The 53405-nt window shown below is 65.4% G+C and carries 65 protein-coding genes and 2 pseudogenes (2 of these 67 cut by a window edge); 10 read left to right on the top strand and 57 right to left on the bottom strand.

From position 1 onward, the window contains the following. The 4 genes from JNC80_RS13515 to JNC80_RS13500 form a co-directional block, all read right to left on the bottom strand. On the bottom strand, positions 1–319 hold the start of the coding sequence (locus JNC80_RS13515; protein ID WP_003500192.1) for a multicopper oxidase family protein. 1133 nt of this gene lie to the left of the window's left edge; 319 of the gene's 1452 nt are visible here — the first part of the coding sequence; its start codon is at positions 317–319; its stop codon lies beyond the left edge, outside the window. 52 nt (positions 320–371) lie between these two features. Then, positions 372–746, bottom strand: coding sequence for a hypothetical protein (locus JNC80_RS13510; RefSeq protein ID WP_024899655.1), 375 nt, complete (start codon positions 744–746; stop codon positions 372–374). A gap of 143 nt (positions 747–889) precedes the next feature. Continuing rightward, positions 890–1285 (bottom strand): CopM family metallochaperone, encoded by a 396-nt coding sequence (gene copM / locus JNC80_RS13505; RefSeq protein WP_003500191.1) that lies wholly within the window; start codon positions 1283–1285, stop codon positions 890–892. 14 nt (positions 1286–1299) lie between these two features. Then, the gene (locus tag JNC80_RS13500; protein WP_003500190.1) at positions 1300–1494 is read right to left on the bottom strand and encodes a heavy-metal-associated domain-containing protein; all 195 of its coding nucleotides are present in this window, start codon (positions 1492–1494) and stop codon (positions 1300–1302) included. Between the two features lie 161 nt (positions 1495–1655). Here JNC80_RS13500 and JNC80_RS13495 point away from each other — a divergent pair, with 161 nt between their 5' ends. Both JNC80_RS13495 and cueR read left to right on the top strand, forming a co-directional pair. Next, positions 1656–4163, top strand: coding sequence for a heavy metal translocating P-type ATPase (locus tag JNC80_RS13495; protein ID WP_024899654.1), 2508 nt, complete (start codon positions 1656–1658; stop codon positions 4161–4163). Positions 4164–4224: 61 nt separating this feature from the next. Further along, positions 4225–4674 (top strand): Cu(I)-responsive transcriptional regulator, encoded by a 450-nt coding sequence (gene cueR, locus JNC80_RS13490; protein WP_003500188.1) that lies wholly within the window; start codon positions 4225–4227, stop codon positions 4672–4674. Between the two features lie 78 nt (positions 4675–4752). On the opposite strand, the gene JNC80_RS13485 is transcribed toward cueR, so the two are convergent. Continuing rightward, on the bottom strand, positions 4753–5937 hold the full coding sequence (locus JNC80_RS13485) for an MFS transporter (RefSeq protein WP_024899653.1): 1185 nt from the start codon (positions 5935–5937) through the stop codon (positions 4753–4755). 116 nt (positions 5938–6053) lie between these two features. Here JNC80_RS13485 and JNC80_RS13480 point away from each other — a divergent pair, with 116 nt between their 5' ends. The 3 genes from JNC80_RS13480 to JNC80_RS13470 are packed head-to-tail and all read left to right on the top strand — an operon-like array spanning position 6054 to position 7618. Next, on the top strand, positions 6054–6329 hold the full coding sequence (locus JNC80_RS13480; protein WP_003500186.1) for a metal-sensitive transcriptional regulator: 276 nt from the start codon (positions 6054–6056) through the stop codon (positions 6327–6329). Positions 6330–6346: 17 nt separating this feature from the next. Next, positions 6347–7108, top strand: a complete 762-nt coding sequence (locus tag JNC80_RS13475; protein WP_003500183.1) for a glutaredoxin family protein — start codon at positions 6347–6349, stop codon at positions 7106–7108. Positions 7109–7129: 21 nt separating this feature from the next. Next, the gene (locus JNC80_RS13470; protein WP_024899651.1) at positions 7130–7618 is read left to right on the top strand and encodes a DUF305 domain-containing protein; all 489 of its coding nucleotides are present in this window, start codon (positions 7130–7132) and stop codon (positions 7616–7618) included. A gap of 22 nt (positions 7619–7640) precedes the next feature. Here the strand turns inward: JNC80_RS13470 and JNC80_RS13465 are convergent. The 6 genes and pseudogenes from JNC80_RS13465 to JNC80_RS13440 all read right to left on the bottom strand — a co-directional run bounded on the left by JNC80_RS13465 (position 7641) and on the right by JNC80_RS13440 (position 10866). Next, a pseudogene (locus tag JNC80_RS13465) lies at positions 7641–8077 on the bottom strand (YqaA family protein). 257 nt (positions 8078–8334) lie between these two features. Continuing rightward, positions 8335–8550: pseudogene (locus tag JNC80_RS13460) on the bottom strand (MFS transporter); the annotation flags it as partial. 7 nt (positions 8551–8557) lie between these two features. After that, the gene (locus JNC80_RS13455; protein WP_024899650.1) at positions 8558–8839 is read right to left on the bottom strand and encodes a metal-sensing transcriptional repressor; all 282 of its coding nucleotides are present in this window, start codon (positions 8837–8839) and stop codon (positions 8558–8560) included. A 57-nt stretch (positions 8840–8896) separates the two neighbouring features. Then, positions 8897–9025 carry a helix-turn-helix domain-containing protein gene (locus JNC80_RS13450; RefSeq protein ID WP_003500177.1) on the bottom strand — a complete coding sequence of 43 codons (129 nt, stop codon included), beginning with the start codon at positions 9023–9025 and terminating at the stop codon, positions 8897–8899. Positions 9026–9056: 31 nt separating this feature from the next. Next, complete coding sequence (locus tag JNC80_RS13445) at positions 9057–10478, bottom strand: MFS transporter (RefSeq protein ID WP_003500174.1); 1422 nt, start codon at positions 10476–10478, stop codon at positions 9057–9059. Positions 10479–10503: 25 nt separating this feature from the next. After that, entirely contained in the window at positions 10504–10866 is a 363-nt protein-coding gene (locus JNC80_RS13440; protein ID WP_003500172.1) for a DoxX family protein, read from the bottom strand. Between the two features lie 150 nt (positions 10867–11016). Between JNC80_RS13440 and JNC80_RS13435 the strand changes: the two genes are divergently transcribed. From JNC80_RS13435 to JNC80_RS13425, 3 genes are all read left to right on the top strand, one after another. Next, complete coding sequence (locus tag JNC80_RS13435) at positions 11017–11616, top strand: TetR/AcrR family transcriptional regulator (RefSeq protein ID WP_003500170.1); 600 nt, start codon at positions 11017–11019, stop codon at positions 11614–11616. Positions 11617–11710: 94 nt separating this feature from the next. After that, the gene (locus JNC80_RS13430; protein ID WP_024899649.1) at positions 11711–12346 is read left to right on the top strand and encodes a LysE family translocator; all 636 of its coding nucleotides are present in this window, start codon (positions 11711–11713) and stop codon (positions 12344–12346) included. A 122-nt stretch (positions 12347–12468) separates the two neighbouring features. Then, a complete protein-coding gene (locus tag JNC80_RS13425) occupies positions 12469–13017 on the top strand; it encodes an AAA family ATPase (protein ID WP_280113797.1) in 549 nt (182 codons plus the stop codon). A 35-nt stretch (positions 13018–13052) separates the two neighbouring features. Here the strand turns inward: JNC80_RS13425 and JNC80_RS13420 are convergent, their stop codons facing one another. The 6 genes from JNC80_RS13420 to JNC80_RS13395 form a co-directional block, all read right to left on the bottom strand. Beyond that, positions 13053–13676, bottom strand: coding sequence for an ATP-dependent Clp protease proteolytic subunit (locus JNC80_RS13420; protein ID WP_024899647.1), 624 nt, complete (start codon positions 13674–13676; stop codon positions 13053–13055). A gap of 44 nt (positions 13677–13720) precedes the next feature. Then, on the bottom strand, positions 13721–14080 hold the full coding sequence (locus tag JNC80_RS13415) for an SRPBCC family protein (protein ID WP_024899646.1): 360 nt from the start codon (positions 14078–14080) through the stop codon (positions 13721–13723). Then, the gene (locus JNC80_RS13410; RefSeq protein ID WP_003500156.1) at positions 14077–14391 is read right to left on the bottom strand and encodes an ArsR/SmtB family transcription factor; all 315 of its coding nucleotides are present in this window, start codon (positions 14389–14391) and stop codon (positions 14077–14079) included. Before JNC80_RS13410 ends, JNC80_RS13415 begins: the two co-directional genes overlap by 4 nt. A gap of 48 nt (positions 14392–14439) precedes the next feature. Continuing rightward, the gene (locus JNC80_RS13405; protein ID WP_035243487.1) at positions 14440–15141 is read right to left on the bottom strand and encodes a DUF3363 domain-containing protein; all 702 of its coding nucleotides are present in this window, start codon (positions 15139–15141) and stop codon (positions 14440–14442) included. A gap of 601 nt (positions 15142–15742) precedes the next feature. After that, on the bottom strand, positions 15743–16087 hold the full coding sequence (locus tag JNC80_RS13400) for an ArsR/SmtB family transcription factor (RefSeq protein WP_035243485.1): 345 nt from the start codon (positions 16085–16087) through the stop codon (positions 15743–15745). A 47-nt stretch (positions 16088–16134) separates the two neighbouring features. Then, complete coding sequence (locus JNC80_RS13395; protein WP_024899644.1) at positions 16135–17112, bottom strand: cation diffusion facilitator family transporter; 978 nt, start codon at positions 17110–17112, stop codon at positions 16135–16137. Positions 17113–17318: 206 nt separating this feature from the next. Between JNC80_RS13395 and JNC80_RS13390 the strand changes: the two genes are divergently transcribed. Next, positions 17319–18263: a LysR family transcriptional regulator gene (locus tag JNC80_RS13390; protein WP_003500137.1), complete on the top strand. Its 945-nt coding sequence runs from the start codon at positions 17319–17321 to the stop codon at positions 18261–18263. Here JNC80_RS13390 and JNC80_RS13385 read toward each other — a convergent pair. From JNC80_RS13385 to JNC80_RS13215, 35 genes are all read right to left on the bottom strand, one after another. Next, entirely contained in the window at positions 18244–18477 is a 234-nt protein-coding gene (locus tag JNC80_RS13385) for a DUF2274 domain-containing protein (RefSeq protein WP_003500135.1), read from the bottom strand. The genes JNC80_RS13390 and JNC80_RS13385 overlap by 20 nt on opposite strands. Positions 18478–18480: 3 nt before the next feature. Next, positions 18481–19629, bottom strand: coding sequence for a TraB/TrbI/VirB10 family type IV secretion system protein (locus JNC80_RS13380; RefSeq protein WP_024899643.1), 1149 nt, complete (start codon positions 19627–19629; stop codon positions 18481–18483). Further along, the gene (gene trbG / locus JNC80_RS13375; RefSeq protein ID WP_003500131.1) at positions 19626–20645 is read right to left on the bottom strand and encodes a P-type conjugative transfer protein TrbG; all 1020 of its coding nucleotides are present in this window, start codon (positions 20643–20645) and stop codon (positions 19626–19628) included. The genes JNC80_RS13380 and trbG overlap by 4 nt, the downstream gene beginning before the upstream one ends. Next, the gene (gene trbF / locus JNC80_RS13370) at positions 20642–21331 is read right to left on the bottom strand and encodes a conjugal transfer protein TrbF (protein ID WP_003500130.1); all 690 of its coding nucleotides are present in this window, start codon (positions 21329–21331) and stop codon (positions 20642–20644) included. The genes trbG and trbF overlap by 4 nt, the downstream gene beginning before the upstream one ends. Then, a complete protein-coding gene (trbL, locus tag JNC80_RS13365; protein WP_003500129.1) occupies positions 21328–22704 on the bottom strand; it encodes a P-type conjugative transfer protein TrbL in 1377 nt (458 codons plus the stop codon). Before trbL ends, trbF begins: the two co-directional genes overlap by 4 nt. A gap of 6 nt (positions 22705–22710) precedes the next feature. Next, positions 22711–22998, bottom strand: coding sequence for a putative entry exclusion protein TrbK-alt (trbK-alt, locus tag JNC80_RS13360; RefSeq protein WP_003500127.1), 288 nt, complete (start codon positions 22996–22998; stop codon positions 22711–22713). Between the two features lie 21 nt (positions 22999–23019). Beyond that, entirely contained in the window at positions 23020–23784 is a 765-nt protein-coding gene (gene trbJ, locus JNC80_RS13355; protein WP_003500125.1) for a P-type conjugative transfer protein TrbJ, read from the bottom strand. Between the two features lie 3 nt (positions 23785–23787). Further along, positions 23788–26238 carry a conjugal transfer protein TrbE gene (gene trbE / locus JNC80_RS13350; RefSeq protein WP_003500123.1) on the bottom strand — a complete coding sequence of 817 codons (2451 nt, stop codon included), beginning with the start codon at positions 26236–26238 and terminating at the stop codon, positions 23788–23790. Positions 26239–26248: 10 nt separating this feature from the next. Continuing rightward, positions 26249–26530, bottom strand: a complete 282-nt coding sequence (locus JNC80_RS13345; RefSeq protein WP_003500121.1) for a VirB3 family type IV secretion system protein — start codon at positions 26528–26530, stop codon at positions 26249–26251. After that, complete coding sequence (locus tag JNC80_RS13340; RefSeq protein WP_234825348.1) at positions 26530–26802, bottom strand: TrbC/VirB2 family type IV secretion system protein; 273 nt, start codon at positions 26800–26802, stop codon at positions 26530–26532. The genes JNC80_RS13345 and JNC80_RS13340 overlap by 1 nt, the downstream gene beginning before the upstream one ends. Positions 26803–26924: 122 nt before the next feature. Next, positions 26925–27857 carry a P-type conjugative transfer ATPase TrbB gene (trbB, locus tag JNC80_RS13335; protein ID WP_003500105.1) on the bottom strand — a complete coding sequence of 311 codons (933 nt, stop codon included), beginning with the start codon at positions 27855–27857 and terminating at the stop codon, positions 26925–26927. Between the two features lie 299 nt (positions 27858–28156). Continuing rightward, on the bottom strand, positions 28157–28603 hold the full coding sequence (locus tag JNC80_RS13330) for a hypothetical protein (protein ID WP_003500104.1): 447 nt from the start codon (positions 28601–28603) through the stop codon (positions 28157–28159). A gap of 8 nt (positions 28604–28611) precedes the next feature. Then, positions 28612–30597, bottom strand: coding sequence for a conjugal transfer protein TraG (locus JNC80_RS13325; protein ID WP_003500103.1), 1986 nt, complete (start codon positions 30595–30597; stop codon positions 28612–28614). A 31-nt stretch (positions 30598–30628) separates the two neighbouring features. Further along, entirely contained in the window at positions 30629–32368 is a 1740-nt protein-coding gene (locus JNC80_RS13320; protein ID WP_024899641.1) for a relaxase/mobilization nuclease domain-containing protein, read from the bottom strand. A 244-nt stretch (positions 32369–32612) separates the two neighbouring features. Next, positions 32613–33338 carry a lytic transglycosylase domain-containing protein gene (locus tag JNC80_RS13315; protein WP_003500099.1) on the bottom strand — a complete coding sequence of 242 codons (726 nt, stop codon included), beginning with the start codon at positions 33336–33338 and terminating at the stop codon, positions 32613–32615. Continuing rightward, positions 33339–33674, bottom strand: coding sequence for a DUF736 domain-containing protein (locus JNC80_RS13310; RefSeq protein ID WP_024899640.1), 336 nt, complete (start codon positions 33672–33674; stop codon positions 33339–33341). A 47-nt stretch (positions 33675–33721) separates the two neighbouring features. Continuing rightward, a complete protein-coding gene (locus tag JNC80_RS13305; RefSeq protein ID WP_003500095.1) occupies positions 33722–34264 on the bottom strand; it encodes a S26 family signal peptidase in 543 nt (180 codons plus the stop codon). Then, positions 34261–34779, bottom strand: coding sequence for a DUF2840 domain-containing protein (locus JNC80_RS13300; protein WP_003500094.1), 519 nt, complete (start codon positions 34777–34779; stop codon positions 34261–34263). The genes JNC80_RS13305 and JNC80_RS13300 overlap by 4 nt, the downstream gene beginning before the upstream one ends. Further along, entirely contained in the window at positions 34776–35030 is a 255-nt protein-coding gene (locus JNC80_RS13295) for a ribbon-helix-helix protein (RefSeq protein WP_003500093.1), read from the bottom strand. The genes JNC80_RS13300 and JNC80_RS13295 overlap by 4 nt, the downstream gene beginning before the upstream one ends. Continuing rightward, complete coding sequence (locus JNC80_RS13290; protein ID WP_003500092.1) at positions 35027–35785, bottom strand: DNA-methyltransferase; 759 nt, start codon at positions 35783–35785, stop codon at positions 35027–35029. The genes JNC80_RS13295 and JNC80_RS13290 overlap by 4 nt, the downstream gene beginning before the upstream one ends. Continuing rightward, positions 35782–36435 (bottom strand): ParA family partition ATPase, encoded by a 654-nt coding sequence (gene parA / locus JNC80_RS13285; RefSeq protein WP_003500091.1) that lies wholly within the window; start codon positions 36433–36435, stop codon positions 35782–35784. Before parA ends, JNC80_RS13290 begins: the two co-directional genes overlap by 4 nt. Then, the gene (locus tag JNC80_RS13280; protein WP_003500090.1) at positions 36432–37628 is read right to left on the bottom strand and encodes a replication initiator protein A; all 1197 of its coding nucleotides are present in this window, start codon (positions 37626–37628) and stop codon (positions 36432–36434) included. Before JNC80_RS13280 ends, parA begins: the two co-directional genes overlap by 4 nt. A gap of 12 nt (positions 37629–37640) precedes the next feature. Continuing rightward, positions 37641–37928 carry a helix-turn-helix transcriptional regulator gene (locus JNC80_RS13275; RefSeq protein ID WP_003500089.1) on the bottom strand — a complete coding sequence of 96 codons (288 nt, stop codon included), beginning with the start codon at positions 37926–37928 and terminating at the stop codon, positions 37641–37643. Positions 37929–38062: 134 nt separating this feature from the next. After that, complete coding sequence (locus tag JNC80_RS13270; protein ID WP_255411965.1) at positions 38063–38383, bottom strand: DUF2285 domain-containing protein; 321 nt, start codon at positions 38381–38383, stop codon at positions 38063–38065. Positions 38384–38528: 145 nt separating this feature from the next. After that, positions 38529–38837 carry a transcriptional regulator domain-containing protein gene (locus JNC80_RS13265; RefSeq protein WP_174005926.1) on the bottom strand — a complete coding sequence of 103 codons (309 nt, stop codon included), beginning with the start codon at positions 38835–38837 and terminating at the stop codon, positions 38529–38531. A 122-nt stretch (positions 38838–38959) separates the two neighbouring features. Further along, entirely contained in the window at positions 38960–39226 is a 267-nt protein-coding gene (locus JNC80_RS13260) for a DNA -binding domain-containing protein (protein WP_003500087.1), read from the bottom strand. 115 nt (positions 39227–39341) lie between these two features. Beyond that, on the bottom strand, positions 39342–39596 hold the full coding sequence (locus JNC80_RS13255; protein ID WP_003500086.1) for a helix-turn-helix domain-containing protein: 255 nt from the start codon (positions 39594–39596) through the stop codon (positions 39342–39344). Positions 39597–39808: 212 nt separating this feature from the next. Then, positions 39809–39973: a hypothetical protein gene (locus tag JNC80_RS13250; RefSeq protein ID WP_167666299.1), complete on the bottom strand. Its 165-nt coding sequence runs from the start codon at positions 39971–39973 to the stop codon at positions 39809–39811. A 622-nt stretch (positions 39974–40595) separates the two neighbouring features. Beyond that, positions 40596–41105, bottom strand: a complete 510-nt coding sequence (locus JNC80_RS13245; RefSeq protein ID WP_003500079.1) for a hypothetical protein — start codon at positions 41103–41105, stop codon at positions 40596–40598. Positions 41106–41553: 448 nt separating this feature from the next. After that, complete coding sequence (locus tag JNC80_RS13240; protein ID WP_035242850.1) at positions 41554–42102, bottom strand: hypothetical protein; 549 nt, start codon at positions 42100–42102, stop codon at positions 41554–41556. A 543-nt stretch (positions 42103–42645) separates the two neighbouring features. Further along, entirely contained in the window at positions 42646–43050 is a 405-nt protein-coding gene (locus JNC80_RS13235; RefSeq protein ID WP_003497247.1) for a single-stranded DNA-binding protein, read from the bottom strand. Positions 43051–43772: 722 nt separating this feature from the next. After that, the gene (locus JNC80_RS13230) at positions 43773–44189 is read right to left on the bottom strand and encodes a hypothetical protein (RefSeq protein ID WP_003497248.1); all 417 of its coding nucleotides are present in this window, start codon (positions 44187–44189) and stop codon (positions 43773–43775) included. Between the two features lie 165 nt (positions 44190–44354). Next, positions 44355–45293, bottom strand: a complete 939-nt coding sequence (locus JNC80_RS13225; protein WP_024897978.1) for a DUF2493 domain-containing protein — start codon at positions 45291–45293, stop codon at positions 44355–44357. Between the two features lie 328 nt (positions 45294–45621). Continuing rightward, positions 45622–46668 carry a DUF7146 domain-containing protein gene (locus JNC80_RS13220; RefSeq protein WP_003497251.1) on the bottom strand — a complete coding sequence of 349 codons (1047 nt, stop codon included), beginning with the start codon at positions 46666–46668 and terminating at the stop codon, positions 45622–45624. Beyond that, a complete protein-coding gene (locus JNC80_RS13215; RefSeq protein WP_003497253.1) occupies positions 46668–51026 on the bottom strand; it encodes a strawberry notch family protein in 4359 nt (1452 codons plus the stop codon). Before JNC80_RS13215 ends, JNC80_RS13220 begins: the two co-directional genes overlap by 1 nt. Before the next feature lie 259 nt (positions 51027–51285). Here JNC80_RS13215 and JNC80_RS13210 point away from each other — a divergent pair, with 259 nt between their 5' ends. Continuing rightward, a complete protein-coding gene (locus tag JNC80_RS13210; protein ID WP_003497254.1) occupies positions 51286–51684 on the top strand; it encodes a hypothetical protein in 399 nt (132 codons plus the stop codon). A gap of 81 nt (positions 51685–51765) precedes the next feature. On the opposite strand, the gene JNC80_RS13205 is transcribed toward JNC80_RS13210, so the two are convergent. The 5 genes from JNC80_RS13205 to JNC80_RS13185 all read right to left on the bottom strand — a co-directional run. Continuing rightward, complete coding sequence (locus tag JNC80_RS13205) at positions 51766–52188, bottom strand: antirestriction protein (protein ID WP_003497256.1); 423 nt, start codon at positions 52186–52188, stop codon at positions 51766–51768. Positions 52189–52285: 97 nt separating this feature from the next. Then, complete coding sequence (locus JNC80_RS13200) at positions 52286–52585, bottom strand: hypothetical protein (protein ID WP_003497258.1); 300 nt, start codon at positions 52583–52585, stop codon at positions 52286–52288. Next, positions 52582–52851, bottom strand: a complete 270-nt coding sequence (locus JNC80_RS13195) for a DUF6117 family protein (RefSeq protein WP_003497260.1) — start codon at positions 52849–52851, stop codon at positions 52582–52584. Before JNC80_RS13195 ends, JNC80_RS13200 begins: the two co-directional genes overlap by 4 nt. A 77-nt stretch (positions 52852–52928) precedes the next feature. Then, entirely contained in the window at positions 52929–53123 is a 195-nt protein-coding gene (locus tag JNC80_RS13190) for a hypothetical protein (RefSeq protein WP_024897976.1), read from the bottom strand. A 9-nt stretch (positions 53124–53132) separates the two neighbouring features. Then, positions 53133–53405, bottom strand: partial view of a hypothetical protein gene (locus JNC80_RS13185; protein WP_024897975.1) — the 3' portion only. Its footprint extends 129 nt past the window's final position; 273 of the gene's 402 nt are visible here — the last part of the coding sequence; the start codon falls outside the window, past its right edge — the gene reads right to left on this strand; it ends in the stop codon at positions 53133–53135.

The following is a 53405-nucleotide window of genomic DNA, read 5'->3' as shown; positions in this document are numbered from 1 at the left end:
GTTGCAGCATCGGGCGCGGCACGTCCGGAACGCCGTCCTGCTCGTTGGGCGGGATCTGGCCGTGCCAATGGATCAGGGTCGGCACATCGAGACGATTGGCCAGGTCGACGCGAAAGCGTTGTCCGGGGTCGAGAACCAATCCTTGCCCGCTCGACCCTTCAAGGCCGAAGACTGTGGCGGCGCGCCCGTCGACGTCCAGCACGCGCGTTGCAGCGCTGAGGGCCATCGCGCTTTGGGCGTTGGCGAAGCGCGGTAGAGCTGCTGCGGATAGCGTGGCAGCGCCTGCGGCGAGAAAGCTGCGGCGTGAGATAAGCTTCATTTTCGGTCTCCTGGGAGGACTATGCTCCCTCTGAATTCAGATCGGCGTGCGACTAGGCAGGCCACTTGCGTTCAGCAAGACCGTCGTTGGGAGGGCGTTCGTTGCGTGCGGGGCCGATGCCGGCGAGGTCCGGCATCTCGGTAATGCTCCAGATCGCTGCGGTAGGAGCGGTGGCATTTGTCGGCGCCTTAGGCGCAAGCCAGTGCGTCATGCCTGAGCATAGGGCATAACAGAAGGCATTGTTTCCGTTGCAGATTCGATGTTCCTGGCACGGCACGGCAGCGGTATCCGCGGCCGGATGCTGCGATCCGTGTTCCGAAATCATTACGTGGGAGTTACTGGCCATGCGAGCACCGAGCGCCGGAACGGTCAACGCCACGCTGGCGAAGGAAAGGAGCATGAGCAGAGCGATGAACAGCCGTTGCATCGCCGTCAAAACGCCGTGCAAGACAACATCATCCGCACCCTCGGCTTGCGTTCATCCAGGGTGGTCCGCTCCCACCCGCTCGCCGCGTCCGCCGCCGAGCGTCTTTTTTGGTGACACACCACGGCGGTTCCAGGCGACACTGGTTACTTGCCTCGGTCGGCGAGCCACTTCTTCATCATGGCGATCTCGCCCTCCTGGGCCTTGACCACCTCTTCGGCGAGTTTGCGGACCTCGGGGTCCTTGCCGTACTGGAGCACGACCTTCGCCATGTCGATCGCGCCCTGATGGTGCGGGATCATACCGCGCATAAAGTCCACGTCGGCGTCGCCGGTATAGGGCACCATCATGTCCTTCATCATGGCATCCATGGCGGTCTCGTATGCCTTCGTCGACGGCGTGTCCGATCCTGGCGTCTGCATGCCTGACATGTCGTGACCTTGCATCGTGTTGTTGTCCGTTTTCATTTGGGTTTGAGCGAATGCCAGGCCGCCGGCGATAGCGATGGCCCCTGCGATGAAGATCGGAGTGAGCTTGTTCATGGTCTCGCTCCCGTTCAGTTTGAGGTCGCCGGATAGCCGGCTTCTTCCAGAACCTGCAAGATCGCGGACGGCGTGGCGGTCGTCTCGACCTTGACGGCGCGCGCGGCGGGATTCGTCTCGATCTTGGCTGCGGAGTCCACCGACTGGATCGCCTTGGTGACGGACTTGGCGCAACCGCCGCAGGTCATGTTTTCAATTTTGAGGTCCATGAGACTTCTCCTTGTTTTGATCTCATGTCGCCCAAGGTGGTGCTTCCAACCGTGGTAAGGTCAAGGGTCAAAAAAAAGAAAATGCGCTATTGACCTTCCCATGGTTGGAAGCCTCATTTTCCGTCCGAACGTGAATTTCGGAACGAGAAAAGGAGGCGGCTATGAATGCCCCCGTTCGAGCTGCGGACACCAGGAACGCGGCAATTTCCCTGTCAATAGAAGGCATGACCTGCGCCTCCTGCGTCGGTCGTGTCGAACGAGCCCTCAAGGCCGTCCCCGGCGTTGCCGATGCGGTCGTCAACCTGGCGACCGAAAAGGCAAGCATCACGACGAATGCTCCCGTCGATCGCGCTACGCTCGTCAAGGCCATCGAGGATGTCGGCTATGAGGTTTCGGAGAGCCCTGCCGCACAAGCGGCCGCCTCGCTTGAAGTCGCGATCGAGGGCATGACCTGCGCCTCCTGCGTGGGTCGTGTCGAGAAGGCCCTGAAGGCCGTGCCGGGCGTCACCAGCGCCGTCGTCAACCTCGCGACCGAGAAGGCCACGATCCAGGGAACCGCAGACACGGCAGCCGTGATTGCGGCCATCGAGAATGCGGGCTACGACGCCAAGGTCATCTCGGCGGCAACCGGATCGAGCCAGGCCGAGACGAATGACCGCGCAGAGAAGAAGGAAGCCGAACGCCGCGAGCTGACCCGCGACTTCACCATCGCGGCGGTGCTGACCGCTCCGGTCTTCCTTTTGGAAATGGGCTCGCACCTCATTCCGGGCGTGCATGGCGTGATCGAATCCACCATCGGCATGACGAACAGTTGGTATCTCCAGTTCGTGCTGACGACGCTGGTGCTGTTCGTGCCGGGCATCCGCTTCTATGACAAGGGGCTTCCCGCCCTCTGGCGTCTGGCGCCGGACATGAACTCGCTGGTGGCAGTCGGCTCGCTCGCGGCTTACGGCTATTCGCTGGTCGCGACCTTCGCGCCGGGCTTCCTGCCCGCAGGGACGATCAACGTCTATTATGAAGCCGCCGCGGTCATCGTCACGCTGATCCTGCTCGGCCGGCTGCTCGAAGCCCGCGCCAAGGGGCGTACCTCGGAAGCGATCAAGCGTCTGGTCGGCCTTCAGGCCAAGACGGCGCGCGTCCGCCGTGACGGCAAGACGGTCGATCTTCCGATCGACTCCGTGCTGTCGGGTGACATCGTGGAGGTCCGTCCCGGCGACCGTATCCCGGTCGATGGCGAGGTCATCGAGGGCGAAAGCTATGTCGATGAATCCATGATCACCGGCGAACCGATCCCGGTTTCCAAGACGAATCGTAGCGAGGTCGTCGCCGGCACCGTGAACCAGAAGGGCGCCTTCGCGATCCGCGCCACGGCGGTCGGCGGCAACACCGTGCTGTCGCAGATCATCCGCATGGTTGAGGAAGCACAAGGCTCGAAGCTGCCGATCCAAGCGCTGGTCGACAAGGTGACGATGTATTTCGTGCCGGCTGTCTTCGCCGTCGCGGCTCTGACCTTCGCGGCATGGCTCTATTTCGGGCCGTCGCCGGCGCTCACCTTCGCGCTGGTCAATGCGGTCGCCGTGCTGATCATCGCCTGCCCCTGCGCCATGGGTCTGGCTACGCCGACCTCGATCATGGTCGGCACCGGCCGGGGCGCGGAGCTGGGCGTACTCTTCCGCAAGGGTGAAGCGCTGCAACTGCTGAAGGACGCCAGGGTCGTGGCCGTCGACAAGACCGGCACGCTGACCGAGGGCAAGCCCGCCCTGACCGACCTCGAACTGGCCGCCGGCTTTGACCGTGCGACCGTGCTGGGTCTAATCGCGGCCGTCGAAGCCAAGTCAGAACACCCGATCGCCCGCGCCATCGTGGAAGCGGCCGAGGCGGAAGGCATCGCGCTTCCCGCCGTGTCTGGTTTCGAATCGGTAACCGGCTTCGGCGTGAAGGCCGTGGTCGACGGCAAGCGTATCGAGATCGGCGCGGACCGCTACATGGTCGAGCTTGGCCATGACGTGGCGGGCTTCGCCGTCGTGGCCGAACGGCTCGGCAACGAGGGCAAGTCGCCGCTCTATGCCGCGATCGAGGGCAGGCTCGCGACGATCATTGCCGTGGCCGACCCGATCAAGGCGACGACGCCGGCCGCGATCAAGGCGCTGCACGATCTCGGGCTGAAAGTCGCGATGATCACCGGCGACAACCGGCGGACGGCCAAGGCCATCGCCGCGCGTCTCGGCATCGACGAGGTGGTGGCGGAAGTGCTGCCGGACGGCAAGGTCGAGGCGATCCGTCGCCTCAAGGCCGAGCACGGTAAGGTCGCCTTCGTCGGCGACGGCATCAACGACGCTCCGGCGCTCGCCGAGGCGGATGTGGGCCTCGCCATCGGCACCGGCACGGATATCGCCATCGAGGCGGCGGACGTGGTGCTGATGTCGGGCAGCCTGACCGGGGTGCCGAACGCCATCGCACTGTCGAAGGCGACGATCGGAAACATCCGGCAGAACCTGTTCTGGGCCTTCGCCTACAACACGGCCCTGATCCCGGTCGCCGCCGGCGCGCTCTATCCGGCCTACGGCATCCTGCTGTCGCCGGTCTTCGCCGCCGGCGCCATGGCCCTGTCGAGCGTCTTCGTGCTCGGCAATGCGTTGCGGCTCAAGACCTTCAAGGTCCCAACCTAATGAACCGAAGCAGCCGACCCTATATTCGGGGTCGGCTGTCGTACCTTACGGGAGAAAACGCATGAATATCGGACAAGCTTCGAAAGCGTCCGGCGTCTCGGCCAAGATGATCCGCTACTACGAACATACCGGCCTCATTCCGGCCGCCGATCGGACGTCTTCCGGCTATCGCGACTATTCGGACACGGACGTTCACATGCTGCGCTTCATCCGGCGCGCGCGTGATCTCGGCTTCTCGGTGGCCGAGATCGGCGATCTCCTCGGCCTCTGGCGCGACGAGTCGCGGCAGAGCGCGGAGGTCAAGCGTCTGGCGCAGGGCCACATCGACGCGCTGGAGAAGAAGATCGCGGACTTGCAGGACATGGCGCACACGCTCACGATGCTGGTGAAAGCCTGCACGGGCGACCATCGCCCGCATTGCCCGATCCTCCAGCGTCTGGAAACCGATCAGGACGATGAGGACCTCACGGTCCAGCCGCGCAGCGGTGCGATTACTCGTTCCGTGCAGTAGAGTAACACTCGGCCCGTTCGCCTAACCGAAGCGGCCTGATGTTTTCGTCCCTGCCAGATATGGCGGGGACTTGTCGTTTCAGGCTTGGGGTTTGCGCGCCGCCTGCCAGAGCAGCGGCACGAGGATCAAGGCGACCGGCGGAAACAACAGCCAGTTGATCGCCGCCCAGCCCGAGTTGTGCAGGACGCTGCCAGCCAGAAACGATACGGCGGCGGTCGTGCCGAAGACCATGAAGTCGTTCGCGCCCTGCGCCTTGGCGCGCTCGCCCGGCGTATGGCAGTCCGTGACCATAGCCGTCGCGCCGATGAAGCTGAAATTCCAGCCGAGCCCCATGATGGCGAGAGATCCCCAGAAATTGATCAGCTCAAGCCCGGCCAGTGCGACCACGGCCGAGACGGCGATGAGCAGCATCCCCGCAGCGGTGACCCGCTCCTTGCCGAAGCGTGTCATGAGACGGCCGGTGACGAAACTTGGCGCGAACATCGCCAGTAGATGCCACTGGATTCCGAGTGCTGCACTGTTGACCGAATGGCCGGTGTTGACCATCGCGATCGGAGCCGCCGTCATGACGAAAGCCATGAGGCCGTAGGAGACGACGCCGGCTGCGACGGCGAGCATGTAGCGGGGCATCATCAGGATCTGAATCAGGGAACGGCCGGAGCTTTCGGACTCGGATTGCGAACCAGATTGCGGCGCGCGTAGCATCAACAGAATCGGGATGGACAACAGCGGAAGCGCCGCCTGGCTGAGAAAGCTGCCGACATAGGGCGTGCCGGGGAAGGAATCGCGTGTCCAGATGACGAGCTGGGGACCGATGACAGCCGCGATCAGTCCGCCGACCATCACCCAGGAGATTGCGCGTGCCTTCAACGCGCCTTCGGCAGCGTCGGCGGCGGCGAAGCGATAGCTTTGAACGTAGGAGCCGTAGAGACCGGCGGTAAAGCAGCCAACGCAGAACAGCAGAAACGATGCCACAAAGATACCAAGTGCTGCGATGAGACCCGCCGCGAGGCCGAAGAAGGCGCCGAACAAGTAACCGCTCCGGCGTCCCCAAGCGCGCATGACGAACGCGGCGGGCAGCGTGCCGATCGCCAGGCCGACGCCGAACAGGCTGACCGGCAGCGTCACCCATGCGGGGTTGTCGGCGAGCTGCTGGCCGACCAGGCCGCCGAGCGACATGACGATTGGCGCGCTCGATCCGCCGAGCGCCTGAGCGGCGGTCAGCACGGTGATGTTGCGCCGGACAGTTGCAGTATCGTCCATGGGAACTCCCACAATTATTTGCTTCGACGTTGACATGCCGGCAAAACTTTTGGGTTTTGCGGGAACGAAACCTTTCCTGAAACGTATATATACCCATACCGGGTAGGGGTAGCTGGATGTGCAATAAAAACTCGAAGCAGATCATTGCGTCACTCAACCGGATCGCCGGCCAGGTTCGCGGCGTCGGTCAGATGGTGGAGGACGAGCGATACTGCATCGACATTCTCAACCAGATCCACGCGGTCAAGGCCGCCCTCTCGAAGGTGGAGAACCAGGTGCTGCGATCGCATGCCGCCTGCTGCGTCGAGGAGGCGATCGCCTCGGGCGATGGCGACCTGCAAAGAGCAAAGTTCAACGAGCTGGTCGAGGTGTTCGCAAAGGCGAAACTATAGATCGAAGGGATCAGACAATGGCGACCCATGCTGCCAAACGCGCCGAACTTCATCGAATGGTGATGGAAAACCATACGTGTCCCTACGGGCTGAAGGCGCTCGATCTCCTCAAGCGCGAAGGCTACGAGGTCGATGATCACCATCTGACGACTCGCGCCGAGACGGATGCTTTCAAAGCAAAGCACAATGTTCAGTCAACGCCACAGACCTTCATAGGCGGCAAGCGGATCGGCGGCTACGATGATCTCGTCCGGTTCTTCGGCGGCAAGGTCAAGGACAAGGACACCGTCACCTACAAGCCGGTGATCGCGCTGTTCGCGATGGCAGCGCTGATGGCATTGGCCGCGAGCTGGGCGGCGTTCGGCAACCTCGCGACGGTCCAGGCGGCCGAATGGTTCATCGCCATCGCGATGTGTCTTCTTGCCCTTCAGAAGCTGAAGGACGTGGAAGGCTTCGCGACCATGTTCCTGAACTACGACCTTCTGGCGCAGCGGTGGGTCCGATATGCCTACATCTATCCCTTCGCGGAGGCGCTCGCCGGCGTCCTGATGATGGCTGGCGCCCTGATGTGGGTGTCGATCCCCGTCGCGCTGTTCATCGGCGGCATCGGCGCGGTCTCAGTGTTCAAGGCGGTCTATATCGACAAGCGCGAGCTGAAATGCGCCTGCGTCGGAGGCGACAGCAACGTGCCGCTCGGCTTCGTGTCGCTCACCGAGAACCTCATGATGATCGGCATGGCGGTCTGGATGATCTTCAAGCCGATGGGCATTGGACACTGACAACCGCGAAAGGACGATCAAATGGCGAGCGACCACACATCTCATGGCGGGCATTCGAGGGGCTCCCATGGCCGTCCCTATCTGATGTTCTGGATCAACATGATCCTCTGCCTCATTGTGATGTATGTCGTGATGTTTTCGATGATCGACGGCTGGGGCGACTTCCGGAATAATCTGAACATGCTTTACATGGCGATAACCATGTGGGCGCCGATGGGCATCTTCATGCTGGCGACAATGCCGGGCATGTTCCCGAACCGGAGCGCGAATATCGCCCTTTACGTCGTCTTCGCGCTGCTGACCGCCGGTTCCTTCTGGGCGACGCGGAGCCAGACCCTGATCGATGATCGCCAGTTCATCGATTCGATGATCCCGCACCATTCCGGCGCGATCCTGATGTGCCGCGAGGCGAAGCTTGCCGACTCGGAACTGAAAACGCTGTGCGACGAAATCATGGCAGCTCAGCGTGAGGAGATCGACAAGATGACGAGCATTCGAAATCGTCTCTAGTGTAGCGGCGGCGATAAAGACTCTACATCACGCACGCCGTCGCCGCCGCCAGAACCAGATATCGCCCGAGCTTGGCGACGCCAACTAGGAGGAGAAAGACGGGTAGCGGCTCCTTCATGATCCCGGCCGCGAGGGTTAGCGGATCGCCGATGACCGGCATCCAGCTTAGCAGCAACGACCATTTCCCATAGCGGCGATACCAACGCCGCGCCCGCTGGAGACCGGCTTCCGACACCGGGAACCAGCGCCGGTTACGGAAACACTCGACGCCGCGCCGATGATCCAGTTGACGACCGAGCCGGCCACGTTGCCAAGGCTCGCTGCGGCGACCAATGCCCAGGCCGCGAAAGAATCGGCCAGCAGCAGCCCGATCAGCGCGGCTTCCGACTGCATCGGCAGCAGGGTGGCAGCAAAGAAGGCGGTGAGGAACAGGCCCAAGCAGGCCGCCAGTGTGCTCAAGCACCGGCCCCGCGATCGCGCGGCGAAGCCGGCCATCTTGTATGATGGCGGTCGATGACGAAGGCATGGCGGTGCCGATATCCGCCATCGGCGGCAGCCGCATCGGACAGATGCGGATGGCTCGCCTCGAGCGTGTCATGCATATGGTCGAGTTCGTCGGGATCGGCCGCGGGCCAGAGGACCGCAGCGGCCGATACGGCGGCGGCGGCCAGCAGCCCCAGCGCAACGAAGGTGATCGGGAGGCCAAACGCGGCGCCCAGGCGCTCCGCGAAGGTCGCTGCGATAGGGGCCACCCCCACATAGGCGACCATCTTGATGGCGAGCGCCGTTCCCAGCACCGCATCCGCATCGGGACCGGCGAGATCATAGGCCAATAGCCCCAGCGCGATCGTGGCAAGCCCTGTTCCGATAAGCGCGATAACCTGTGCCAGGAAGAGGTGGCGATAGGTGCGGTTTCCAAGAACCTGCAACATAGGAACCTCACAAGTACTTGGTTATTTCCTTGAATTCGTCGATCGAACGACGATCGTCCTTAACAAGCGGCCCGACCACGTCGTCGAGACAGTGGTCGAGGTGGTTCTGAATCAGCGTCCGCTTGGCTTGTGCGATGGCCTTTTCGACCGCGTGAAGCTGCTGCGCGATATCGAGGCATGGCCGACCAGCTTCGATCATCTCGACGATCCCGCGCAAATGGCCGTCCGCACGCTTGAGGCGCATTGTGATCGCGGCGTGGGATCTGTGGGCATCGGATTGTTCGCTCATCCAGATATCCTATCCCCCTGGAGAGGATATTGTAACGAGCCTGCCGCCGGCGTCGCCTCAACCCCATGATCGTCGATAAGCCGTCGGCGTCGTCCCGAGCCAGCGCTTGAACATGGCGGTGAGAGAAGCCTGCCTTTCAAATCCCAGCGACGACGCCACCGTGCCGATCTCGTAGCCTTGGACCATCTTTCAGACGCCGCCGTCGCATGGTGGCTGGCTACTTTCTCGTTGCCACGCCAGCGGCGAAGATGCCCAACAGGGTAAGAAGCGCGATGCCGAGCGTAACATAGCGTGCGGAATCCACCGCAGATTCCCCGCCTGCCGCCATCAGCGTGCCAGCGAGTGCGGAAGTGATCGAGAAAGCAATAAGCTGTGTGATGGTGATCGCAGCAGCAGCCTTGCCTCCTTCGGCGGGATCATGTGTGCTGCTCATCGCTGCAACACCGAGCAGCGGCCACGCCAGTCCGATGCCGACGCCGGCAAGCGCGAGGACAGCCGCCCAAATCAGCACCATCCCGATATCGGCACCGAACACTTGTAGAAGTCCATAAGCGATCAGCCCAGCCGTCAACAGCAGTGGGCCGACGCGGATGGCGCGGCGGCGGCCGCTCTCACTCTTGACCGAAACAATGAAGAGCTGGGCGATGACCCATGCCAGCGAAAGAACTGCGCCAAGGAAACCGGCGATCAGCGGCGAAAGGCCCGCCAGTTGCTGACCAAACAGGGGGATGAAGTTCTCCACCATCACGCCCGCGCTCAGGGCAGCGACCGTGAGATAGACCCATTTCAGGGAGTTGCCACGCCGATAGGTGATGTGCGGAAGGATGGTCTCTTTTGCTCGCCGCTCCACGACGACGAAGAGCCAGAGCAGCACGATGCCAATTCCGACCATTGCCAGCGTTGGCCAGCCTATCGGCACGATGGCGCTGAGGCTGATAGCGATGGTCGCAAGCACAAGCGGAATGAGGGAGGCGACGGGAACAGGTGAACGATGCCCCGATCCAGCCATGCGGCCGAACGCGCGTTGAGCGATGATTCCGAACAGCAGCGAAACGACCGCCAGCGCACCGTAGGACCAGCGCCAGAGGCCCAGTTCTGCGAACACGCCGCCAAGCGCCGGCCCGAACAGCGTCCCCAAGCCCCACATGGCCGACACGACGCCGGTTGCCCGCGCCCAATGGCGTTCGGGAAGTGCTGCACGAATTACCGCATAGCCGAGTCCTGCCAGCAAACCGCCGCCAAGTCCTTGCACGACGCGACCGACGATCAGCGGTTCCATCGTTGGGCTGGCGGCATTGGCCGCTGCGCCGAGAGCGAAGACGACGAACGCCGTAACATAGGCAAGCGCCGGCCCCTTCCAGTCGAGAATGCGGCTGACGAACAGCGAGGCTACGATTGCCGAGATAACGAACGCAGTCGTCACCCACGCATAATATTGCTGCCCGCCAATATCCGCGACGATGGAGGGCATCAGTGCGGCGGTGAAATAGAGGTTCATGGCATAGAGCAGCACGCCGCTTGCCATGACCAGAACAATGGCGAGGTGGCGGCCGGACAGAAGATCGGACCATCCGTCCAGATGCGCCGCAGGCGCATTTGCGGGATCGGCCGAACCGGCCGGGGTTGGTGAGCTATTCATCGGGGATTCTCCGAAAGGGGGAAGTTCAGTTGGCTGCGCGCCGGACGGCCAAGGACAGCCCCAACACGACTAGCGAGACGAGCAGGACAATGCTGGGAGCGACCGCATGGCCGTAATCAGCGTTCAGCAGTGTCGTGAGGGAAGCAGCGGCCATCACGAGCGCGCCAAGGCCGGCTCCATAGGGCCGCGAGCCAGCGCGGATCAGCATCAGCCCAGCCGCCAGTTCGAGAATGGCGGTGATGTAGTGGAACCAGTCGGGGTAACCCCAAGCCACATAGGCCGCCGCATTTTCCTCTGAGATGAAGATGTTGCCGTAAGCGCCGAAGAGAAAGAAAGCTGCCAGCAGCCAAGCCAGGCTGGTCGCTATGATCGGAAGGGGTCTGTTCATGTGGCCTCGCATCTTGGAAATCGGACCGGCTGAGGCAGCATAGGACTGGACCAACCAGCCGTTCCGACATAGATTGAATGCTCACTCTAGTTATGATCGACGTGTGGTCAAGCTATATTAGAGCGATCATTCTATGTTTATGGAGGCCCCATGGTCCGCAAGCGCGTTCCCGAGCAGCATGAAGGCAGAAGGCAGGAGATTCTCGCAGCGGCGCATAGGTGCTTCCTGCGCCATGGTCTGCAGGGCGCGTCGATTTCGATGATCTGCAAAGAAGCGGCGATGAGCCCCGGCCACCTCTATCACTACTTCCCCAGCAAGGACGCTATCATTGAGCAGATGGCGGATGATTACCTTGCCAGTCTCCACAGCCATTTCAGCGGCCACCCCGAGGACGAACAGACGGCGACTGTTCTGCTATCGGAATTGTGGAGCATGAAGGGGTGGGACGATCTCGGTCATTGCCGCATTCTGTTCGAGTTGCTGGCAGAAGCGGGGCGTAACGAAAGAATCAGGGCCATCCTCAAACAGAACACTGATGGTGTTCGAACATTGCTGGCAGAAGCGCTGACCGCAGGTCAGGCGCGTGGCGAAGTCGATTCCGGCCTTGACCCTAAGCACACCAGCGCGGTTCTGGTGGCGGTCCTTGATGCCGCGCCGATGCTGCCGTTGATGACAGCGGACCTTGACTTCGAGGAGAGCCGCAAACTGGTCACGACAATGGTTGGCCGATTTCTGAAGCCTCAACAATGAAGCGGATTATGAAAATGGGGGATGGCGGCCGGTCGAAGCATTGGTGCCAGTCGCGCCAAAAACTTCCCTTTGATGTCGCGGATCGCGTCAAGTCATGACAGATGTTTCACAGCTAACCTCGCCCGACTTGTCCGGGTTGCAAGCATTTCTGGCGCTGTGTCTCTATACAGCCGTAACATCGGTCACGCCCGGACCGAACAACATGATGGTGCTGGCATCCGGTGTTAATTTCGGCATTCGGCGGACATTGCCACATATTGCGGGCATCAGCATTGGTTTCGCCGCGATGATCGTCATCATGGGGATGGGCCTTGGAGTGATTTTCGAGGCGTATCCCATGCTCAACACCATCCTGCGATGGGTTGGCGGCGCCTATCTTCTGTATCTGGCATGGAAGATCGCCGGGGCCGCAGCACCGGAGAATGCAGAAAGATCGGCTGCCAGACCCTTGGGCTTCATTGGCGCTGCTGCGTTCCAATGGGTCAACCCCAAGGCATGGGTCATGGCGCTCGGTGCCGTCGCCACCTATCTTCCGGGCTCTCCCTCGTTGTCGTCCGTCGCCGCAGCTGCACTGCTGATGGCAGCGATCAACGCACCCTGCGTCGGCATCTGGGCGGCGTTCGGTGTTGGCCTCCGCCGGCTTCTTACGGAGCCTGCGAAGCTGCGCGCCTTCAATCTCACCATGGCAGCGCTGCTGGTTGTCTCGCTCTATCCAATCTTTGTGACGTAGAGCCAGCTGCTGTTCGCTAAATCGGCATCGAAACACTCCGCAGCGCCAGTCGGAACGGATGACGATCCCGGCTACGCTTCATTCCTCGAATTCAAGATAATCACGTTAAATGCGGATGGAATCTGATGGCAAATACTGAACACATGATCGTCGTAACCGGTGGCCCCGGTTCCGGCAAAAGCAGTCTGATCGATGCCATGGCCCAGCGCGGCTTCCGCACCATGCCCGAGGCCGGCAGGGCGATCATTCGAGACCAGATCAGGATCGGCGGTAAAGCTTTGCCTTGGGCGGATCGCGCACTCTTCGCCGAACTCATGTTGGGCTGGGAACTGCGTTCTTATCAGGAGGCACTTGCAAGTGACGCGCTTGTCTTGATGGACCGTGGTATGCCGGATGTTGTTGGTTATCTCACACTCTGCGGCCTGCCTGTGCCTGCTCATTTCGAGACGGCGGCCAAAACCTACCCTTACAACAAGCGGGTTTTTCTCGCCCCGTATTGGGATGCCATCTTCACGCAAGACACTGAGCGCAAACAGGACAGGCAAGAGGCCGAGGCGACCGGTATGGTCATGGCTGAGACTTATGGCAGGCTTGGCTATCAGATAGTCGAGCTGCCGCTGGTGGGAATCGAGCAGCGGGCCGACTTCGTTGCTGAAAATTTGAGAGCTTAGAGCGAAGTGACAGTCCTCATCCAATTGGCGCTAACTCATCCAGCAACTTCCGAGGCCGCGCCGGTTTCGCGCTCCGTCAAGACGCGATCGATCAAACCCCATTCCAACGCTTCTTCCACCGTCATGAAGCGGTCGCGGTCCATGGCTTGTTCGAACTCTTCATAACTGCGTTTGCAATGCTCCGCGTAGAGCCGGGTCATGCGCTGCTTGGTTTTCAGGATCTCCTCGGCATGGATCAGCATATCCGACGCCTGCCCTTGGAATCCGCCTGATGGTTGGTGAATCAGGATGCTGGCGTTCGGCAATGCCGCGCGTTCGCCGGGTTCGCCGGCCATCAGCAGGAATGACCCCATCGAGCGGGCCGTCCCCATACAAAGAGTATGCACCGGAGCGCGGATGTATCGCATGGTGTCATACATGGCGAGCCCGCTGGTAACGACGCCACCGGGAGAATTGATGTATAGCTGAATTGGCTTCTTGGGATTCTCGGCTTCCAGAAACAGTAGCTGCGCGCAGACGAGCGCGGAAACGGTGTCGTTGACCTCACCGTTCAGGAAAATGATCCTCTCGCGCAGAAGGCGGGAATAGATGTCGAAAGAGCGTTCGCCACGGCTGGATTGCTCGATGACCATAGGGACGAGTTGCATCGCTTCGCGCATAGGCGAACTCCTGTCTTCTAGATTTTGATGTGTTGTTTGAGGTGCTATGCTGCGAGCATAAGCACGGGCCAATTGTTGTTCGCGGCAGGGGGTGTTCGCCGAACGGATCGGGCGTCCACAAGATGATGGATGATCCTCAACCTCGTGCCGCCATAGACATTGGGACCGACTTGGAACGTCACAATGCTTTCGAGGAAAGGCGATTCTTCTTCGCGCATCCGATAGCGGACTTCCTCTCCCGGTTCTGCCGAGATCGGGACAGCATCGGCCAAGTCTTTTTCAGGCAGCCATTTTTCTCGAAGCTCTGGAATACTAATCGCCCGCCAAACCATTTCAGGGGGAGCGTCGATTTCATATTCCACGACGAGATTATCCTTGGGCTTCTTTGCCTCCGTGTCGCTCATTGGTCCATGTCCCTTAGTAAGCTCTTCAAAGCGTCAATTCTCGCAGGCCAATAGGCCCGATACTTCGCCAGCCATTCCGCGATGAGTGCCAGCCCCTCTGGATCGACCTCATAGTTCACAAAGCGGCCCTGACGTTCTTCCCGCACCAGCTTGGCGTTGCGCAGGACAGAGAGATGTTGCGACATCGCCGGCTGACTAATTTCCATACCCTGCCGCAGTGTGACGGCGTTCATGCTGCCGGACGCCAGCTTCTCGAAAATCGCGCGGCGTGTCGGATCGGCCAGAGCTTTGAATATGTCGTTCGGGATCATAACAATAGATAAGCGCACACTTATCTGATTCGCAAGGGCGAACCATCATCACAACATAATCCCTCGTTGCCGCCCTAGCTGCCACGACACCGATCCGCCCTGAACGACGCCCATAACCTCGCGACCGAGCTGTCGGTCTATGACCGGCCGCCATGGGACCAAGGTAAACTCGTGGGACTGCTCGACCACGGCGAACTTGCCGCTCGATAGCTGCACGGTGCCGGTGAATTTGCCGCTGATGTTCTCGCCGTCCGTGGCGGCACGGAAAGGCAGGCCCTTGCTCTCGGCCATCTCCCCGCCAACACGGGCAACCTCGCGCTCGCGCAGGGTGGCGAGAAGGCTGCTCCGGTAGAAGATGCGGCCATTCCGTGCTCGGGTAGCGTCGCCTTGCTCGATATGATGCTCGCGGCGCTGGTCCATGGCCTCGCGCACCTGCTGGCCGAAACCGGCCGGCGCAATATCGGCGGTTTCGCTGTGGATCAATCGCCGGTCCAGCCACGTCGCGCCGTCCGAATGTATCTGCCTTTCCAGATTGATGGGTGACAGGACGCGAACACTGGCCTGCCGGTCTCGGCCGGCATCGTAGTCGGCGGCGCGGCTAACCAGATCATTGGGGATGCGCCATTGGTCGGCGTCGATGCGCTCGACGATCCCGGCGCGGCGCAATGCCTCCAGCCGACGAACATGGGCATCGACATAGCCCTCATAGTCGCCACCGGGAACGCGGCCCTCGAATTTCGCCTGTTCCAGGGTCGATAGATGCCGTCCTCGGCGATGGCGGTGATGGTGCGGTCGGACGGCCGGGCTGTCGCCTCGGCCGGGCCGATCTGGATGACGCCGCGGATACGGGCTTCCGTTGACGACCCTGATGCAAACGCTGGCGGTCGATTCAATTGCCCACCGGAGATGACAGCGTCATTGTTGAGGCAGGCCATCGAATAAGGATTGAGAAAACTATATGGCCAAATGGCCTGCCTGGACGCTTTGAGAGAAAGATCACCATCAGCCCGGTTGAGCTTGGTGACGCACAGTAGCCATCCTGAACATCATACGGACCTCGGCTTCCGGATCGTCTCGAACCCATAGCAATGCGTGAGGGAACGAACGCTGGATGAAACGCCGAGGCGGATGCGACTAACGCTCGTTTAGAGTGCTATAGCGTAAACGTAGTTGTCATCTTCACCCGGTGCAGCGCTCCGCCTTCCTCATCGGCCAGAGTTTCAAGACGGCCACCGAAGAAGTCGATGCAATTTGCGGCCCCTCTCATCGTCGAGAATCCTTCGTTCAGCGCGGCTCCGATGCTTTGTTTGCCGCGTCGCAACTCTGTCATCGTTTTCCGTGCTCACGACGATCAGGAGTGTTGAACGCTGGCGTCGCGTTCGGCGACGCCTTCTCGTTCCTCACGGACATGGGAGAGCATATCGAGCAGGACGTCGCCCACATGCTGATCGGAGATTTCGTAGAACATCTGCTTCGAATGTCGGACCCGCGTTACCAGCCGCGCGCCGCGAAGCAGTCGCAGGTGGTGGCTGACGAGCGACTGCGACAGCTCAAGCGTTTCGGAGATATCGGTGACCGACTTCGGGCCTTCCTCGCAATGGAGGAGAATCCTTAGCCTGCTGGGGTCACCCAGCAGGCGGAATGTTTCGGATAGGAAGTTCAACTCCTGGGTCGAAAGGGGATCTGCCTTGTTCAACGGTTTTCCTTTCCAGCTTTCCGAGTGAACCCATGAAGAGTGGACGGTCAGTGCGAATGCCCTGCGTGGGACACAGCCGCCTTGCTCGGCTCCTCCAGGGTGCAACTGGCCACGCCGTCCCAGTCGATCCCGATCGTCGGGTGCTCGATCTTGAACTGCGTCTTCAGCTCGTGGTCGACTTGCTGCATGACGGTGCGCACATCGACGCCTTCCATCGGCTGCACCTGAAGGGTTGCCAGCACACGGCCGGAAGTCAGCGACCAGACATGGACGTGGTGGACGCTCTGGATGCCGGGAACGGTCTTTCGAAGATGCTCGGAGATCTTCTCCGCGCCGGCGTTGTCGGGCGCACCTTCGAGCAGGATATGCAGCGTGTTCCTGAGCAGGCTCCAGGCGCTGCGCAGGATCAGCAGCGACACGAACACCGACAGGATGGGATCGATCGGGGTCCAGCCAGTGTACCAGATGACGATGGCGGCAATGATCGCGCCGACCGAGCCGAGCAGATCGCCCATGACATGCAGCACGGCGCCCTTGACATTGACGTGATCGGAGTCGCCGCGCGTCAGATACCAGAGGACGAAGAGGTTCACGAGCATGCCGATGATGGCGACGACGAACATCGAACCGGCCATGACCGGCTGCGGCTCTTGGAAGCGCTCGATGGCCTCGTAGACGATCCAGGCGACGATGCCGAACAGGGTAAGGGCGTTGATGAGGCCCGCAATCACCTCGAAGCGGGCATAGCCGAAGGTGCGCTGGCTGTCGGCGACGCGGCGGCCGAGGCGGAAGGCAACGTAGGCGAGACCGAGCGCGATGGCGTCGGTCAGCATATGTCCCGCATCGGCAAGCAGCGCGAGCGAACCGGAGATCACACCGCCGACTGCCTCGACGACCATGAAGATGAAGATGATGAAGAAGGAAATGAGGATCTTGCGCTCGTTTTCCTTCGTTACGGTCGGTACGTGTGAGTGATCATGATCGTGGCCGTGGTGGTCGCTGTGGGAGTGAGAGTGGTCTGCCATAGGTCGGTCCAGTGGTTGCGTTCAGTCTAAACACTTGAATACATGTTTAAGTGTTTATTGTCAACCGGCCCGCGTAAGAAATTTGAAAGCTATTCGAAGGCACCGCAAAATCACGTAAATTTCCCGACAAGTGGGCTTGACCTTGTCACCGTTGGAATCTGCACGATGCCCCCTCGAATGGGTGACGCATGCGGAGGTAGAGGTGATTGCTCAGACGTGACCGCGAGCCTGAAATCCAGATGCGGCAACTCCACTATGTGATTGCAGCGGCCGAGCATGGCAGCTTCCGACAGGCGGCGATAGCGGTCGGCGTTCGAGAATCGGCGGTCAGCCGCCGCATCCGCGATCTGGAGGATCAGGCCGGTGCGGCGCTGTTCATTCGATATCAGCGGGGGGTGGTCATCACCGAGGCGGGACGGAAGTTCCTGACGCACGCTCGGAGGGCGATCGCGGAAATCGATCTGGCCGTGAAGGAAGTGAGAGCTGCGGGCCGCGCCGAAAAGGGCGTGCTACGCATCGGCATATTCTCGTCCCTCGCCTCGGGCTTCATCGCCGATCTGCTGGAGCGATACGCAGGGGAGCATCCCGGTGTTCGCACGAGATTCATCGAAGGCACGCCTGCCGACCACAAGGCCGCTGTCCGGCACCACGAGATCGACATCGCCTTCCTGACGGGCGAGCCGCACGTCGCGGGATGTGAGGTGACGCGGCTGTGGGCCGAGCGCGTGTTCGTCGTCCTGCCGGAAAAGCATGAGCTTGTGGCAAGGGAGGAGATCGAATGGGCCGACCTGCGCGACCGGCATTTCATCGTCAGCGAGGCGGAGCCTGGTCCCGAGATCCACGACTATCTCGTCAAGCATCTCGCCGAGCTGGGCCACCATCCGAGCGTCGAGCAGTGCCCGGTCTATAACCGGGACACGCTGATGCAGTTGGTGGCTCTGGGAAAAGGTATCTCGCTCACCAGCGAGGCCACGACGGGGACCAGATTCCGGGGCGTGGCGTATCGGCTTCTGGTGACGGAAGAACTGCCGTTCTGCGCGGTCTGGTCGCAACGCAACGACAATCCGGCGCTGCGCCGGATGCTGAGCCTCGCCCGCAACCTGTCGGCGAAACGGTTCGGGACTCGCCCGATCAGCGACGATCAGGCGTGACCGAGCGGCGGGCCTTGGCGAACCCGCGGTCGGTGGCGATGAAGCGCTCCAGCATGGGCACGATGAGCTTCATCGGATCGGCGACCGGCTGGCCGGTGTCCCGCCCCAATATCTGCGCGTAGGTGGCAAGGTCATCGGCGAGCGCAGCCGGCAGCTCAAGCGTGACCTTGACCGGCTTGTCGTTGGCGAGCGGACCGAGTTTCAGCTTGGTCATGGATCATCCCCTGTAGGGTTCGAGGACCAGATCGCGGGTCACGATCATCCGGACCGGGAAGCCCGGCCGGATGGTCAGCGTGGGGGCGACCTGCAATTGCCGCTGGATGATCTGCTGGCCCGCCTGATTGATCGTATCCTGCGAGCCGTCGCGGATCGCGCGGATCAGGCGGTCCTCGTCGCTCGTCGCGAGTTCGGCGCCGACGGCAAGCAGGGTGGAGAGCCCGGCCGCCTTGGCGAGATCCCACCAGTGGTAGTCGACACCATCCTCTAGCCCGGCATAGCCTTGGCTGTCCGCGCCGGGCTGGCGCTCCAGCACGATCGAGCGACCATTGGGGAAGATCAGCCGGTTCCAGACCAACAAGACCCTCCTTTGGCCGAACTGCACGCTGTTGTCGTACTGACCGATGATGCGCGTGCCCTGCGGCACGAGGAGAACGCGGCCGGTCGGGCTGTCATAGATGCTTTCCGTGACCTGCGCGGTGATCTGGCCGGGAAGGTCGGAGCGGATGCCGGTGATCAGTGCTGCCGGGATGACCGCGCCCGCCTGAAGCACGAAGGGCGATGCCGGAGCCATGACGCGGTCGGTCGTGGTGGTCCGGCGATCGACGGCGGCGTTGAGGAAGGCGTTCTGCCGGTCCTGCGCGGTATTTCCGCCGAGGCCGAGCCCGGCGAGATTGGGCAGACCTGCGCCGGCGGCCGAATCCGCGCCTGCGGTTGGGTTCGTGCGTGTCTCGGTCTGGAAAAAGACGCGGCTCGTGCGTGCGGCTTCCTCCTCGGCGCGCCGCCGCTGCTCTTCCTGATCCACGGTTGGATCGGGGACGGTGGGCGGAACGACGGGCTTGCCCTCGTTCTGCGCGCTGAGGATCGGCCGGCCGAGATCGCCGGGCAGTGCCGGGCCGAGGACCGGCCCGGTATAGTCGCGTGGAAGGCCGGCGAGCCCATCGGCCGTCGCCCGGTTCTCGGTCGAATAGAGTTCCTCGCCATCCGCGCCGCGATCGCGGGTCTGGAGCGCATAGATCAGCGCGCCGCCGATACCGAGCGAAACGATGAGGCCGGCTCCGGCCAGCGCCTTGCGCGATAGGCGCGTGACGCGCGGGGCTTCGGCGCGAAGGCGCATCGGGGCAGCATTGTTGTTTCCGGTGTCTGTCATGACGACTGCCCTCCCTTGTCCTGGCGGACATTCGTTGCGCGCGAGGAGCCGTCGATGCGTTCGATCCTGACGGTCTGCTGACGCTTGCCCCCGCCAAGCCGCAGCTCGGCCGCGCCGAACAGGCGATCGACGATCAGCACGTTGCGATAGGTGCGCGTATTGGCGATCTGGGCCTCGCCTTCGGGGCCGATCACGAAGATCGGCGGCAATTCGCCCTGGACGATGCCGCGCGGAAACTCGATGTAGACGCGCCGCCCGTCGTCATAGACGGAGACCGGCTTCCACGGCGGATTGTCGCCGGATGCGAAGCCATAGCGATAGTTCCGCGCCGCCACGGCCGGGATAACCGGCGTTGTCGGTATCGCCTGCGCCGAGCCTCCGCGGGCGCGCGGATAGGACCAGGCGACGGACGGCATGTAGGGTTTCTCGCGCGAGCGCAGCTCGATCATGTAGGTGCGCCGGTCGGTGGTGATGACGAGATTGGTCGAGATTTCCGCGCGCGACGGTTTCACCAGCACATGCACGCGCCGCGTCTCGCCGGAGCCGCTCTCGGTGTCGCCGATGATCCAGCGTGCTGTGTCGCCGGCGGCGATCGGGCCTGCGCCGGTCAGGCTTTCACCCGGCTCAAGCGCGATGTTGGTGATCTGTCCGGGCGAGGCATAGATCTGATAGAGGGCGCCGTCGCTCCACGGATAGACCTGGATAGCGTTGTAATAGCCCTCGCGTCGCGGCTCGACGCGGGCGGCGAGATTGGCGTTCTCGACACGGGCGGTCGGCGTACTGGCTCCGCCGCCGCCCCGGCTCACCGTCCAGGCGGGCGGGATGTGGAGCGGCTTTGGCGTGGTGTCCGTCACAGCCGGTACGGCCGGCAGCGGCGGGACGTCGGAATCGTAGGTGATTGCAGGCGGCTTCTTCGCAGAAGCACATCCGCCGAGCACCGCAGTCGATACCAGCAAAGCCGTGATCACGGATTTACGGAAAGCCGGGTTTGCGGCATTGCGGAAGTGCGGCGTCATTGTCCCAACTCCCGCGACCAGTTGATTGCATTGACGTAGATGCCGAGCGGATTGGCCTTGAGCCGTTCGGCGTCGCGGGGCGGCTGGACGACGATGGTGAGAATTGCCGTCCATCGCTCGGTGGTCGAAAGCTGGCCGTTCTCATAGCGCCGCTCTATCCACGCGATCCGGAAGCTCTCCGGCGAGGCGCGGATGACCGAGGAAACCTCGACGGCAACCTGCTGCTTGCCGACCTTGGTGAAGGGGTCGTTGACGCGGGCATAGTCGTTGAGCGCGGCCGCGCCCCGGTCCGTCGTCCATTCATAGGCGCGCAGCCAGTTCTGCCGCACGATGATCGGATCGGCCGGGACGGAGCGGACCTGTTCGATGAAACGGGCGAGATGCCATGCGATCTGCGGATCGGTCGGACGGTAGTCGGCGGTTGCCGCGGCGACGGTCTGGGCCTGTCCCAGCTTGTCGACCTGAACGATCCAGGGAACGACGGTGCCCCGCGCCGACTGGACGACAAGAGCGGCGGCGAAGCCGGCCGACAGCGCCAGGCATCCGAAAGCCATAAAGCGCCAGTTGCGCGCCTGGACGCGGGCGGAGCCGATACGCTCGTCCCATATCTGGGCAGCCTTCTGATAGGGGGTCTCGGGTTGCGGCGTCTTGCCGTAGTGGGTGGCGGGTCGTCGGAAGAGGTTCATGAGCGGTCGCTTTCGGAGAGATTGACGGAAGAGCCGGAGCCGTGGCTGTCGCCGGAGCGGACCGCGTGGGCGGCCGCGGAAACGCCATGGCTCATTGCCTGGCCGCGCTTCATGCGCTGCGCCCAGGCCGGCGGGGTATTCACAGATCCGGCCGCGGCAGCGCCGGCGGAGGCGTCATTGGCGGCCTGCCCGCCACCTCCGACGGTTCCCATGGTCGAAGAGCCGCCCGTCGTTTCGAAAGCGCCCTTGACGCCGCCGGTGTGGCTCGACTTGAGGCTCTCAGCGGCGCGGGCGAGACCGCGACGCAGCGGCGAGGCAGCGCCCGAACCGGCGGCGCGCGCCACGCCGCCGAGACCGGAGGCGATGCCCGACATGCCGGACTGTCCCATCGAGCCGAGCGTATAGGCCGAGGAAGCCGCGCCGGCGGCGGCAGCGCCGCCACGCGCGGCGGCCGCACCTCCAGACAAAGCGAGCGCTCCGCCCTTGGCGGCCAGCACGGCTCCGCCGCCTGCGGCGAGCGCTGCGCCTCCGACCGCCAGCCCTGTGCCTACGGCGGCGCCCGCGCCGAGTTGAGGTCCGCCGGAGACGAGGCCGTTGGCGATGCCGGGGCCGAATATGCCGAGGCCGAGCAGGGAGAGCGCGGCGAGCACGATCGCCATGGCCTGGTCGATGGTCGGCGTCGCGCCGCCGAAGCCGGCGGTGAACTGCGAGAACAACGTCGAGCCGATGCCGATGATGACGGCGAGAACCAGGACCTTGATGCCGGAGGAGATCACGTTGCCGAGCACCCGCTCGGCCATGAACGCGGTCTTTCCGAACAGGCCGAAGGGGATCAGGACGAAGCCGGCCAGTGTCGACAGCTTGAACTCGATCAGCGTGACGAAGAGCTGGATCGCCAGGATGAAGAAGGCGAGGATGACCAGCACCCAGGCGAAGAACATGCAGGCGATCTGGATGAAATTCTCGAAGAAGGCGATCCAGCCCATGAGGTCGGAGATGGAATCGAGCAGCGGCCGTCCGGCGTCGAGTCCGGTTTGCGCCACCTTGCCGGGGCGCAGGAGATCGGCGGTGCTGAAGCTGGTTCCGGAGCCCTTCAGGCCGAGTCCGGCGAAGCTGTCGAAGACGATCTTCGCGAGGCTGTTCCAGTTGGAAATCAGGTAGGCAAAGACCCCGACGAAGAGCGTCTTTTTCACCAGCCGCGCCATGATGTCGTCGTCAGCGCCCCAGCTCCAGAACAGGGCCGCAAGCGTCACGTCGATCACGATGAGGGTTGAAGCTATGAAGGCGACCTCGCCGCCGAGCAGGCCAAAGCCGCTGTCGATGTAGGACGTGAAGACCGAGAGGAAATTGTCGATGACGCTGGTGCTGCCCATCTGCGCTCACCGTGCGTCATTCGCCGCGGGCGCGACCGGCTGCGGCGTGCGGCCGAGAAAGCGATCGCGGGTCTCGGCCCAGACGCGCAGGCATCCGGCATCCTTGCCGGCGGCCTCGCCAAGCTGCTGGCACCGTCGCTGTTCGACGCGAAGCGCATCGATCGAGCGCTCGACGGCCCGCGCCGGCTCCGGGACATTTACCTCGTCCTTGCGGGTCAGCTCGATGGCCGTCGCTGTGATCGCGACAGCCACGAAGACGACGGCGCCCAGCCGGGCCAGCATCTTGCCGTCCATGGTCGTCCCCCTTCCTGCGTCTCAGTTGCCGTTGAACATCTTGGCGTTTCCCGGCTGGTAGCCGGAGCCGGGCGTGAGGAAGCGGCGGCGCTGCTCGCGTCCCTGCTCGGCGGCCGCTGAACGCTCGGCGTCGGTGAGCGCCTGCGCCCGGCCGTTCGCGGCGATCACGGCGGTCAGGTCGGCGAGCTGCTGCGCCTGAAGGGCGAGGAGCTGGTTGCCGGCCTGGGTTGCCTGAAGTGCGCCGGTCGCGCCCTGGCTCTGCCCGACCAGCGCCGACATCTGGGTACGGTTGGTGTCGATGTTGCCGACAACGGTGGCCTGGACGCGCATGGCGTCCTGCAGACCGCCGACGGTGTTCTGCCAGCGGGTCTTCGCGTCCTCGATCAGCTTGGCGTCCGAGGCGGTCAGCGAGGCGTTGCCGTATTGCGTCTTGAACGCCTGATCGATCTGGCCGACGTCGAATGCGATGTTCTGCGCCTGGCTCAGGAGCTGCTGCGTGCGCTGCACGGACTGCTGGAGCTGCTGGAGCGAGGAGAACGGCAGGCTCGCCAGGTTCTTCGCCTGGTTGATGAGCATCTGCGCCTCGTTCTGGAGCGACGTGATCTGGTTGGTGATCTGCTCCAGCGCGCGGGCGGCCTGAAGGACGTTCTGGGCGTAATTGGTCGGATCGTAGACGATCTTCCAGGCGTGTGCCGGGGTGGTCAGGACCGGAGCGACGGCGAGCGGTACGGACAGCACGGTGGCGGCAAGCAGGGCGGCGGAGATGCGAGGCGAGGTGGGCGTCATGTTTCAGTTCTCCTGTTCGGGCTGGGGGTCGAAGTTGACGAGATCGGGGATGAGGTCCGCGGCCCATGCGACGTCGCGCGCCGCGAGCCACGCGGGCAGGAAGCCGTCGCGGCCGTGTTCGGCGACGATCTGGTCGATGAGGGTCTGGTCGGATTTCGAGGAGGCCGCGCAAAGCGCGAGCCCGACTTCCGACAGGCCCAGCTCGAACATCCGGTTGCCGCGCCGCGACTGGCAGTAGTAGTCGCGCTTCGGCGTGGCGCGGGCGATCAGCTCGATCTGGCGGTCGTTGAGGCCGAAGCGCCGATAGATCGCCGTGATCTGGGGCTCGACCGCGCGTTCATTCGGCAGGAGCAACCGGGTCAGGCAGCTTTCGATGATGGCGGGCGCAATGCTGCTGCCATCGATGTCGGACAGCGATTGCGTGGCGAAGATCACGCTGGCGTTCTTCTTGCGCAGCGTCTTCAGCCATTCGCGGAGCTGGCCGGAAAAGCCGTCGTCGTCGAGCGCCAGCCAGCCTTCGTCGATGATCAGGAGCGTCGGCCGGCCGTCGAGCCGGTCGCCGATGCGATGGAAGAGATAAGCCAGCACCGCCGCGGCGGAGCCGGTTCCGACTAGCCCCTCGATCTCGAACGCCTGTACGGACGCCGAGCCGAGATGCTCGCTCTCGGCGTCGAGCAGGCGGCCATATGGACCGCCGACGCAGTAGGGGCGCAGCGCCTGTTTCAGGTCGTTCGACTGGAGCAGCACGGCAAGGCCGGTGATGGTGCGCTCCCCGACCGGCGCGGAGGCGAGCGAGGTCAGCGCGGTCCAGAGGTGCTCCTTGACCTCCGGTGTGATCTGCACGCCCTCGCGCATCAGGATGGCGACGATCCAGTCGGCCGCCCAGGCGCGTTCCGGCACCTCATGGATGCGGGCGAGCGGCTGGAGGGAAACCGAGGTTTCCGAGCCATCGGTCAGGTCGCCGCCGAGATCGTGCCAGTCGCCGCCCATGGCGAGCGCCGAGGCGCGGATGCTGCCCCCGAAATCGAAGGCGAAGACCTGCGAGCGCTTGTAACGACGGAACTGCAAGGCCATGAGCGCGAGCAGCACGGACTTGCCTGCGCCGGTCGGGCCGACGACGAGCGTATGGCCGACATCGCCGACGTGAATTGAAAGCCGGAACGGGGTCGAGCCTTCGGTCCTGCCATACAGCAGCGGGGGCGCGCCGAGATGCTCGTCCCGTTCCGGCCCCGCCCACACGGCGCTGAGCGGCATCATGTGGGCAAGGTTGAGGGTGTTGACCGGCGGCTGCCGGACATTTCCGTAGACGTGGCCGGGCAGGCTGCCGAGCCAGGCATCCACGGCGTTGATGGTCTCGGGCATGCAGGTGAAATCGCGGCCCTGGATCACCTTCTCGACCAGCCGCAGCTTCTCGTCGGCCACGCGGGCGTCGCCGTCCCAGACGGTCACGGTGGCGGTGATGTATGCTTCTCCGGCGAAGTCCTGGCCGAGTTCCTGAAGCGCGAGATCCGCATCCTGCGCCTTGTTCGCGGCGTCGGTGTCGACGAGCACGGATTGCTCGTTGGTCATCACCTCCTTGAGGATCGCGGCGATCGATTTGCGCTTGGCGAACCACTGCCGCCTGATCTTGGTCAGGAGGCGGATGGCATCGGTCTTGTCGAGGAGGATCGCGCGCGTCGACCAGCGATATTCGAAGGCGAGCCGGTTCAGCTCGTCGAGAATGCCGGGCGTCGTCGCGGTCGGAAATCCGACAATGGTGAGGATGCGAAGATGTTGCTCGCCCAGGCGCGGCTCCAGCCCGCCGGTGAGCGGCTGGTCGGCGAGCAGCGCATCGAGGTACATCGGTGCCTCCGGCACGCGGACGCGGTGCCGGTTGGTCGAAATTGTCGAATGCAGGTAGGTGAGCGTCTCGCCGTCATCGAGCCATGCGCATTCCGGCATGAAGCCGTCGAGCAGTGCCAGGATGCGATCGGTGCGGTCGGTGAAGGCGCGCAGCGCCTCATGAGGATCGACGCCGGAGCGCTCCCGGCCTTCATAGAGCCACGCTTCCGTGCGGGCGGCTTCCTCGGCGGGCGGCAGGTAAAGCATGGTGAGGAAATAGCTGGACACGAAATGCGCGCCCTCTTCCTCGAAATCGGCCTTGCGCTCGGAATCGACCAACGATGAGGCGGGATCGGGAAAGCGGCTGTCGGGATAGGTCGCGGCCTCGGACCGCTGCGCCTCGACGAAGATCGCCCAGCCGGAGCCGAGGCGGCGGAAGGCGTTGTTGAGGCGGGCGGCGACGGCGACCAGTTCGGCCGCCACGGCGGAATCCAGATCCGGCCCGCGAAAGCGCGCCGTGCGCTGGAACGAGCCATCCTTGTTGAGGACGACGCCGGCGCCGACGAGCGCGGCCCAGGGCAGGTAATCAGCGAGGCGGGCGGAGGTGCGGCGGTATTCGGCAAGGTTCATCATGGCCGCGCCCTCACACCGACAGGTGGCCGGGGATGCGCAGATGTCGGCGCCCGACCTCCACGAAGAGCGGATCGCGCTTGGCCGCCCAGACGGCGGTGAGATGGCCGATCATCCAGATCGCGAGCCCGACCAGCCAGAGCCGCAGGCCAAGGCCGACGGCGCCGGCGAGCGTCCCGTTCATGATGGCGATCGAGCGCGGCGCGCCGCCGAGCAGGATGTGCTCGGTCAGCGCGCGATGGACGGGAACCGAGAACCCCGGCACGGCGTCGAGCTGTTCGAAGCCGGCCGCCATCAGATGAGCGCCCCGCCGCCGAACGAGAAGAAGGAGAGGAAGAAGGAACTGGCCGCGAACGCGATCGACAGGCCGAAGACGATCTGGATGAGACGGCGGAAGCCGCCGGCCGTATCGCCGAAGGCGAGCGTCAGACCCGTCACGATGATAATGATCACGGCCACGATTTTCGCGACCGGCCCTTCGACGGATTCGAGGATCTTCTGAAGCGGCGCTTCCCACGGCATCGAGGAGCCGGAGGCGTGGGCGGACGGCGCGGCCGACATCATCATGATGGTGACGAGCGCGGTCGAACTGGCGAGCCGGTCGTATGCTCCCCGCAGCACGGAGGACCTGGGCGGCTTGGCCGGAACCGGCGGAACGGTCGTGATCGGGGCGGAAGCGGGCGACTTCATCAAGGTTCTCCTGTGGGGGGCTGAGTTGCGGGAATGACGTGGTAGTCGCCGTCGGCGGTGAGCCCTTCGACGCGGGCGAGCTGGGCGAGACGGCGGCCGGAGCCTCGGCCGGCGAGCACGGCGACGAGATCGATGGTCTCGGCGATCAGGGCGCGCGGGACGGTGACGACGGCTTCCTGAATGAGCTGTTCGAGGCGGCGCAACGCGCCGATCGCCGTGCCGGCATGGATGGTGCCGATGCCGCCGGGATGTCCGGTGCCCCATGCCTTGAGAAGATCGAGGGCCTCGGCGCCGCGCACCTCGCCGATGGGAATGCGGTCAGGGCGCAGGCGCAGCGACGAGCGCACGAGATCGGAGAGGGTGACGACGCCCTCTTTGGTCCGCATGGCGACGAGGTTCGGCGCGGCGCATTGCAGCTCGCGGGTGTCTTCGATGATGACCACGCGATCCGCGCCCTTCGCCACTTCGGCCAGCAAGGCGTTGGTCAGCGTCGTCTTGCCGGTCGACGTGCCGCCGGCGACAAGGATGTTGGCGCGTGACTGGACCGCCATGCGTAGCGTCTGCGCCTGGTCGGCGGACATGATGCCGGAGGCGACGTAATCGGCGAGGGTGAATACCGCGACGGCCGGCTTTCTGATCGCGAAGGCGGGCGCGGAGACCACGGGAGGAAGAAGGCCCTCGAACCGCTCGCCGCTCTCGGGCAGCTCGGCCGAGACGCGCGGCGCTCCGGCATGGACCTCCGCGCCGACATGATGCGCGACGAGCCGCACGATGCGCTCGCCATCGGCCGCCGACAGCCGCTCCCCCGTATCGGCCAGCCCTTCGGAGAGCCGGTCGATCCAGAGCCGCCCATCGGGATTGAGCATTACCTCGACAACCGCGGGGTCCTCCAGAAACCCGGCGATTGCGGGTCCGAGCGCGGTACGGAGCATCCGCGCTCCCCGCGTCGTCGCCTCGGTCTGTTGGAAGGATCGCGCCACGTCGTCCCCGTCCGGTAGCGGGCACGCCCCATGCGCAGCCCTGGATCGGGGATGAGTAAAAGAGCCCGAAGTCGGGCCGATTCAACAAGTATCGGTCGTAGTAGTGCGGTGGCGTGCAAAGACAGGAAAACGGCGGAGTCCGCTCGTGACGGTGATCCCGGTGGGCGCGCGCGAAAACCGAATCAGTTGCTTGGACTTATCTGTTTTCGCGGCGCGGTGGTCAGATTGCGGACTGTATAATTCGCCTCGGCCTACGGCGTGCCGCCCTCGTCCTTGCCCGCCGCGTCCATGTCCTCCGAAACCTCCTGCCGGAGCTTCGGGCCTTTGACGAGCCGCTGGCCGAGGACGGCGACGAAGGCATCGTAGCGTTCGCCGGCCTTCGCCTTCGCGGCCTGCGCGGCAGGCTCGGGCAACGCGGGCGTCGTCGTGAGCCAGAAGCGGACGAAGACGGCCAGCGTCTCGACGGCGATGCCGAGATCGCGCTCCAGGCGCGTCATGCGGCGGTCGAGCTGATCGAGGCGCTTGGCGACGACCGCCTCCCGGCGCTCGGCATCGTCGGGTGACAGGAAGGACGCGATCGCGGCTTCGGCGATCAGCGAGCGCGACTGGTCGCGCCGGGCCGAATAGGCAACGAGCGCCTGCATGACATCGGGATCGAGATAGACGGACAGGCGCTGCTTTTTCGGTGTTCGGATCATCGCGGGCCTCACAGGTCGATGCCGTCATTGGGATCGAGCGAAGCCTGCCGCGCGACCTGCCGCATAAGCCGGTTCATCCGGCTGTTGCGAACGGTATCGTCCTCGCTGTCGTCGCCGGGATCGCCGCCGAACTCGTTGTCGATCGGCTCCTTTTTCTCGACGGTTTTGACGCGGCTGAGTTCAGGCTGGTGCCGCCGCTCGGATTCGGTCGGATCGTCGTCATCCTCGCCAACGCCGGAGACCGGGGTCAGATCGACCTCCGGCCGCTGCGGCAGGGGCAGGCTGCTCCAGTCGTCCGGCTCGACATTCTCGGAGACCAGCGCCGGGGGCGGCAGGACCCTTTCCTGAAAACGCGGGTCCTCGAAGTAGCGGGCCTTCTTCGCCCGGATCGGCGGCGTGCCCGCCACCATGACGATTTCGTCGGCGGGCGGAAGCTGCATGATCTCGCCGGGCGTGAGCAGCGGTCGCGCCGTCTCCGAGCGCGACACCATCAGGTGGCCGAGCCAAGGGCTCAACCTGTGCCCGGCATAATTCTTCATCGCCCGCATCTCGGTCGCCGTGCCGAGCGCGTCGGAGACACGCTTGGCCGTCCGCTCGTCATTCGTGGCGAAGGCGACGCGGACATGGCAGTTGTCGAGGATCGAATTGTTCGGCCCGTAGGCTTTCTCGATCTGGTTCAGCGACTGCGCGATCAGGAAGCTCTTCAGCCCGTATCCCGCCATGAAGGCTAACGCACTCTCAAAAAAATCCAGCCGGCCGAGTGCGGGAAACTCGTCGAGCATGAGGAGCAGACGATGGCGATCGCCCCTCGTCTCCAGCTCCTCGGTGAGCCGGCGGCCGATCTGGTTGAGGATCAACCGGATCAGCGGCTTGGTCCGGTTGATGTCGGAAGGCGGGACCACGAGATAGAGCGTCGTCGGGCGCGCAGCGCCGACGATATCGCCGATCCGCCAGTCGCAGCGGCGCGTCACCTCGGCCACGACCGGATCGCGGTAGAGGCCGAGGAACGACATCGCGGTGGAGAGCACACCCGAGCGTTCGTTATCGGATTTGTTGAGCAGCTCGCGCGCCGCGCTGGCGACGACAGGGTGCGGCCCGGCCTCGCCCAGATGCGCCGTTCGCATCATCGCGTCGAGCGTGGCTTCGATCGTCCGCTTCGGATCGGAGAGAAAGGCGGCGACACCGGCGAGCGTCTTGTCCTTCTCGGCATAGAGGACATGGAGGATCGCGCCGACCAGAAGCGCGTGGCTGGTCTTCTCCCAGTGGTTCCGCTTCTCCAGCGAGCCCTCCGGGTCGACGAGAATGTCGGCGATGTTCTGGACGTCGCGGACCTCCCACTGGCCCTTTCGCACCTCGAGCAGAGGATTGTAGGCCGAGGAGCGCGCATTGGTCGGATCGAACAGGAGGACGCGGCCGTGCCGCGAACGGAAGCCGGCGGTCAGGCTCCAGTTCTCGCCCTTGATGTCGTGGACGACGCAGCTTCCCGGCCAGGTCAGCAGGGTCGGCACGACGAGGCCGACGCCCTTGCCGGATCGGGTCGGGGCGAAACACATGACATGCTCCGGCCCGTCATGGCGCAGATAGGAGCGATCCATCCGGCCGAGCACCACGCCATCCGGGTCGAGAAGACGCGCGGCGGTGATCTCCTCCGGCCGCGCCCATCGCGCCGAGCCGAAGGTTTCGACCTCCTTGTTCTCGCGCGCCCGCCAGACCGACATGCCGATGGCAACGGCGATGGCGATGAAGCCGCCTGATGCCGCGACGAGGCCGCCTTCCATGAAAACGGACGGCGCATAAGCGTCGTAGAAGTACCACCACAGGAAGAAGGACGGCGGATAGTAGACCGGCCATCCGGCGAGTTCGAACCATGGGGTGCCGAGCTGCGCCTGAAACCCGAGCCGCCACGCGGTCCACTGCGTCGCCGTCCATGTCGTCGCGAGGACGATCAGGAAGACGGTGAGGATCTGGCCCCAGAGGATTTTCGTGGCGGACATTGCGGGGTCCTTTCTTGGAAGGGTGTGATGGTCAGAGGCCGAGCCCGCGCTTGCGGCCAAAACTCCAGTCGACGCCGCCGTCCCCGCGCGCGACGCCGGAGACGTGCCTGGCGAGCTGCTTTTCGAGCGAGGGCGACCAGGGCACGAGCTGGAAGCCGAGGCCGTCGTCGATCATGGCGAAGCGGCCAGAGGCGAGCGTGAAACGCTGGCGATAGGTCCCGGCGACGTATTCGCCGCCGGCGGAATGGTTGAACACGCGCCCCGTCTGCGCGGCGATCTGCTCGCCGAGCGCGTCGACCTCGCGCTGTCGCAGGGTACGCAGGAGGTTGCGGTTGAAGATCACGCTGCGGCCGTGCCGCTCGGCAAAGCCCTGCTCGATCAGGCGCTCGGCGCGGCGGTCGAGCGCGTCGCGCACCTCCGCGCCGAAGCCGCCCTCCGAGAGCGACGCCGGCTCGCGGGCAATGTTCTGCCGGTCGAGCCAGGTCGCGCCGGTCGCCGTGACCTGCCGGCCGATGTCGAGGTCGGAGCGGACGGCGAGAGCGACGCGGCGGCGCCCCTGCGCGTCGTCGAACTTGCGCAGCTCGACGATCGATCCCGGCGCGCTGTCGCCGGTCGAGTCGAGATCGGGGAACTTGATGTGATGGGTGCGGCCGTCGACGCCATCGACCACGGCATAGGCTGTGCCCTTCAGCTCGTCATCCAGGCCGCGCTCGACCAGCCGGCCGACGATCGGGTCGTCAAGGCTCTCGGCCGCGAGCACATAGCTCGCCGTGCCACGCTCGATGCCGCGTTCGGCGAGCGCACGGTGCATGCGCTTGATGATGTCGCCGCGCTCTCCGAGTTCGCGCAGCGTCGGCTCGGCCTTGTCCGAGATCGTCCACTGGCCGGGGCCGATCTCTTCGGCGAGGCCGAGGGATTCGAGCTTGCGCAGCCGGCCGACCTTGAGCGGGAGATATTCGTCGGGCTGGCGGTCGGGATGCGGCGCGACGTCGATGACGCCGGTGCGATAGCCGTCGCGCGCGAGCTGCCGGTCGAGATCGGTCCAGCGCTCGGCCTCGACCTGCCGCTCCAGATGGCCGCGGATTTCGAGATCGCTGCGCAGGCCGAGGTCCTGCGTCACGAGATCCTGCGCGCGTGCTCGCATCCCCTCCTTGATGTAGTCGCGGGCGATCACGAGGTCCTGCCCGTCGTCCGTGCGGCCGCGCAGGATGATGTGGACGTGCGGGTTGTCGGTGTTCCAGTGATCGACGCCGACCCAATCGAGCTTCGTGCCGAGGTCCTTTTCCATCTGGCTCATGAGATCGCGGGCGAAGTCCCTCAGATCGGTCATGCGCCCGGCGTCTTCGGGTGAGACGATGAAGCGGAAGTGGTGCCGGTCGTCCTCGCAGCGCTCGGCGAAGTCGCGGGCGTCCACCTCGTCCAGCTCGGCGCCGAACAGGCGGGCCTTCTCGCCGTCGCGGGTCACGCCGTCACGCTGGAGATATTTGAGATGGGCGGCGAGCGGAGCGGCGCGCGCCGAGTGCCGGACCACGCGGGTCTTGATCACCACGTTGCGCGAGCGGCGCGTGAGCACGCGGTTCGCCTGCACGCTGGCGCGCCGGCCGCGCCCGAACTGCGAGCGGTTGCCGGGCGTGATCCGGCCGGAGCGCGAGACGCGCCCGCCGGCCTTCTGCGCGGCAGCGAGCGCCTGAGCGATGAACGGTCTGGCGCGCTCCGCCTTCGAAGAGCGGATGCGGCCAGGGCGGATGCGGAAATCGTCCTCGGCGCTCATCACATGAGCCCCGCACATCGCGGCAAGTCATGGAAAAGACGGCGAAAGCCGGAAAATCGCGAGGTTCGCCAGAACCGCGCACATCGCGCAGACGGCGCGTAACTCCTTGAAAAACCACAACCGGAATCAGGCGCACCTCGCGCCTTTTTATCTCGCCATCGTCCGGTTGTGGTTCTGCGCCTCCCCGGCCACCCCGCCGATCCTCGCCGGTTGCACGCTACGCCGACCGAGACCGCGAACGCCGTCATCTCGGACCTCCAGCGCCCGAACGGGCGATGAAGAGGTCGCCGGACTGCGGCGCGACGGCAGGCTGACGGCGCGCCGGTAGGGAGGCGGCCGCATCGCCGGGCGCGCCGACGAAGAGCGGCGCATCCCGCCATCCGCGGCGCTTGCCGCGCAGCATGGCGGCGGCGCGGAGGTCGGCTTTCACGCCGATTGCCGGCAGGATCGCCGCGACATAGGCGCGGGTTTCGGCGGGCAGCGCACGGCCGGTCGCGAGATGCTGGTCGAGCCGCGCCGGCCCTGCATTGTAGGCCGCCAGCATCGCCGCGACATTGCCGTAGCGGTCGAGCATCTCGCGCAGATAGGCCGTGCCCGCGAGGATGTTGTCGCGCGGCGCGAACGGATCGCGGCCGAGGCCATAGCGACCGCGCAGCTCGGCCCAGGTCGCGGGCATGATCTGCATCAGGCCCATCGCACCGGCCGGGGACACGGCGCGCATGTCGCCGGCGCTTTCGGCGCGCTTTACCGCGACGATCCACGCCTGCGGAATGGCGAAGCGTCGCGACGCCTCGGCAACGTGGGCGGCATGCGGATCGGCGGCCGCGTTGCGCGCCGGCTGCACGGTCTGCGCGTAAGCCGGGAACGCCGAGGGCGCGGCGAAGATCAGGCCGGAAAGAAGAAGGAGGAGTGCTGGGCGTCGGGCGGCGGAAGGTGGTCCGACGCTGGCGGAAGGTTGGACCGGCACCATTCAGTCCTCCGCCCGCTTCTTCTTCGAGGGAGTGACGTGCAGGCCCCAGACCGTCTCGTCGTCGGGGTCGCGGAAGAGATTGGCGCGCAGAATGCCGCCAAAGAGCGGGCTGTAGAGGTCGACGGAGACGAACTCGCCAGCGCGTTCGCCGACATGCGACCAGCCCGCGCCAATGTCGAGACCGTCCTGATCGCCGAGCAGGATGCGGTATTGCGGCGCGTTCTCGGTCTCCAATGGTTCGGCTGGAACGAAAGTGAGCGGCTCGTCGATGCCGAGCGCGTGGAAGCGCCCTTCGAAGCCGGTTTCTGTGCGGGTGAAGTGGCCGAGATGCGCCATGGTTTTCGTCTCCTGTGCGTTGCGGTGAGGATGAAAGGAGCGCGTCGTCACCGCGTCGGCGCGCGCCAGACGAAGCGGCCATCGCCGTCGTCATCGGTGTAGAGAGGCATCGCGCGGCCGATGACCGCCGAGGCGGGAAGCGCGCCGAAGTAGCGGCCATCGAGGCTGTCGCGGACGTCGTTCATGAGGAAGAGTTCGCCGTCGCCGATCACCCGGCAGCCCTGCCAGGCGGGCAGGTCGCGGCCCATACGGTCGCGCTCCAGCGCCTCGCCCATCTCCACCGCGTCGACCGTGATGGTGCGCCCGGTGCGGCAGACCCTTTGCCCCGGCAGGCCGAGCACGCGCTTGAGGAGCGGCACGCCGCGACCGACATAGCCGCGCGCGACCATGAAGCTCGCGAGCGGCTCGGGCGGCAGCACGGCGACCAGATCCGGTACTTCCAGGGCAACGGCGGGCTCGACCGTGTAGAATCCGACTGGCGCGCTGGCGGTCGCGTTCCAGATCAGCCGTGTCGGCGCCGGGACGATCGCCGCCGCGACCGCGCCCGTGGCCGCGAGGCACGTCACGACGGCGTAGCCGAGGCGGGTCATGGCTCCGCCCTCCGGCGCAGGAGAAACGCCTTGTGCCGGGTGACGGTGTAGGCGCGCGGTTCGTGACCCGCGGCGAGCCGGTTGTGGACGTGCCGCCAGTGGTCGGGCGAAACCTCGGCGGGATCGATGCCCTGCGCCTCGATCGCGTCGACGATCTGGAGCACGCGCTCAACCTTCGGCCAGCCGTCGATCTTGAGCAGGATGTCGCCGCCGGGCCGCACGAATGGCAGCGTCTGGAACGGCTCGCCTCGGTCGACGGCGCGCACGATGTCGACGCGCGAGATGATCGTGCCGTGCTCGTTGGCGGCCCAGCGCACGAGGCAGAAGATCGTCTCGGGCGCGAAGCCGACGAGCCTGCGGCGGCGGTCGAGCTTCTGCTCGTAGCTCTCCTGGCCGAACCTGATCCAGCACTCGATCCGCTTCTCGATCCAGGTGAGTTCGACGAGCGTGGTGAAGGGCGCCGGTCCGTTCGGCAGCGGACGGCCGCGCAAGCGGTAGGCCGCATTGCCGGTCATGGCATGTCTCCTTGGCGGTCGGGAAATTCGCGTTCGAGCAGCTCGCGGAGCATGTCGGACGCCGTGACGCCGCGCCGGAAGGCGGCGATCTTGATGCGGCCGCGCAGCTCGGGCGTGATGTCGATGGTGAGGCGCGCGGTGAAGGCGGCGGCATCGCCACTGCGCGCGGGCGGCGTCTCGCCAGCCTTGATCCAGCCTTCGGCGTCGCCGGGCCGGGAGGCGAAGCCGCGCTTTTCCGTGCGGACCGTCATGGCGCGGCTCCCGCGTCGAATGGCAGCACGGAGGCGATGCGCGCGCGGGCACGCTCGGCCATGGCGGCGTCGATCTCGCAGCCGAGATAGCGGCGGCCGGAAAGCCGGCAGGCTTCGCCCGCCGCGCCCGAACCGGCGAACCAGTCGCCGACCAGGCCGCCAGGAGGGCAGCTCGTGCGGATCAGGATTTCGAGAAGCGCGGACGGCTTCTCGGTCGGATGGATGGCGCGGCCATGCGCGTTGCGCACGTAGATGACCGAGCGCATGAGGCGCGGCCCGCCGTCCTGGCTGACATAGTGGCCGGCGTCGATCTGGCCGGTAAGGGGCGGCCGCTTCTTTCGCCGCACCGTGCGCGCCAGCGCGTCCGGCGTCGTCTGGACATCGTTGTAGACGTCGCGCCAAGGCGTCTCGGCGGGATAGAATTGAACGGCCAGCTCATGCACCCGCTTGAAGCGGTCGGCATGGAAGCTGGAGCCGTTCTGCTTCTCCCAGACGATCTCCTGCGCGATGCGAAAGCCTGCATCCGCGAACCGGATCGCCGTGACCATGAAGCTGCGCAGCGAACCGAACACCCACAAAGAGCCGGTCTGCTTGAGGGCGGCCCGCGCGAGCGGAAGCCAGCCTTCGACGCGGCGGTCCCAGGAGAGCGAGGTGTCGCCGTAAGGCGGATCGGCGAGGATCATGTCGAACGGGCCGCGTTCCGGCATGAGGTCGCGGCAATCGCCGGCCAGGAGGGTTTCGGAAAGCACCGTCATGGCGCGGTCCTCCCGACGCCGAGCCGCGCGATCTCGGCCGCCAGCGCCGAGATCTCGCGCGCGGCCAGGCTGTCGGCGGCGATCTCGCAGGCAAGCCGTCCGGTCTGCGCGGCGTCGGCGAAGATGACGCGCTGGCCGATCGTCGTGGCGAGCACCGGCGGATCGTGCTCGGCCAGCGTCTCGGCCGTCTCGCGCGCGATCACCGTGCGGGCGGCGCAGCGGTTGAGGACGAAGCGGGCGACGAGCTGAGGCCGGTAGATGCGCGCCTCCGTCAGGAGCGCCAGCATCTCCGCCGAGGCCCAGCCGTCGAGCGGCGACGGTTGCACCGGCATCAGCACGAGGTCGGCGGCGAGCAGCGCGGAGCGCATGAGTCCGGCGACACGAGGCGGTCCGTCGATGACGATGTGGTCGGCGTCGCGGGCGAGTTCCGGGGCTTCGCGATGCAGCGTGTCGCGGGCGAGGCCGACGACGCCGAAGGCGCGTGGCAGGCCCTCCCGCCCGCGCTGCTGCGACCAGTCGAGCGCGGAGCCCTGCGGGTCGGCGTCGATCAGGGTGACGCGCTGGCCGCGCCGCGCCCATTCGCCGGCGAGATGGAGGGCGAGCGTCGTCTTGCCGACGCCGCCCTTCTGGTTGAGCACGGCGACGATCATGTGTGCCCTCCCGGCTTTCGGGATCGGGGCGGCGTCGGCGCGTTTGAAGTATCGTCGGCCGTAAGGGAGGATTTACGGAAAGACGTAACCGGACTAGCCTGCGGCCCATGTCCGTGTTTCGTCTTCGTGACGCCGGCATCGAGACTTCTGGCGGCGCTGCGGATGAGGTTTTCCACATCGCGCGCGCGCCCAACAATGTTAGATTCTCTATTAGACTCTAAGTTAAGGCCGGGAATCGTGGTTTCGGGCCAGAGACTTAACTGTGGTGCGTGCGTGCGAAGTCCCGATACCGCCTGCGTGCGAAATCCCGATAGTGCTGCGTGCGAAATCCCGATCGCGTCCACAGCCTTGTCCACAGGGGCCGCTGACGGGCTGACCGGTACGATCCTTAGCAGTTCGCGGCGGCCCTCCCGCTCGATGCGCAGGCGGTAGCCGGGCAGCGGCTGGCGCAGGGCGATGCGGCGGAGCTGGAGCGCGAAGTCGGAGACGCGCACCAGGCTGCCGGATTTCTCATGGAGGTGCGGAACGTCGAACAGCCAGCCGCCGGGCTGGCGTCCGGCGTGCTTGCGGGCGACGCGGTAGAGCCACCGCTCGATGCCGCCGCTCAATCGGAAGTAGGCCGGATCGATGGTGAGGACCAGCGAGCGGTCGACGACGCCCCGGTAGAACCAGTCGGGCAGGACGAACTCCATGCCCTCGACGCGGCCGTCGGCGCGGGAAAGTTCCTCCCACTCGTTGATCCACGAGAACTGGTGCCGCCGCCAGTTCTCGCCCTGGCGGATGTTGGTGCGGATGACCGTCGACTGGAGCCGCGAGAGTGCGCCCTTGAGGAGCTTGTAGTCGCGCGCGCCGGTCTCGCGGCCGATCGCGGTGAGAAGCTGATAAGGGGTGAAGCGCAGGAAGCGCGAGGTTCGAAGGCCGAGATTCTCGGCTTCGACGATCTGGCTCGCGGCCCAGATCAGGACGTCGGCGTCCCAGATGGTCGCCATGCCGTGCTCCTGCACGGCAAGGACCTCGACGCGCACGTCGCCGGCCTCGTAGAGGATCGGCACGACGCGCTTGGCCTTGGCCAGCGAGAAGAACGGCCGTTCCATGAGATCGCGCTGGTCGCGCGGCCGCGCATCGCCGGTCGCGACGACGAAAGGATCGAGCGTGTTGCGTTCGCTGGGCGTGATGAGGCGGCGGCGCTGCATGCCGGGTCCGCCTCAGCGATGCCGCCGCACGCCGTTGTAGGCGGGCGACACCAGGGAAGCGTGGCGCTTGGCGGGCAAGACCGAGCCGCGTGGATCGGCGGTCGAGGTGACAGCGCCCCGCTCGGCCCAGGCTTTGAGGTCGTCGATCGCGTAGACGACGCGGCCGCCGAGCTTGCGATAGGCCGGGCCGGTGCCGTAGGTGCGATGCTTTTCGAGGGTCCGGCCAGACAGGCCGAGGTATAGCGCGGCCTCGGGCGTGCGAAGATAGCGTGGCGGCAGGTCGGAAATGTCGGGCGTCATGATCGGGCCTCCGTGGGGTTCGCGAGGCCGCTGATGGTCAGCGGCGGTCGAAGGCCACGGTGGCGAAGAAGCAACGGCAGGGGGGAGTGCGAAGATGGCGATGCTAAAATCGCACCCCCTGGCCCGACGCCGGATTATTTGCGCCGGCGCCGGCGCAGGAGGCTGAGATAGCCGCCCTCGATCATGGAGAAGGCGTCCTTGACGAGATCCATGACGGCATCGCGCAGGGCCGACGTCTTCCAGGGCTCGTCGGCGATCCGGGCCTGTCCGTAGATGACGCCCGCGATCTCGCGGTAGGTAGCGCCGTTCATGCGGCCATCGACAGCCTGGAGCATGTGCCGCGCCCGCCGGCGTTGCTGGCGGGTCAGACGCCGGTCCTCCGGCACGCGCCGCCGCAACAGCCGGCTGAACAGGCGTTGGACGGCATCGGCGCGGTCGAGCCCGTCCGTATCGATCGGAATGACGATCGAGAGCGGTCCGCCGGCGTCAGCGCCGGAAAGGCGTACGAGATTGAGGTAGCGGCCGCCGCCGAGGTCGTACCGGAAATATTCGCCGTCGTCGCTCGCTCTGGCCTCGGCCGACCCGAGCGCGGCCGAGAGATCAAGTCCGCCGGAAAGGATTGGCGGCGTGGCGGCGAGGACGAGAGCGCCGGTGTCGTGGCCGGGCAGCCAGAATACCGGCGTTTCTACGGCCGAGAGGCCGGGCCGGACGGGGAAAGCAAAGCCCCCAGTTGTTGATCAGGTCTACGGTGGCAGGCGTATCGTCGACCGCCGCGTCCGCCACGGCCCGGTAGTCGCCCTGATATTTCGCATTGCGGCGAAGCCACTCCCAGGCGATGTCAGGGGAGTCGATATCGTCCAGGAAGTCGTAGGTGGAGGAAGATCGCCACTGCGATATGTCGGGTTTCATCGCCTCCTCCTCGCAGTCGTAGAATTAGGGCGTGCAGAGGAGTGATGATTACAATTGCCGCTTGCTCGCGGAAGCCCGATCGCTGGCAACGGATGTTGCCGCGCAGGCATCACGGTGATCGCTTATTTCCGGTATCCTTCGCGCACGAGATGGCGATAGCCCTGCTCGGTCAGCCAGCGCGCCCGCGCCAGGTGGGTGTCGTAGACGTGCCGCGCGCGTTCAGGCTCGCTGTCCGCGTCGAGGCCGAACAGGATCGAGACCGCCTCCCGCCAGCACGCGCCGTCCGCAGCCGAGTCGTGCAGGCGGAAGTAGCGCTTCATGTTCTTGCGGTCGTAGGGTGTCAGTTCCGGGCAATCCGGCGGTGCATCGAGAAAGGCGTTGTCGGTCACGGCAGGGTCCGATCATGGCTTGTCCCCTGGGATTGCGCTCCAGCGCGCCGCCAATGTGCCAGCCCGGCATGGCAGAATGACAAAGGAAGGTTTGCTTCAGAAGGAAATAGCGGCATCAGTATTCTTTGCGGTGCTGTTGTTTCGGCCGAACAAGCATCAAGCCCTCACCCTGATCGGTGCTCAGAAACATGATGCCGTTGTTTTCGAGAGCCCGGCGCACCTGATCCCGCGTGCTTTCGTAGACCTTGAGGCCGCTCTCGGACTCAAGGCGCTTCAGCGCGGTCAGGGAAACCTGGGCCTTGTCAGCGAGCGTCTCCTGCGTCCATCCAAGCAACGCGCGCGCGGCCCGCGACTGTCGGGCGGTGATCATGCATGATCACCTCCTACAGCCACGAATGCGCACGCCAGAACTACGACTAATTTAGTCGCTCTTGGCAAAAAGAGCCAGCGGTAATCGAGTGAAATTCACGGGTTCTCTATAGGTTAGGCCGAACTGATTCGGTCGCCGTGCGCCACGCTCGCCCGGTATGTGGTGCCTTCCCGTCGGCGAGCCGGAAAGAGGGCGAGCGCCCCCTGGCCGGATCAGGCGAACGGGTCGATCTCCCCGACGATCGCATCCTCGTCGCCGTCATATTCGGCGAAGGGCATCACGGCCATCGTGCCATCCCCGGCCCGGAAGATGACGATGGAGACCATCAGGGTAGAGGCGAGGCTGAAGGCGTAGGCGTTTGCATCTGGAAGGGACATTTCTCGGCTCCTGTGCGGGAGCGGGACCATCTCCGCTCGACAGGCTCCCGAAATGTTTCGGCATGGCCGCGATCACCTTGCAGGCTGCGCCGGCAAAGGCCGCACGCATTGCGTAGCGGACCCTTCACGGGTTGATCGTGGAAGGGCATGGCGAAACCAGAGTGGAGCATTCAAGAGCAGGGTGGCGTCCGACCGCGAGCCTCGAACGCCTTCCTGATGCCACCGCCAGGCCGAGCACGCGACGGGTGATCGGGCGCCTCACTCGGTCCGGCGTCGGCAACGAAGCTGCGCACCCGCCGTTCTGCCGGGCGGATTCGCGCCATCGCGGCGAATGATCAATGCCAGGGCTGCGTTCCCCTGCGCGGAGGTAGTCCGCTCAGGGCGCAGCGGAAAGCGGCTTCCGGGAGAGGGAAAGGGGTTTGGGGAAAGGGAGGAGGGAACCGTCCCCTTTCCCCATGGGAGGATGTTTGAAGGAGGGGCTTGCCCTTCCTTCATGGGGAGAGCGCGAGAGGGGGCAACGCCCTCTTTTCGCAAGCAAAGGCGGCCGGTCGAACCGGCGGCCTTGGCTCCCGGCTCAACGGAAAGGCGACAGGCGGCCGAAGCCGCCTGTCGCCTGATGACGTCATCCGTCCTGCTCTTCGTCCTCGAAGGCCGGATCGGTGGTGTAGGTATTGAACCGGATGCCGGTCTCGGCGGCGATCTGGCGCAGGATGGCGCAAAGGCCGTTCAGTCGGTCGTCACCGACTTCGACGCGCGGCGGAGGGAAGCCGTCGAGGAAGCGCCACGTCCCGGTGCGGCTGTCATAGTATTCCTTCGTGGCCCAATCAACGTGAACCTCGCAATGAAGAAGATCGATGCCGTCCGGTTCGCGCCAGTTGTAGGTGAGGTCCTGCCCGGCGCCCCAGATCTGCTCGCCGAGATCGTCTGCATCGGGGCCATCGGGGTTCAGCGCCAGCGCATGCTGAGCGGCGAGCGTCCCGCGCGCCAGGTCGATGAGCTGGTCGAGCTTGGCCACCAGCCTGTCGTGAGCGCCGCGGCTGAAATCGTCGTCGCAGGCAAGCCGGTTGGCAAGCACCATGATTCGGAAGCCTGCGAACTTCGCATAGAGTTCGACATAGTGGAAATCAGACATATCAAGTCTCCTTTCGTTTCTGACGAAAGGTGTCCACGCCTCAAGCACAGAGGGGTCAGGGACCGCGGAACGCGGCCGCCGTGCGGCAAGCGGAGGAACCGATTTTGTGGAGTCGGCCTCTGGCCGGCGGAGGAAAATTGGAGGGGCCGCGCAGTCCTTGACGCCGGATGGGCTGGCGTACAATGCGTAGTCAGAGAGAGATAGCCCGCGGCCCCGACAGGGGCCGCGTCCGTATGGGCCGGGGTGGTTTGGAGGGGGTGTTTCACCCCCTTCATGGGTGGGGGAGCTGGAGGGGGCGGGGCTCTGCCCTGCCCCTTCCGGGGTGAGTTTGAGAGGGGTGGCTTGCCCCCCTTTCATGAGCAAGGTCGAGCGGTCGATCCGCTCGGCTTTGCAGCCAGGACGTCGCAAAGGCGGCAGGCGGTTGCCGCCGCCCGCCGCCTCTCCGGCACTATCGGTATCTGTCGTTTCTGATCGGGGTCTCGTAGATCGCGGGTTCGATGCCCGCCGCCCCGTCCGGCCCGATGCAGTCGTAGTAGAGATAGGTGGTGAAGCGGATGCCGGTATCGGCCGCGATCCGCCGGATGATCCCGCCGAGGCCGCACAGGTGCTCGTCGCTGACCGTGAAGCTCTCCGGGATCGGACGAGGGCACCACATTTCCGCGACCGGATCTCTGTAGCCGCCCCAGTCTATCTCCGGATCGATGCAATCCAGGAGATGCCAGGGATAGAAGCCGCCGCCGCTGGTTTCGAGATCGCCGACGCAGAAGTCGATGGTCATTTCCAGGGCCTCGCGCGCGGCCGGATCGGTTTCGGTCCGAAGCAACGCTTCCGCCCGATGGCCTTCCCGGCAGAACCCGGCAAGCTGCTCGAGCGCATCGGCGAGCCGGTCATGGACGACCTCGGCAAAGCGCGTGTCGCACTCGGCGCGGTTCGCACGAACCTGATTTCCGAAGGCGATGAACTTCGCATGGAAGTCGAGGAAATCGAGCTTGGACATTCTAAGTCTCCTTTCGTTTCTGACGAAAGGTGTCCACGCCTCAGCACAGAGGGGTCAGGGAACGCGGAACGCGGCCGCCGTGCGGCAAGCGGAGGAACCGATTTTCTGATCCGGGCCTAGCAAGGAACGGAGTCGAAAATTGGAGGGGCCGCGCAGTCCTTGAGGCCGGATGGGCTGGCGTACAATGCGCAGTCAGAGAGAGATAGCCCGCGGCCCCGACAGGGGCCGCGTCCGTATGGGCCGGGGTGGTTTGGAGGGGGTGTCGCACCCCCTTCATGGGTGGGGGAGCTGGAGGGGGCGGGGCTTTGCCCTGACCCTTCGGGGTGAGTTTGAGAGGGGCGGCTCCGCCCCCCCTTTCATCAGGGGAGCATCGGGCCAAAAAGTGGATGCCGGTTTTTGGACCTGCCCGATGCCCCGGCGAAGACCTCGGACCGTCGCGCCGCAGCGCGGGGCGGTTCGGGCCGGTAAATCTTCCGGCGGCGCGATCGGTCGCGAACATGGAGAAACCCGGCGGCTTGCGCCGCCGGGCCTTGGGCCTCCCGCTCAAAACGGGATGTCGTCGTCGTAGTCGGTCTGTCCGCCCCGCTCATTTTCGGTCTGCTTTGCCCGGCTCAGGAAATCGACCGTCTCGGCGATGATCTCGCATCCGTAGCGGTCGTTGCCTTCCTGGTCCTTCCACTTCGTGTAGTGGATGCGGCCGCGAACCAGCACCTTCATACCGCTCTTGCAATAGTCCTGGACCGTCTTGCCGAGGCCGTTGAAGGCAGTGATCCGGTGCCATTCAGTGTCTTGAACCCGGTAGCCCTTCTCGTCCCGGACAACCTTGCCTTCAGAGTAGCGGGGGCGCGAGGTGGCCAACGTGAAGTGGGTGATCCGGGTGCCGCCCTGGGTGGTGCGGGTTTCGGGGTCCTGACCGATGTTACCGGCGAGAATGACGATGTTCTGCATTGTAAGTCTCCGTTGCTTCTCGGAGGGACCATCCCTCCGACGAGACCCGGCCAAGGCCGGCGGGAGACGCCTGCAACTGCACGCTCGCGGGCAGCTCGCCCATAAGGCCCGGAGTGGGGCGGGCAGCCGCGCTTGCGCGGCAACACGGTCCGGAGCCGCGTGGGTTGCGGCCGGAAACCGAACGGTCTTAGGGGATCAGTCAGTCGGAGGGATTGGTGCCTCTGAACGCACACGGGATCAGACGCACGGCAGACCATCGCCATTCTCGCCGGCAACAGCGAAACGTCAGGCCCGATGATTCCGCGCCGCCGGGACGACACCTCCATCATCCGCTTCCGGCCACCCGCGTCTCGCTGCTCGGAGGGCATGGGCCTCCGGGAAGGCAATGAAGAGGGCTGACGGGTGCTGAAGGCACGGAACGGCGCTGCGTCCCCCGGTTCGACGGCCGGCAGTGCGGTCCATTAGCATCGTGGCGAGGCGGAAATGAAGGTGGTCGCGGCCAGCCTTCACGACACGAGGGGAGTTGGCCAGCGGGCGAAAGACGCTCGCGGCCTGCGGGCTCATGCCGATGATCGGCCGCTCCTGACCGGGCGAAGCAGACCCGAAGCGGGCGCATGGGCCGACCGGCGCCGACGCTGCATCGCGTTCTGAGCGGGAGGCCGAAGGGCGGGCGGCGCAAGCCGCCTCAGTTTGTCCTGGGAGCGGCGGATCGCGATGCCGGATCAGCGCGAGAAGACCGAGACGCCGAGGGCATTGAGATTGACCATGGCGGCGATGCCGATGAACAGGCCGCCCGTGCCGCCGAGCAGATTGAGCACGATCGCAGAGTCGACCGCATTCTTCGTAACGCCGTGGACAAGGGCATAGCCGGCAATGGCGGCGGGAACTGCGAAGATCGCGAGTGCGATCAGGCGCAGGGCCGGGTTCTTCGCGAAGCCGAGAACGCCGATCACCAGCGCGATCGCCCCCAGGGCGGCGGCGATGGCGGCGAAGCCGGTCATGAACAGGCCCGCGCCGGCGGCCCAGGCATATTGTGCGGCCGTGAGGCCGACCATGAAGGGCAGTGCATAGATCGCGAGATTATAGGCGATGATGCAGAGCATGATGGTCAGGGAGATAGCGAGCAGGATCAGCGACATGGAAGCCTCCGCATGAACGGTTGAGGATCACGACAGGCTTCCGGTGAATACGCTCCGCCTGCGACTATGCTGCTGTGCCGGTTCTGCAAGGATGTTCAATCAAAGCCATCATCATCTCCCGTAGTCAAGTATTCGGCCGGTGAAGGGTTGCCGGAAGGCGGCGCTTTACGCGCCGCCCTCGAACTGCATGGTCGGGATGCCGAGCTTGCGGGCCTTGTCCGCGAGGTTTCCCTGAATGCCGCCGCCGCCGAAGACGAGGACGCCGACCGGCAGGACTTCCAGCATCGTGTCGTTACGCTTGTAGGGAGCCTGCTTTGCCGGATACTTCTGGAAGTCGGGCTCGAAGGCGATCTGCGGCACCTTGCGGCTGGCTGCCCAGCGGGCGGCGATGCGTTCCGCGCCCGTCTTCGCGCCGCCGTGGATGAGCACCATGTCGGCGTGCTTCGCACGAACCTGATCGAGTTTCGCCCAGATCAGGGTATGATCGTTGAAGTCGGTTCCGCCCGAGACGGCAACTTTCGGACCGGCGGGCAGCAGCACCTCCTTCTCAGCCCGGCGCTTCGCGGCAAGGTAGTCTCTGGAGTCGATCATCGCGGCGGTCAGATTGCGATGGCTGACCTTCGAGCCGGTGCGGGGCCTCCAGGCGCTGCCGGTGTGGTGCTCGAAGGCTTCGGCGGCGACATCGCGGAAGAGTTCCATGCTGTTGCGCCGTTCGATCATGGTCTGGCCCTCTGCCGTGAGGCGTTCGAGTTCGACCGACTTCACCTCGCTGCCGTCCTGTTCCGTCTGAAACCGGCGCTGCGCCCGCTCGTTGTCGTCCAGCTCGCGCTCCACCCGGCCGGTGGCGCGGTGGAAGAGATTGACGGCTCCCCAGAGCAGCTCTTCGAGATCGGGTTCGAGGCGGGTGTCGCCGAGGGTCGCGACGAGGGCATCGAAGATATCTGCGACGGCTGCGGCGACGGCATTGCCCTCCGGAAGCGGCCTCGGATCTGGTTCGTCCTGATATGGCCGCCAGCCGTAGAGCTGGAGTTCGTTGAGGACATGATCGGTGGGGGATGCGGTGTGGATCGGCTCGTAACCTGCGTTTTCGTCTTCGTTCGTCATCGTGAGCGTCCTTGTCTGGAGACCGCGCCCATCGCGGCCTTCGCAGGCGTCGACGCCCACAGGCGGACCGGACTGGCAGCCCTCGCCTCTCGCGAGGGCCTCGATGGCCAAGCCCGGCTATTTTGTTTCGCGCTGCAAAGGCGGGGCTCGCCCCGCCGGCGGAAAATAGCCGCGCGCCGCGCCATTGCCCGGCCGGGCCGTTTGTGGGCCGATCGCCCTCTCAGAAGGCCGTGGGCGTGGGCTCTCCGACAGCAAAGGTCGCTTGCGATGATGAAGGGAGACGGCAAGTGGAGACGCCTGATCCACACCGCATCCCCTGCCGATCGCCTCAGCCCTCCACGAAACGGCGGACGTCATCGGGATGAACCTGCTCCAACAGGGTCGCCCGGAGGGCGTCGACGCCGCGCCAGCGCAGATCATCGTTGAAGTCCTCAAGCTTCGGCGACAGGGAAATCGCCTCGATCCCGAGGCTCGTTGCTCTGGCGACCAGGCTGTCTCGCGCACCGTCCCCTGCCGGATCGCGATCCCGGAGGACATAGAGCCTGCGCAGGCTCAGTGGGAACAGGATGGCGGCGAGGTGTGCGGCCGAAAGCGCCGCCATCATTGGCATGTGGGGCAGGACCTGACGGGGCGATAGCACGGTCTCGATGCCTTCGCCGGCCGCCAGCACCTCACCGGCGGCGCCGAAGCGGACACCGTGCCCGAGAAGATCGCCCATCGCCCGCCGCGGTGAATCGACGGGCGCCTTGCCCGAACCGTCCGGTGAAAGCCAGGTGCGGTGCGCGCCGGTCTGCTTGCCGTCGAGGTCGGTGACGGACGCGACGATCGCCGGCCAGATCTCGGTGGGCGAATGCGCATCCGGTTTATAGTAGCACCGCCCATGGTAGCGCAGCGCGGCGACGCCGGAGAGGGACGTGATCGCCCGCCCGTTGAGGTAGATTTCCGCAAGCGTGCCGCCGATCGGCTGCGACATCGCGAAAAGCCGGCGCGAGGCTTCCGGCGACCCCGACGGCGCGGGGCTGGAGGTCCTGCCGGTCGGTGCCCCCGTCGTCGCAGGCTCGGGATGCGGGAGCGAGAGGAACCGGCGCGCTTCCTCGGCTACGTCCTTGAAGTCGACGAGGCCGAGCGCCTCGCGGATGACGTCGAGGAGATCGCCATGCTCCCCGGTCGATGCGTCGGTCCATTTGCCTGCCGCGCCCTTGCCGGTTTCCGGCCCGGTCAGGCGCACGAACATCGAGCGTCCGGGGCTGTTGCGCGCATCGCCGACCTGCCAGTACCGTCCGGCGCGCCGGCCGGACGACAGGTATTCGCGGCAAACCGCTTCGGCGTGATGGCCGAGGCGGATCGCCAGCTCGGAGGCGTCGGGACGGGGCATCACGCCGCCTCCCGCTCGCCGATGCGCTCGACCGGCCAGCGATCGAGCACCCTGGCAAGCACGTCCGGGCCGCTGGCGTCGCTCGGCACGAACATGCGCAGCTTCCACGAGATGATCTCGTGGAACAGCCCGTAAGCCGTCAGGCGCTCGCGCATCGTGTCGTCGAAGCCCGACAGTTCGATGCGGTTCGCGCCCATGACGCGCACCCGGCGAAGCTGAAGGCCCTCGGCGAGGTCGAGGATGGTGCGGCCGTCCATCAAGGCGGCGAAGGCGTCGTCGGGCGCGATCGACGCGGCGCCGGTCGTGGTCGCGGTTGCGGCCCAGGCCGGAGAGACCTGCCGGCCGATGATGCGCTCGCCATCGTCCGTCTGGAGCCGATAGACGCGCGTCGAGTCGTTGGGCAGGCGCTTCCAGATCGGCAACAGCAAGCCCGTAACCATGTGAAGCCTCGCATCGGTGAACTCCGGCACCTCGGCGATCTCGGCTTCCCAGGCCGATGCGAAGGCATCCCGGTCGGCTTCGGCCCAGTGCGTCCCGCCCATGAGGCGGATCGGGATGTTGTGCGCCTCGGTCGGGCGGATCAGGCGGACACGGCGGTCGATCTCGCCGTCGTCGAGCATGACGCTGCTCGCTGGTATCTGCACGGCGGCCCGGCCGGAGCGCTCGTTGACGAGCAGCTTCGCGCGCGGATCGGCAAGTTCGGCAAGAGCTGCGTCGAGCGTCACCGGCCGGTTGCGCCTGCGTTCGTTGATCGTGAGCAGGCTGGTTTCCGCGCCGGTGCGGGGGTGGGTGTAGATCGTCTGGCGATCGACGACGACGAAGCTTTCGGCGCGCAGGGTCTCCAGCCCGGCGTCATAGGTGCCGGACGCGATGGCACCTTCGATGCGGGCCGTCAGCAGCCCTTCAAAGGCGGTGAACAGCACGCCTTGAAGCTCGATCGTCAGCGCCAGCAGCCTGTTCAGGAAGGTCGTGATCGGCGGCAGCTCGTCCTTGAGGCCGTTCGAGTCCATCAGCTTCAGCCCGGTGGCCTGCTCGAAGCGGTCGAGCGAGCATCCCTCGACCTTGCCGCGCACCAGCAGGAAATAAAGCTGACGCAGCGCGTCGCGGGCGTAGGGGCTCTCCAGATTGTCCTCGGGCCGGAACAGGCCCTGGCCGCCGGTCTGGCGCTGGCCGCGCGTGATCGCGCCCAGCGTGTCGAGGCGGCGTGCGATCGTGCTCAGGAAGCGCTTCTCCGCCTTCACATTCGTCGAGATCGGCCGGAAGAGCGGCGGTTGTGCCTGATTGGTGCGGTGCGTCCGGCCGAGGCCCTGAATGGCGGTGTCCGCCTTCCAGCCCGCCTCGAGCAGATAGTGGACGCGCAGCCGCGTGTTCTTCGCCGACTTCTCCGCATGGTAGCTGCGGCCGGTGCCGCCGGCGTCGGAGAAGACGAGCACGCGCTTCTGATCGTCCATGAACGCCTGTGTCTCGGCGAGATTGGCGGCGCCTGCGCGCGTCTCGACGACGAGACGGTCGACGGTGACGCTGCCGCCGGGCTTGCGCACGATGCGCCGCGAGCGGCCCGTCACCTCGGCAACCATGTCCGTCCCGAAATGCTGGACGAGCTGGTCGAGCGCGCCGGGAACCGGCGGCAGGCTGGCGAGCTTGGCGATCAGCGCGTCGCGTCGGGCGACGGCCTCGCGGCTTTCGACCGGCAGGCCGTCGCGATAGACCGGGCGCGACGACAGATTGCCCTCCGAGTCCGTGAACGGCTCGTAGAGCTGGACCGGGAAGGAATGGGCGAGATAGTCGAGGACGTATTCGCGCGGCGTGATGTCGACGCGGACGTCGTTCCACTCCTCGGTCGGCAGCTCCGCCAGCCGCCGTTCCATCAGCGCCTCGCCGGTCGAGACGATCTGGATGACGGCCGAATGGCCCGCCTCCAGATCGGCGGCGATCGAGCGCAGCAGGGTCGGCGCTTTCATGCTGCATAACAAATGGCCAAAGAAGCGCTGCTTGGCGCTTTCGAAGGCCGAGCGGGCGGCGGATTTCGCCTGCCTGTTCAGCGTGCCGGAGCCGCCTTCGCCGCCGCCGGTGATGTTGGCGGCCTGCATCGCCGCATCCAGATTGTTATGGATGATGGCGAAGGCGGCGGCATAGGCGTCGTAGATGCGGACCTGCTGGGGCGTCAGCTCATGCTCGACCAGCTCGTATTCGACGCCGGCGAAGGAGAGCGAGCGGGCGGTGTAGAGGCCGAGGGCGCGCAGGTCGCGGGCAAGCACCTCCATCGCCGCCACGCCGCCGGCCTCGATCGCCTCGACGAACTCCGCGCGCGTGGCGAAGGGGAAATCCTCGCCGCCCCACAGGCCGAGCCGCTGCGCATAGGCGAGATTGTGGACGGTGGTCGCGCCGGTGGCGGAGACATAGACGATGCGCGCGTTCGGCAGCGCATGCTGGAGGCGCAGCCCGGCGCGACCCTGCTGCGAGGCGGCAACGTCACCGCGTTCTCCCTTGCCGCCAGCGGCGTTCTGCATCTGGTGCGCCTCGTCGAAAATGATCACTCCATCGGCGTCGGAGCCAAACCATTCGACGATTTGCCGGACGCGCGAAACCCTCTCTCCGCGGTCGTCGGAGCGCAGCGTGGCATAGGTTAGAAATAGGATGCCCTCGTTCAGCGTGATCGGCTTGCCCTGCGGGAACCGCGACAGCGGCGTGACCAGCAGGCGCTCCATGCCGAGCGCGCCCCAATCGCGCTGCGCGTCCTCGATCAGCTTGTCGGACTTCGATATCCAGACCGCCTTGCGCCTTCCTTGCAGCCAGTTGTCGAGGATGATCGCGGCCGACTCGCGTCCCTTGCCGACGCCGGTGCCGTCGCCGATCATGAAGCCCTGGCGGAGGCGGACGGCGCCGCTGGCGTCCTCGGCCGCGGCGCTCAGCTTGTCGAAGGTGTCGTCGACCGTCCATGCGCCGGCGAGGAAGTCGGAATGCGCCTCGCCGGCATAGATCACCGTTTCGAGCTGCGCGTCCGACAGCAGGCCGAGCACGTCCGCCGGCAGCATCGGGCGATAGCTCGGCTTCGGCGGGGCGACGCTCGCCATCGACGTCGACTGGACGAGCTGGGTGGGATGCGCGCAAGCCCCGGAAATCCGGATGGTCTGGAGACCGTATTCCTCATAGATCGCATCCGACAGGCGACCGGCCTGGGCAGGCTTCCAGTCGACCGTCTCATAGGCGAGCGGAACGCCCTCCGGCTCGCGATGCGCCACAGCCGGCGCGGCCTTCGCCGCCCGGTTGATATAGGCGCGCACGGTCCGGGGCGCGGCGGTCGCGGCCATGGGCACGGCGATGGAAGGGTCGACCGGCGGGCGGGCCGGGAGATGCTCGGCCAGCCATCCGAGAAGCGTGGCGACGTCCGGCGCGACGCCGGGCGCGGTCGGGAACGCGGTCGGATCGTCCGCCGGCAGCTTGTCGATGACGGTGAGCCGCGTCGGGATGGTCGTGCCGTGCTTGGCATAGACCGACCCGTCGATCGCGGCGGAGAAGACGACGCGGCCGCGTTCCTGCAGACGGGCATAGGCCGAGGACCAGGCCGGTGCGTCCGGCGCGAAATTCGCCCCGGTGATCGCCACCAGCCGGCCGCCGGGCGCAAGGCGCGCCAGCGCCGAGGCGACATGGCGGAAGGCGGCGTCGGCCATGCGGCCCTCGACATTCGCCATCACCGAAAAAGGCGGGTTCATGAGAACGACGGTCGGAAGGAGAGCCCGGTCGAGGTGATCGTCGATCTGGGCCGCGTCGAAGCGCGTGACGGCAAGGGCCGGAAAGAGGTGGGAGAGAAGATCGGCGCGGGTGTCGGCCAGCTCGTTGAGCAGGAGCGAGCCGCCGGCGATCTCGGCCAGGATGGCGAGAAGCCCGGTTCCGGCCGAGGGCTCCAGCACGCGGTCGGCCGGCGTGATGGCTGCGGCGAACGAGGCTGCCAGGCCGAGCGGGATCGGGGTGGAGAACTGCTGGAAGGTCTGCGCCTCCTCGGAGCGGCGCGTATGCGTCGGCATCAGGCCGGCGATCTTGGAAAGCTGCGGCAGGACCGCGGCGGCGGAGCCGGCCTTGCGGAAAAGCGGCTTTCCGTATTTGCGCAGCATGAGGACGGTCGCGACCTCGCAGGCTTCGTAGGCGGTCTTCCAGTCCCAGGCGCCGGCAGTGTCGGAGCCGCCGAAGGCGGTTTCCATCGCGCCGCGCAGCATGGTGGCGTCGACGCGCTGGCCGCGTTCGAGGTCAGAAAGGAGGATCTGCGCGGCAACGACGATCGCCGAGGGCGTGGCGGACGCAGCGACGGGCGGAAGCGATGCGGCGACCTCGGCGGCCGCGGTTGCGGATATCATGTTCATGATGGGGAACCTCGGGAGAGTGGACGGAAACGAGCCGCGCAGCGCTCTCTCTCGACCGCACCGGCTCAAATCCGTCCCGGCCCCTCTCTTCCTCTCACAGCTTCCGCGAAATCGCCGAGAGCAGCCGTTCGCCGCCGGAGGTTTCCGGCCGTCACCTCGTTGAGACGACGGCTTTGATCTACAATTGAGCGGGCTGGATTTTGCGCCGGTTTGCTTGCGCAAATCCCGAAACAACCGCGATATTGGAAGGATTAAGCTCGTGAGGACATGGCTGCTTCCGCGTGCGCCGAGATTCTACTGGCTCATCATCCTGGCGTTCGCGGCATCGACGATCACGTCCGATTTGCCGGATTTCGGAGAGGGGCATTGGTCGACCTCGACCGCCTTCCGTGCCTGCATCATCGCGATCGCGCTTCTCCTCGCCGCCCTGTCGGAGTTCTGGGACATCGCGCCCGCGATCATCGTCAGCGCGGAGGCCCGCTACCAGAACCGGCAGGCGCAGGCGGTCTACACGATCCCCGTCGTTTTCGACACCGCACCGACCGTCGTGCCGAGGATGTCGCGACTGCGCGTGACGCGGACGGATGACCATCGGCCCGTCAGGCCGTGGACCTTGCGCTTCGACTATGCCGCCGAAGGACAGAAGGGCGAATGGTAGGACGGCCGCCCCCGCCGCGCCGAACGGGCCATCGCGAACACGACGAGAGCGCCCCGCCGTGAGGCGAGGCGCCCGGTCAAGTCAGTCGATCGCCGCGAAGATAGCCGAAGCTTCGGCATGTCCCTTCGAATAGGCTGCGAGGCGATGGTAGGCTTCCGCCAGATGGTCGGAATCGTGGCGCAGCGCGAGGTTCGAGAGGACGAAGAGGGTCGCGATGATGCCGGCGGCCTCGGCCGACACCTCGCCGCGAAACTCGGTGAGCCCGCTTTCGATCCGCATGGGCGATCGCGACGCGGGGGCGAGGAACAGCGGGCGGCCCCCATACTCGTAGAAATTCCAGAAGCCCCCGCGATAGTCATAGGGGCTGAGCCGCTCCATCACATGATAGACGGTGTTTTCCGCGATGATGAGGAGCCGCAGGCCGAACAGGGTCGGCAGGAAGGTTTCGCGGCAATCGTCCGCTACGATCGTTGCGGTCTGGCGGGCAGTGGCTTGAAGGGTCATGGCCTGGTTCTCCGGAGAGAGGAAGGAGACAGGTCCGGGCGGCGCTCTCTCTTCAACCGCCCCGAACCGTCCAGGCCCCGTCCCTTCTCTCCCTCGCTCACAGGCGCCAGAGGCCGCCGGCGATCTCCCGCACCAGCATGTCGCGCGCCTTCGCCATCACCTCGCGGCCGCAGGTCTCGGGGTGATCGAAGAAGCGCGCGGCCGGGCCGTTCTCGGTCCAGTCGGCGTAGTAGCAATAGGACCGATCCTGAAGCCGGAAGGCCGTCATGTCGGCGGCCCAATGCGGCTTCGGCTCGACGACGACGGTGACGCCATCGCGCGTTTCGGGCCAGGGCAGCGAGCGCTGCGAGGGCGGGCAACGAAGGTCCGCCGCCAGTATCTCGTCGACGGTGATCATGACGCGGCTCCCTCGCCCGACCTGGCGATGAAGCCGTCCGGATCGTCGGGATCGGGCGGCAGGTAGGCGTCGTAGGGATTGCCATCGGCCAGATGGCCGAAGGGCGTCATGACGAAATCGCCGTCCTCCGCGCGGCCGACGGCGCAAAGGACGTAACGGCGCTCGCCGGTGACGGCATCCAGGCACTCCATGAGTGCGAGATTGCCGTCGCCGGCGGCGCGGAGAAGCGTGTTGAAGTTGGTGCGGGCGTGATCGGGAATGGCCATGTCAGGCTCCTGAAACGAGAACGCCCGGCGCGATGGCCGGGCGATGGATGGGGATTGCGATCGGGGAGACGCAGGCGTCAGAGGCGGAAGCGCGCGACGAGGCGTTGCGCCTCGGCGTGGTGGCGCAGCATCTTGCGATAGAAGCGCTTGCGCGCGTCCCGCCTGTCGGGATCGCGCAGGGCGGAGCGGGACAGCTTGCGCCGCGCCGCCCCGACGACCGTGCGGCCGCGTTCCCACACGGGAACAGCGAGACGGAGATAGGTGGCGTACATCGCGGCCACCTACACGTTGATGCGCTCGCACAGCGCGTCGATCTCGGGGAGATCGAGCCCGGCGTGCGCGCCGTCGTTGTTGTAGATGTCCAGGAACACCGGATCGAGCGGCCCGTTGACAAGGGCGAGCTGAAGGGTGCGAAGACCGGCGAGCACCGCATCGCGCTCGTGGGCGGTCATGGCGACGATCAGGAACGCCTCGACCGTCTCACCCTTTTCGAGAAGACGGACGCCGGTGGATTCGTCGATTTCATAATCGTCGAACTCCTGCACCTCGCCGGT

This window comes from Pseudochrobactrum lubricantis, from assembly GCF_041929865.1.
GTDB lineage: Bacteria > Pseudomonadota > Alphaproteobacteria > Rhizobiales > Rhizobiaceae > Pseudochrobactrum > Pseudochrobactrum saccharolyticum.
This window is presented reverse-complemented; position numbering and strand designations above follow the sequence as displayed.

Excerpts from the sequence above, each read along its gene's own strand:
- trbL (WP_003500129.1), bottom strand. The coding sequence starts at position 22,704 with ATGGGCAGCACCAGCGTCATCGACAATTTCCTCTCGGTCTTCACGTCC.
- JNC80_RS13250 (WP_167666299.1), bottom strand. The coding sequence starts at position 39,973 with ATGTCCCTTCCAGATGCAAACGCCTACGCCTTCAGCCTCGCCTCTACC.
- JNC80_RS13410 (WP_003500156.1), bottom strand. The coding sequence starts at position 14,391 with ATGATCCCGAACGACATATTCAAAGCTCTGGCCGATCCGACACGCCGC.
- JNC80_RS13475 (WP_003500183.1), top strand. The coding sequence starts at position 6,347 with ATGGCGACCCATGCTGCCAAACGCGCCGAACTTCATCGAATGGTGATG.
- copM (WP_003500191.1), bottom strand. The coding sequence starts at position 1,285 with ATGAACAAGCTCACTCCGATCTTCATCGCAGGGGCCATCGCTATCGCC.
- JNC80_RS13195 (WP_003497260.1), bottom strand. The coding sequence starts at position 52,851 with ATGGCCATTCCCGATCACGCCCGCACCAACTTCAACACGCTTCTCCGC.
- JNC80_RS13495 (WP_024899654.1), top strand. The coding sequence starts at position 1,656 with ATGAATGCCCCCGTTCGAGCTGCGGACACCAGGAACGCGGCAATTTCC.
- JNC80_RS13300 (WP_003500094.1), bottom strand. The coding sequence starts at position 34,779 with ATGACCGGCAATGCGGCCTACCGCTTGCGCGGCCGTCCGCTGCCGAAC.
- JNC80_RS13440 (WP_003500172.1), bottom strand. The coding sequence starts at position 10,866 with ATGAACAGACCCCTTCCGATCATAGCGACCAGCCTGGCTTGGCTGCTG.
- JNC80_RS13415 (WP_024899646.1), bottom strand. The coding sequence starts at position 14,080 with ATGAGCGACACGGAGGCAAAGAAGCCCAAGGATAATCTCGTCGTGGAA.
- JNC80_RS13235 (WP_003497247.1), bottom strand. The coding sequence starts at position 43,050 with ATGCAGAACATCGTCATTCTCGCCGGTAACATCGGTCAGGACCCCGAA.
- JNC80_RS13190 (WP_024897976.1), bottom strand. The coding sequence starts at position 53,123 with ATGTACGCCACCTATCTCCGTCTCGCTGTTCCCGTGTGGGAACGCGGC.
- JNC80_RS13255 (WP_003500086.1), bottom strand. The coding sequence starts at position 39,596 with ATGATCACCGCCCGACAGTCGCGGGCCGCGCGCGCGTTGCTTGGATGG.
- trbF (WP_003500130.1), bottom strand. The coding sequence starts at position 21,331 with ATGAACCTCTTCCGACGACCCGCCACCCACTACGGCAAGACGCCGCAA.
- JNC80_RS13275 (WP_003500089.1), bottom strand. The coding sequence starts at position 37,928 with ATGACGCCCGACATTTCCGACCTGCCGCCACGCTATCTTCGCACGCCC.
- JNC80_RS13500 (WP_003500190.1), bottom strand. The coding sequence starts at position 1,494 with ATGGACCTCAAAATTGAAAACATGACCTGCGGCGGTTGCGCCAAGTCC.
- trbB (WP_003500105.1), bottom strand. The coding sequence starts at position 27,857 with ATGCTCCGTACCGCGCTCGGACCCGCAATCGCCGGGTTTCTGGAGGAC.
- JNC80_RS13245 (WP_003500079.1), bottom strand. The coding sequence starts at position 41,105 with ATGTCTGATTTCCACTATGTCGAACTCTATGCGAAGTTCGCAGGCTTC.
- JNC80_RS13445 (WP_003500174.1), bottom strand. The coding sequence starts at position 10,478 with ATGAATAGCTCACCAACCCCGGCCGGTTCGGCCGATCCCGCAAATGCG.
- JNC80_RS13480 (WP_003500186.1), top strand. The coding sequence starts at position 6,054 with ATGTGCAATAAAAACTCGAAGCAGATCATTGCGTCACTCAACCGGATC.
- JNC80_RS13435 (WP_003500170.1), top strand. The coding sequence starts at position 11,017 with ATGGTCCGCAAGCGCGTTCCCGAGCAGCATGAAGGCAGAAGGCAGGAG.
- JNC80_RS13450 (WP_003500177.1), bottom strand. The coding sequence starts at position 9,025 with ATGGTCCAAGGCTACGAGATCGGCACGGTGGCGTCGTCGCTGGGATTT.
- JNC80_RS13225 (WP_024897978.1), bottom strand. The coding sequence starts at position 45,293 with ATGACGAACGAAGACGAAAACGCAGGTTACGAGCCGATCCACACCGCA.
- JNC80_RS13215 (WP_003497253.1), bottom strand. The coding sequence starts at position 51,026 with ATGAACATGATATCCGCAACCGCGGCCGCCGAGGTCGCCGCATCGCTT.
- cueR (WP_003500188.1), top strand. The coding sequence starts at position 4,225 with ATGAATATCGGACAAGCTTCGAAAGCGTCCGGCGTCTCGGCCAAGATG.
- JNC80_RS13395 (WP_024899644.1), bottom strand. The coding sequence starts at position 17,112 with ATGGCAGACCACTCTCACTCCCACAGCGACCACCACGGCCACGATCAT.
- JNC80_RS13230 (WP_003497248.1), bottom strand. The coding sequence starts at position 44,189 with ATGTCGCTGATCCTGCTCGCTATCTCCCTGACCATCATGCTCTGCATC.
- JNC80_RS13295 (WP_003500093.1), bottom strand. The coding sequence starts at position 35,030 with ATGACGGTCCGCACGGAAAAGCGCGGCTTCGCCTCCCGGCCCGGCGAC.
- JNC80_RS13280 (WP_003500090.1), bottom strand. The coding sequence starts at position 37,628 with ATGCAGCGCCGCCGCCTCATCACGCCCAGCGAACGCAACACGCTCGAT.
- JNC80_RS13320 (WP_024899641.1), bottom strand. The coding sequence starts at position 32,368 with ATGAGCGCCGAGGACGATTTCCGCATCCGCCCTGGCCGCATCCGCTCT.
- JNC80_RS13430 (WP_024899649.1), top strand. The coding sequence starts at position 11,711 with ATGACAGATGTTTCACAGCTAACCTCGCCCGACTTGTCCGGGTTGCAA.
- JNC80_RS13305 (WP_003500095.1), bottom strand. The coding sequence starts at position 34,264 with ATGACCCGCCTCGGCTACGCCGTCGTGACGTGCCTCGCGGCCACGGGC.
- JNC80_RS13265 (WP_174005926.1), bottom strand. The coding sequence starts at position 38,837 with ATGAAACCCGACATATCGCAGTGGCGATCTTCCTCCACCTACGACTTC.
- trbG (WP_003500131.1), bottom strand. The coding sequence starts at position 20,645 with ATGACGCCGCACTTCCGCAATGCCGCAAACCCGGCTTTCCGTAAATCC.
- JNC80_RS13200 (WP_003497258.1), bottom strand. The coding sequence starts at position 52,585 with ATGATCACCGTCGACGAGATACTGGCGGCGGACCTTCGTTGCCCGCCC.
- trbE (WP_003500123.1), bottom strand. The coding sequence starts at position 26,238 with ATGATGAACCTTGCCGAATACCGCCGCACCTCCGCCCGCCTCGCTGAT.
- trbJ (WP_003500125.1), bottom strand. The coding sequence starts at position 23,784 with ATGACGCCCACCTCGCCTCGCATCTCCGCCGCCCTGCTTGCCGCCACC.
- JNC80_RS13205 (WP_003497256.1), bottom strand. The coding sequence starts at position 52,188 with ATGACCCTTCAAGCCACTGCCCGCCAGACCGCAACGATCGTAGCGGAC.
- JNC80_RS13290 (WP_003500092.1), bottom strand. The coding sequence starts at position 35,785 with ATGACGGTGCTTTCCGAAACCCTCCTGGCCGGCGATTGCCGCGACCTC.
- trbK-alt (WP_003500127.1), bottom strand. The coding sequence starts at position 22,998 with ATGGACGGCAAGATGCTGGCCCGGCTGGGCGCCGTCGTCTTCGTGGCT.
- JNC80_RS13385 (WP_003500135.1), bottom strand. The coding sequence starts at position 18,477 with ATGACCAAGCTGAAACTCGGTCCGCTCGCCAACGACAAGCCGGTCAAG.
- JNC80_RS13310 (WP_024899640.1), bottom strand. The coding sequence starts at position 33,674 with ATGGCGCATCTCGGCCACTTCACCCGCACAGAAACCGGCTTCGAAGGG.
- JNC80_RS13340 (WP_234825348.1), bottom strand. The coding sequence starts at position 26,802 with ATGATGATGTCGGCCGCGCCGTCCGCCCACGCCTCCGGCTCCTCGATG.
- JNC80_RS13330 (WP_003500104.1), bottom strand. The coding sequence starts at position 28,603 with ATGATCCGAACACCGAAAAAGCAGCGCCTGTCCGTCTATCTCGATCCC.
- JNC80_RS13455 (WP_024899650.1), bottom strand. The coding sequence starts at position 8,839 with ATGAGCGAACAATCCGATGCCCACAGATCCCACGCCGCGATCACAATG.
- JNC80_RS13420 (WP_024899647.1), bottom strand. The coding sequence starts at position 13,676 with ATGCGCGAAGCGATGCAACTCGTCCCTATGGTCATCGAGCAATCCAGC.
- JNC80_RS13315 (WP_003500099.1), bottom strand. The coding sequence starts at position 33,338 with ATGGTGCCGGTCCAACCTTCCGCCAGCGTCGGACCACCTTCCGCCGCC.
- JNC80_RS13510 (WP_024899655.1), bottom strand. The coding sequence starts at position 746 with ATGCAACGGCTGTTCATCGCTCTGCTCATGCTCCTTTCCTTCGCCAGC.
- parA (WP_003500091.1), bottom strand. The coding sequence starts at position 36,435 with ATGATCGTCGCCGTGCTCAACCAGAAGGGCGGCGTCGGCAAGACGACG.
- JNC80_RS13325 (WP_003500103.1), bottom strand. The coding sequence starts at position 30,597 with ATGTCCGCCACGAAAATCCTCTGGGGCCAGATCCTCACCGTCTTCCTG.
- JNC80_RS13345 (WP_003500121.1), bottom strand. The coding sequence starts at position 26,530 with ATGGCGGCCGGCTTCGAACAGCTCGACGCCGTGCCGGGGTTCTCGGTT.
- JNC80_RS13485 (WP_024899653.1), bottom strand. The coding sequence starts at position 5,937 with ATGGACGATACTGCAACTGTCCGGCGCAACATCACCGTGCTGACCGCC.
- JNC80_RS13240 (WP_035242850.1), bottom strand. The coding sequence starts at position 42,102 with ATGTCCAAGCTCGATTTCCTCGACTTCCATGCGAAGTTCATCGCCTTC.
- JNC80_RS13220 (WP_003497251.1), bottom strand. The coding sequence starts at position 46,668 with ATGCCCCGTCCCGACGCCTCCGAGCTGGCGATCCGCCTCGGCCATCAC.
- JNC80_RS13380 (WP_024899643.1), bottom strand. The coding sequence starts at position 19,629 with ATGACAGACACCGGAAACAACAATGCTGCCCCGATGCGCCTTCGCGCC.
- JNC80_RS13470 (WP_024899651.1), top strand. The coding sequence starts at position 7,130 with ATGGCGAGCGACCACACATCTCATGGCGGGCATTCGAGGGGCTCCCAT.